This window comes from Vibrio sp. 99-8-1, from assembly GCF_013114595.1.
In the GTDB taxonomy this organism is placed as follows: domain Bacteria; phylum Pseudomonadota; class Gammaproteobacteria; order Enterobacterales; family Vibrionaceae; genus Vibrio.
Genome location: NZ_VTXE01000027.1, coordinates 1 through 57,671 on the forward strand (window position 1 = coordinate 1; position 57,671 = coordinate 57,671).

The 57,671-nt window shown below is 41.2% G+C and carries 53 protein-coding genes (1 of these 53 running past the window's edge); 21 read left to right on the forward strand and 32 right to left on the reverse strand.

Annotated features, from left to right (window positions below):
• Window positions 1-162: 162 nt before the first annotated feature.
• Window positions 163-2,094: a DEAD/DEAH box helicase gene (locus F0227_RS14900; protein WP_171754037.1), complete on the reverse strand. Its 1,932-nt coding sequence runs from the start codon at window positions 2,092-2,094 to the stop codon at window positions 163-165.
• Between the two features lie 347 nt (window positions 2,095-2,441).
• A complete protein-coding gene (locus F0227_RS14905; protein WP_171754038.1) occupies window positions 2,442-3,221 on the reverse strand; it encodes a transporter substrate-binding domain-containing protein in 780 nt (259 codons plus the stop codon).
• 275 nt (window positions 3,222-3,496) lie between these two features.
• On the opposite strand from F0227_RS14905, the gene rnb reads away from it, so the two are divergent.
• Both rnb and F0227_RS14915 read left to right on the forward strand, forming a co-directional pair.
• On the forward strand, window positions 3,497-5,488 hold the full coding sequence (rnb, locus tag F0227_RS14910; RefSeq protein WP_171754039.1) for an exoribonuclease II: 1,992 nt from the start codon (window positions 3,497-3,499) through the stop codon (window positions 5,486-5,488).
• A 72-nt stretch (window positions 5,489-5,560) separates the two neighbouring features.
• The gene (locus tag F0227_RS14915) at window positions 5,561-6,370 is read left to right on the forward strand and encodes an AraC family transcriptional regulator (protein ID WP_171754040.1); all 810 of its coding nucleotides are present in this window, start codon (window positions 5,561-5,563) and stop codon (window positions 6,368-6,370) included.
• Between the two features lie 45 nt (window positions 6,371-6,415).
• On the opposite strand, the gene F0227_RS14920 is transcribed toward F0227_RS14915, so the two are convergent.
• Window positions 6,416-6,775, reverse strand: a complete 360-nt coding sequence (locus tag F0227_RS14920; RefSeq protein ID WP_171754041.1) for a DUF3024 domain-containing protein — start codon at window positions 6,773-6,775, stop codon at window positions 6,416-6,418.
• Window positions 6,776-7,063: 288 nt separating this feature from the next.
• Here F0227_RS14920 and F0227_RS14925 point away from each other — a divergent pair, with 288 nt between their 5' ends.
• The gene (locus F0227_RS14925; protein ID WP_171754042.1) at window positions 7,064-7,879 is read left to right on the forward strand and encodes a phosphate ABC transporter substrate-binding protein; all 816 of its coding nucleotides are present in this window, start codon (window positions 7,064-7,066) and stop codon (window positions 7,877-7,879) included.
• A 99-nt stretch (window positions 7,880-7,978) separates the two neighbouring features.
• Here F0227_RS14925 and F0227_RS14930 read toward each other — a convergent pair whose 3' ends face one another.
• Window positions 7,979-8,665, reverse strand: a complete 687-nt coding sequence (locus F0227_RS14930) for a MaoC family dehydratase (RefSeq protein ID WP_171754043.1) — start codon at window positions 8,663-8,665, stop codon at window positions 7,979-7,981.
• Window positions 8,666-9,452: 787 nt separating this feature from the next.
• Here F0227_RS14930 and F0227_RS14935 point away from each other — a divergent pair.
• Together F0227_RS14935 and F0227_RS14940 are read left to right on the forward strand one after the other, a co-directional pair.
• Window positions 9,453-9,989 carry a hypothetical protein gene (locus F0227_RS14935; protein ID WP_171754044.1) on the forward strand — a complete coding sequence of 179 codons (537 nt, stop codon included), beginning with the start codon at window positions 9,453-9,455 and terminating at the stop codon, window positions 9,987-9,989.
• Window positions 9,990-10,085: 96 nt separating this feature from the next.
• Complete coding sequence (locus F0227_RS14940) at window positions 10,086-10,451, forward strand: PH domain-containing protein (protein ID WP_171754045.1); 366 nt, start codon at window positions 10,086-10,088, stop codon at window positions 10,449-10,451.
• 131 nt (window positions 10,452-10,582) lie between these two features.
• On the opposite strand, the gene F0227_RS14945 is transcribed toward F0227_RS14940, so the two are convergent.
• The 7 genes from F0227_RS14945 to mtnA all read right to left on the reverse strand — a co-directional run bounded on the left by F0227_RS14945 (window position 10,583) and on the right by mtnA (window position 17,824).
• On the reverse strand, window positions 10,583-11,104 hold the full coding sequence (locus tag F0227_RS14945) for an ATP-binding protein (RefSeq protein WP_171754046.1): 522 nt from the start codon (window positions 11,102-11,104) through the stop codon (window positions 10,583-10,585).
• Between the two features lie 122 nt (window positions 11,105-11,226).
• Window positions 11,227-11,397, reverse strand: coding sequence for a hypothetical protein (locus F0227_RS14950; protein ID WP_171754047.1), 171 nt, complete (start codon window positions 11,395-11,397; stop codon window positions 11,227-11,229).
• Window positions 11,398-12,269: 872 nt separating this feature from the next.
• Window positions 12,270-12,920: an L-fuculose-phosphate aldolase gene (locus F0227_RS14955; RefSeq protein WP_171754048.1), complete on the reverse strand. Its 651-nt coding sequence runs from the start codon at window positions 12,918-12,920 to the stop codon at window positions 12,270-12,272.
• A gap of 8 nt (window positions 12,921-12,928) precedes the next feature.
• Window positions 12,929-14,077: an L-threonine dehydrogenase gene (gene yiaY, locus F0227_RS14960; protein WP_171754049.1), complete on the reverse strand. Its 1,149-nt coding sequence runs from the start codon at window positions 14,075-14,077 to the stop codon at window positions 12,929-12,931.
• 309 nt (window positions 14,078-14,386) lie between these two features.
• Window positions 14,387-15,154 (reverse strand): nucleoside phosphorylase, encoded by a 768-nt coding sequence (locus tag F0227_RS14965; protein ID WP_171754050.1) that lies wholly within the window; start codon window positions 15,152-15,154, stop codon window positions 14,387-14,389.
• Between the two features lie 299 nt (window positions 15,155-15,453).
• Window positions 15,454-16,662 (reverse strand): MFS transporter TsgA, encoded by a 1,209-nt coding sequence (gene tsgA, locus F0227_RS14970; RefSeq protein ID WP_171754051.1) that lies wholly within the window; start codon window positions 16,660-16,662, stop codon window positions 15,454-15,456.
• 73 nt (window positions 16,663-16,735) lie between these two features.
• Window positions 16,736-17,824: an S-methyl-5-thioribose-1-phosphate isomerase gene (mtnA, locus tag F0227_RS14975; protein WP_171754052.1), complete on the reverse strand. Its 1,089-nt coding sequence runs from the start codon at window positions 17,822-17,824 to the stop codon at window positions 16,736-16,738.
• A gap of 243 nt (window positions 17,825-18,067) precedes the next feature.
• On the opposite strand from mtnA, the gene F0227_RS14980 reads away from it, so the two are divergent.
• Window positions 18,068-18,736 (forward strand): Crp/Fnr family transcriptional regulator, encoded by a 669-nt coding sequence (locus F0227_RS14980; protein ID WP_171754053.1) that lies wholly within the window; start codon window positions 18,068-18,070, stop codon window positions 18,734-18,736.
• Window positions 18,737-18,810: 74 nt separating this feature from the next.
• Here the strand turns inward: F0227_RS14980 and deoD are convergent, their stop codons facing one another.
• Complete coding sequence (gene deoD, locus F0227_RS14985; RefSeq protein ID WP_171754100.1) at window positions 18,811-19,530, reverse strand: purine-nucleoside phosphorylase; 720 nt, start codon at window positions 19,528-19,530, stop codon at window positions 18,811-18,813.
• 128 nt (window positions 19,531-19,658) lie between these two features.
• On the opposite strand from deoD, the gene F0227_RS14990 reads away from it, so the two are divergent.
• Window positions 19,659-20,315, forward strand: a complete 657-nt coding sequence (locus F0227_RS14990; protein WP_171754054.1) for a Crp/Fnr family transcriptional regulator — start codon at window positions 19,659-19,661, stop codon at window positions 20,313-20,315.
• 550 nt (window positions 20,316-20,865) lie between these two features.
• Here F0227_RS14990 and tdh read toward each other — a convergent pair.
• Both tdh and F0227_RS15000 read right to left on the reverse strand, forming a co-directional pair.
• Window positions 20,866-21,897 (reverse strand): L-threonine 3-dehydrogenase, encoded by a 1,032-nt coding sequence (gene tdh, locus F0227_RS14995; protein ID WP_171754055.1) that lies wholly within the window; start codon window positions 21,895-21,897, stop codon window positions 20,866-20,868.
• 122 nt (window positions 21,898-22,019) lie between these two features.
• On the reverse strand, window positions 22,020-23,213 hold the full coding sequence (locus F0227_RS15000) for a glycine C-acetyltransferase (RefSeq protein ID WP_171754056.1): 1,194 nt from the start codon (window positions 23,211-23,213) through the stop codon (window positions 22,020-22,022).
• 161 nt (window positions 23,214-23,374) lie between these two features.
• Here F0227_RS15000 and F0227_RS15005 point away from each other — a divergent pair, with 161 nt between their 5' ends.
• Together F0227_RS15005 and F0227_RS15010 are read left to right on the forward strand one after the other, a co-directional pair.
• Entirely contained in the window at window positions 23,375-24,316 is a 942-nt protein-coding gene (locus F0227_RS15005; protein WP_171754057.1) for a LysR family transcriptional regulator, read from the forward strand.
• A gap of 1 nt (window position 24,317) precedes the next feature.
• Window positions 24,318-24,701: a VOC family protein gene (locus F0227_RS15010; RefSeq protein ID WP_171754058.1), complete on the forward strand. Its 384-nt coding sequence runs from the start codon at window positions 24,318-24,320 to the stop codon at window positions 24,699-24,701.
• 56 nt (window positions 24,702-24,757) lie between these two features.
• Here F0227_RS15010 and F0227_RS15015 read toward each other — a convergent pair whose 3' ends face one another.
• Window positions 24,758-25,501, reverse strand: a complete 744-nt coding sequence (locus F0227_RS15015; protein WP_171754059.1) for a phosphatase — start codon at window positions 25,499-25,501, stop codon at window positions 24,758-24,760.
• Window positions 25,502-25,671: 170 nt separating this feature from the next.
• On the opposite strand from F0227_RS15015, the gene F0227_RS15020 reads away from it, so the two are divergent.
• Together F0227_RS15020 and F0227_RS15025 are read left to right on the forward strand one after the other, a co-directional pair.
• A complete protein-coding gene (locus tag F0227_RS15020; protein WP_171754060.1) occupies window positions 25,672-25,992 on the forward strand; it encodes a heavy metal-binding domain-containing protein in 321 nt (106 codons plus the stop codon).
• A gap of 280 nt (window positions 25,993-26,272) precedes the next feature.
• Window positions 26,273-26,929 carry a Qnr family pentapeptide repeat protein gene (locus F0227_RS15025; RefSeq protein WP_171754061.1) on the forward strand — a complete coding sequence of 219 codons (657 nt, stop codon included), beginning with the start codon at window positions 26,273-26,275 and terminating at the stop codon, window positions 26,927-26,929.
• Window positions 26,930-26,994: 65 nt separating this feature from the next.
• On the opposite strand, the gene F0227_RS15030 is transcribed toward F0227_RS15025, so the two are convergent.
• The 3 genes from F0227_RS15030 to F0227_RS15040 all read right to left on the reverse strand — a co-directional run bounded on the left by F0227_RS15030 (window position 26,995) and on the right by F0227_RS15040 (window position 28,928).
• Window positions 26,995-27,309 (reverse strand): AzlD domain-containing protein, encoded by a 315-nt coding sequence (locus F0227_RS15030; RefSeq protein ID WP_171754062.1) that lies wholly within the window; start codon window positions 27,307-27,309, stop codon window positions 26,995-26,997.
• Entirely contained in the window at window positions 27,306-27,992 is a 687-nt protein-coding gene (locus tag F0227_RS15035; RefSeq protein WP_171754063.1) for an AzlC family ABC transporter permease, read from the reverse strand. Before F0227_RS15035 ends, F0227_RS15030 begins: the two co-directional genes overlap by 4 nt.
• Window positions 27,993-28,073: 81 nt before the next feature.
• The gene (locus F0227_RS15040; protein WP_171754064.1) at window positions 28,074-28,928 is read right to left on the reverse strand and encodes a hypothetical protein; all 855 of its coding nucleotides are present in this window, start codon (window positions 28,926-28,928) and stop codon (window positions 28,074-28,076) included.
• Between the two features lie 617 nt (window positions 28,929-29,545).
• Between F0227_RS15040 and F0227_RS15045 the strand changes: the two genes are divergently transcribed.
• Window positions 29,546-30,232, forward strand: coding sequence for a helix-turn-helix domain-containing protein (locus F0227_RS15045; protein WP_171754065.1), 687 nt, complete (start codon window positions 29,546-29,548; stop codon window positions 30,230-30,232).
• Between the two features lie 15 nt (window positions 30,233-30,247).
• Here F0227_RS15045 and F0227_RS15050 read toward each other — a convergent pair whose 3' ends face one another.
• Together F0227_RS15050 and F0227_RS15055 are read right to left on the reverse strand one after the other, a co-directional pair.
• Window positions 30,248-30,766 carry an NUDIX hydrolase gene (locus tag F0227_RS15050; RefSeq protein ID WP_171754066.1) on the reverse strand — a complete coding sequence of 173 codons (519 nt, stop codon included), beginning with the start codon at window positions 30,764-30,766 and terminating at the stop codon, window positions 30,248-30,250.
• 78 nt (window positions 30,767-30,844) lie between these two features.
• A complete protein-coding gene (locus F0227_RS15055; protein WP_171754067.1) occupies window positions 30,845-31,552 on the reverse strand; it encodes a GntR family transcriptional regulator in 708 nt (235 codons plus the stop codon).
• Between the two features lie 401 nt (window positions 31,553-31,953).
• On the opposite strand from F0227_RS15055, the gene F0227_RS15060 reads away from it, so the two are divergent.
• The 4 genes from F0227_RS15060 (at window position 31,954) to torA (ending at window position 38,628) form a co-directional block, all read left to right on the forward strand.
• On the forward strand, window positions 31,954-33,342 hold the full coding sequence (locus F0227_RS15060) for a DEAD/DEAH box helicase (protein WP_171754068.1): 1,389 nt from the start codon (window positions 31,954-31,956) through the stop codon (window positions 33,340-33,342).
• 443 nt (window positions 33,343-33,785) lie between these two features.
• The gene (locus F0227_RS15065; protein WP_171754069.1) at window positions 33,786-34,595 is read left to right on the forward strand and encodes an AraC family transcriptional regulator; all 810 of its coding nucleotides are present in this window, start codon (window positions 33,786-33,788) and stop codon (window positions 34,593-34,595) included.
• Between the two features lie 488 nt (window positions 34,596-35,083).
• A complete protein-coding gene (locus tag F0227_RS15070) occupies window positions 35,084-36,181 on the forward strand; it encodes a NapC/NirT family cytochrome c (protein WP_171754070.1) in 1,098 nt (365 codons plus the stop codon).
• A 20-nt stretch (window positions 36,182-36,201) separates the two neighbouring features.
• On the forward strand, window positions 36,202-38,628 hold the full coding sequence (gene torA, locus F0227_RS15075) for a trimethylamine-N-oxide reductase TorA (RefSeq protein WP_171754071.1): 2,427 nt from the start codon (window positions 36,202-36,204) through the stop codon (window positions 38,626-38,628).
• A gap of 176 nt (window positions 38,629-38,804) precedes the next feature.
• Here torA and F0227_RS15080 read toward each other — a convergent pair whose 3' ends face one another.
• Window positions 38,805-39,776, reverse strand: coding sequence for a sugar ABC transporter (locus F0227_RS15080; protein WP_171754072.1), 972 nt, complete (start codon window positions 39,774-39,776; stop codon window positions 38,805-38,807).
• Window positions 39,777-39,883: 107 nt separating this feature from the next.
• The gene (locus F0227_RS15085) at window positions 39,884-40,855 is read right to left on the reverse strand and encodes a D-2-hydroxyacid dehydrogenase (protein WP_171754073.1); all 972 of its coding nucleotides are present in this window, start codon (window positions 40,853-40,855) and stop codon (window positions 39,884-39,886) included.
• Window positions 40,856-41,015: 160 nt separating this feature from the next.
• Here F0227_RS15085 and F0227_RS15090 point away from each other — a divergent pair, with 160 nt between their 5' ends.
• Both F0227_RS15090 and F0227_RS15095 read left to right on the forward strand, forming a co-directional pair.
• Complete coding sequence (locus tag F0227_RS15090; protein ID WP_171754074.1) at window positions 41,016-41,318, forward strand: fructose PTS transporter subunit IIB; 303 nt, start codon at window positions 41,016-41,018, stop codon at window positions 41,316-41,318.
• A 12-nt stretch (window positions 41,319-41,330) separates the two neighbouring features.
• On the forward strand, window positions 41,331-42,116 hold the full coding sequence (locus F0227_RS15095) for a PTS sugar transporter subunit IIA (RefSeq protein ID WP_171754075.1): 786 nt from the start codon (window positions 41,331-41,333) through the stop codon (window positions 42,114-42,116).
• A gap of 34 nt (window positions 42,117-42,150) precedes the next feature.
• Here F0227_RS15095 and F0227_RS15100 read toward each other — a convergent pair whose 3' ends face one another.
• On the reverse strand, window positions 42,151-42,996 hold the full coding sequence (locus F0227_RS15100) for an AraC family transcriptional regulator (protein WP_171754076.1): 846 nt from the start codon (window positions 42,994-42,996) through the stop codon (window positions 42,151-42,153).
• 364 nt (window positions 42,997-43,360) lie between these two features.
• Between F0227_RS15100 and F0227_RS15105 the strand changes: the two genes are divergently transcribed.
• Both F0227_RS15105 and manA read left to right on the forward strand, forming a co-directional pair.
• Window positions 43,361-45,259, forward strand: a complete 1,899-nt coding sequence (locus F0227_RS15105; RefSeq protein ID WP_171754077.1) for a fructose-specific PTS transporter subunit EIIC — start codon at window positions 43,361-43,363, stop codon at window positions 45,257-45,259.
• Window positions 45,260-45,442: 183 nt separating this feature from the next.
• Entirely contained in the window at window positions 45,443-46,639 is a 1,197-nt protein-coding gene (manA, locus tag F0227_RS15110; RefSeq protein WP_171754078.1) for a mannose-6-phosphate isomerase, class I, read from the forward strand.
• Between the two features lie 80 nt (window positions 46,640-46,719).
• Here the strand turns inward: manA and F0227_RS15115 are convergent, their stop codons facing one another.
• The 9 genes from F0227_RS15115 to F0227_RS15155 form a co-directional block, all read right to left on the reverse strand.
• Window positions 46,720-47,556 carry a MurR/RpiR family transcriptional regulator gene (locus F0227_RS15115; RefSeq protein ID WP_171754079.1) on the reverse strand — a complete coding sequence of 279 codons (837 nt, stop codon included), beginning with the start codon at window positions 47,554-47,556 and terminating at the stop codon, window positions 46,720-46,722.
• Window positions 47,557-47,637: 81 nt separating this feature from the next.
• Window positions 47,638-48,465, reverse strand: a complete 828-nt coding sequence (locus tag F0227_RS15120) for a class II fructose-bisphosphate aldolase (RefSeq protein ID WP_171754080.1) — start codon at window positions 48,463-48,465, stop codon at window positions 47,638-47,640.
• A gap of 13 nt (window positions 48,466-48,478) precedes the next feature.
• A complete protein-coding gene (locus tag F0227_RS15125; protein WP_171754081.1) occupies window positions 48,479-49,324 on the reverse strand; it encodes a 5-deoxy-glucuronate isomerase in 846 nt (281 codons plus the stop codon).
• Between the two features lie 151 nt (window positions 49,325-49,475).
• A complete protein-coding gene (gene iolC, locus F0227_RS15130; protein WP_171754082.1) occupies window positions 49,476-50,462 on the reverse strand; it encodes a 5-dehydro-2-deoxygluconokinase in 987 nt (328 codons plus the stop codon).
• Window positions 50,455-51,633 carry a Gfo/Idh/MocA family oxidoreductase gene (locus F0227_RS15135; protein WP_171754083.1) on the reverse strand — a complete coding sequence of 393 codons (1,179 nt, stop codon included), beginning with the start codon at window positions 51,631-51,633 and terminating at the stop codon, window positions 50,455-50,457. Before F0227_RS15135 ends, iolC begins: the two co-directional genes overlap by 8 nt.
• Window positions 51,634-51,714: 81 nt before the next feature.
• Entirely contained in the window at window positions 51,715-53,586 is a 1,872-nt protein-coding gene (gene iolD, locus F0227_RS15140) for a 3D-(3,5/4)-trihydroxycyclohexane-1,2-dione acylhydrolase (decyclizing) (RefSeq protein ID WP_171754084.1), read from the reverse strand.
• 99 nt (window positions 53,587-53,685) lie between these two features.
• The gene (gene iolE, locus F0227_RS15145) at window positions 53,686-54,579 is read right to left on the reverse strand and encodes a myo-inosose-2 dehydratase (protein WP_171754085.1); all 894 of its coding nucleotides are present in this window, start codon (window positions 54,577-54,579) and stop codon (window positions 53,686-53,688) included.
• A 435-nt stretch (window positions 54,580-55,014) separates the two neighbouring features.
• Window positions 55,015-55,761 (reverse strand): TSUP family transporter, encoded by a 747-nt coding sequence (locus F0227_RS15150; RefSeq protein WP_171754086.1) that lies wholly within the window; start codon window positions 55,759-55,761, stop codon window positions 55,015-55,017.
• A gap of 6 nt (window positions 55,762-55,767) precedes the next feature.
• A complete protein-coding gene (locus F0227_RS15155; protein WP_171754087.1) occupies window positions 55,768-56,658 on the reverse strand; it encodes a TIM barrel protein in 891 nt (296 codons plus the stop codon).
• Between the two features lie 753 nt (window positions 56,659-57,411).
• Here F0227_RS15155 and F0227_RS15160 point away from each other — a divergent pair.
• Window positions 57,412-57,671, forward strand: partial view of a sugar ABC transporter substrate-binding protein gene (locus F0227_RS15160; protein WP_171754088.1) — the 5' portion only. It continues 748 nt past the right edge of the window; the window shows 260 of its 1,008 coding nt (coding positions 1-260); its start codon is at window positions 57,412-57,414; its stop codon lies off the right edge, out of view.

A 57,671-nucleotide genomic window follows, 5' to 3' on the forward strand; every position in this document is an offset into this window, starting at 1 on the left:
GGTTACAAACATGGATATATTGAACATGAGCGTCCTTCGGGCAAAGCCCTAATGGACGATCACCACCTTCCTAGAAGGTGGTTTAAGGGTTGAAAACAAAAAACCGGGCCTGTAGAGGCCCGGTTTTGTTAATTTTTGCTAAACGAGTAATTCGCTATTGGCTTATGCTTCGCCACCACGTGAACCGCGGTTCTCAGAGCGGCCATGGCCACGTTCGCCACGATGGTTGCCACGGTGATCACCACCACGGTTTCTATCAAAACGACGCTCGCCATCTTTTCCACCACGGTTACCACGATGACCTTCACGAGCACCATCGCGATTACCACGATACCCGCCTTCACGACGACCACCGTTGTTGTCACGACGTCCACCGCCACCTTCACGACGGCCACGAGATTCGCGGAAGTCATCAAAGTCACAAACAACAGCACCCACTTCTTTTTGGCGAATACGTAGCTTGTTTAGTTTACCAGCAGTATCAGAGTTCATCGCTTTAGGAAGCTGAACAAAAGTATGGCCTTGAGCAAGCTTAATTGCACCAATTGACCCTTTTGTTAAGCCAAGTTCATTAGCCAAAGCACCAACAATGTCTTTAACCTGTACACCTTGCTCGCGACCAACTTGTAACTGGTAAGTATCCCAATCTTGAGTTGTACCACCAAAGCTACGACCTTCACCACGACGACCATCGCGTCCACCGTCACGTCCGCCGCCTTCACGACGTTCTTTACGACGTTGCTTATCACGTTCGATTGTCGCAATCATAGGATCAGGACCTTTGTAGAACAGAGGTCTTTTACCTTGTGCACGTTTCAATAGCATTGCTGCTAAAGTGGTTGCATCAATGTCTAGCGATTCTTGTAACTTACCAACTAGCTCGGCAAAGTTCTCAAGTGATGCGTTCTCTTTTTCAGCTTCTAGTTCAACACCAAGTTTCTCTAGACGAGATTCTGCCACTTTATCTCTTAGTGGAAGTTGGATCTCTTCCATACTTGAACGAGTAACACGTTCAATAGTACGAAGCATACGAATCTGATTAGTGCGAACCAACAGTATCGCTTTACCTTTACGTCCGGCACGGCCGGTACGACCAATTCGGTGAATATAAGATTCAACATCGAATGGGATATCGTAGTTAAATACGTGGGTAATACGTGGAACATCTAGGCCACGCGCAACAACATCTGTTGCAACCAAAATGTCGATAACGCCTTTCTTAATGTGATCAACCGTACGCTCACGAAGAGACTGAGGAATATCACCATGCAATGCAGCAACTTTAAAGCCACGAGCAGAAAGGTAGTCAGCGAGACGCTCTGTATCTTGACGAGTACGAACAAACACGATTGAAGCATCTGTCTCTTCGGTCTCTAATAGACGAGTCATTGCTTCGTCTTTTTCTACGCCTTTAACAACCCAGTACTGCTGCTCAACTTTGTCTACTGTGTGGTTACTACCAGCAACATCTATACGAGCAGGATCACGTAGGAAACGGTCAACGATTTTTTTCAGCATTGGAGGCATAGTTGCAGAGAACATTACGCGTTGTGCTGTTTCTGGAGCGTGCTCCATGATAGCGGTAACGTCGTCAACGAAGCCCATGTTAAGCATTTCATCAGCTTCATCTAGAACAAATGTTTTTACTTCATCTAAATGTAAACGATCACGGTTGATAAGGTCTTGAACACGGCCCGGAGTACCAACAACGATGTGAGTTCCTGATTTTAGAGCTCTCATCTGATCTACGATAGATGCACCACCGTAAATTTCTAAAACTTTTAAACCCTTGATGTTACGACCAAGGTTTTTGATCTCAGCAGCAACCTGAATAGCAAGCTCACGCGTAGGCGCTAGAGCAACGGCTTGAGGCTTATACTGTTTAAGATCGATCTTATTAAGAATAGGGAGAGAAAACGCTGCGGTTTTACCTGTACCTGTTTGTGCTTTACCTAGTGCATCTCTGCCTTCTAAAAGAGAAGGGATTGACGCTGATTGGATTGGAGTTGGTGAAACAAAACCCATTTCATCTAAAGCAGACAATAGGGTGTCATTCAGCTCTAAATCGCTGAATTTGATATCGGAATCTTGCATTGGGATCCTAAATTATCTATGTAAATATCGGTCCCATGTGCTCTTCCTATTCCAATACCGTCTAGTACTGAATCCATTCAGGTGCAGAAGTAGTATAAAAACGCAACAAGCCGTTAGGGACATCTCTAAGGGGGCGAGATAATGCCTTAAAAAATGGTAAAAATCCAGAAAAAATTGAAATACATCACACTTTTGTTCAATAAACGAAAAATTGTACGATATAAAATCAATTAGCTGGTCATTATCGCCGCACTGCCTTGCTCATCTGTTCATTGTTTGTCCACAACAGGACCTACAACACCGTTTAACTATAGTCGACATTTACTGTGAGCAGAGGAATTCTATCGCTATTTTAAATTAAGCATACCGTATTTCATTAATACTCTATCGTAATAGCTGGTATCACTGCCCTCTGAGGTACGCTTTAATTGATTAAAACTCTGTTGTAAATGTTGAATCAACTTATCGTCTGTTTCTAAGTTGAACGCATAGTAAAGCTCAAGCTCCTGCAGAACATAAACCACTTCAAAGTCTTCATTATTAAAGCCTAATGATGTGATAGCGCTACGAGCGACTTGTTCTTCATAAGCCCATAAATCCACTCGATCAGAATTTAGCATTTTTACCAGCGGAAAAGCCGTATTAGCGTACTCCACTTTTATTCCTTTTATACCGGTATCGCGAAGCAGATGTTCACTGATATCTTCTCTTACAATGCCAATAACATGCTGAGTCAAATCTTGAGGCTTATTAATCACAATATTGGATTGCTTTTTCGCTAACACCACAACTCGCGTTTTTCCTATCGGTCCAAGCCATTTAAAGTCCGCCTCTCTTGATGCTGTACGAGCGGCAGTGAGTAGCACGGTATTAGGTGTCGTTTGCACTATATGATAAGCACGAGGCCAAGGAAGCAGATCAATTTGTGACTCTGTTATTTTACTACCGGTTCTTTTGCCTGTTTCAAAAAGCAAGTCAACCGCAATACCTTTAATAGATTGCTGCTCTATATAATTATACGGCGGATACTCTTCAGAATAATATTTGAATCCTTGCATAGTGACGCTATGCGCCACATTCGTCACCGTCAGCACGAGTAGATAAATTGGTAGCAAAATGTACTTCACAAATATAACCCTCCCGAATATAAGGATTTACTAATTATACAGAGATCTTATGAGTTCAAAATGATTTATAGCAATCAAATCGGCACTTAATCAGTAATAAACCACTAATATACTTTCACCTTATTAGCTAGTATTATGTTCTGCAATTTCGGTTTCACTCATTTATTCTAAAGGTCTAACCTAACCGCAGTGTCACTTTCGCTTTTGACAAGGGTTTTGTAGAAGATCATAGGGAAATGTATTTCCCATTTAATTCAAAGGTTTAAAGCTCATTAATGTTTCAAGATAACCCTCTACTTGCCCAATTAAAACAGCAGATAAAAGAAAACATCCCAAAAAAAGAAGGCACCATTAAGGCAACGGACAAAGGTTTTGGATTCTTAGAAGTAGATAGTAAACACAGCTATTTTATTCCGCCACCCTACATGAAGAAATGTCTTCATGGTGACAAAGTCGTTGCATTGATCCGAACAGAAAACAATAAAGAAGTAGCAGAACCCGATGAGCTTGTAGAGCATCACATGTCTCGCTTTATTGCTCGTGTAAAAATGTTCAAAGGGCGTCTTAATGTTGTTGCAGATATCCCACAACTTAAGAGATTGTCACTAAAAGCCAAGGCTAAAAAAGGACTCAACCCTGAGTTACTATCTGATGGCGACTGGGTCGTTGCGCACTTAACAAAGCACCCTCTTAACGGCGACAATGGATTCTTTGTTGAGATCAGCGAGAAAATTGCCGATGCCAATGACAAAATTGCCCCGTGGTGGGTAACCCTAGCAGAAAATGATTTGCCAAACTGCGAACCGGAAGGACTAACAGAATGGCACACCAATGACGACGACGATCTCACTCGTGTTGATATGCTGGATATTCCTTTTGTTACCATTGATGGTGCTTCAACAAAAGATATGGACGATGCGCTATACGCTAAGCGCAAAGAGAACAATGACATTGAACTAACCATTGCTATCGCGGACCCAACCGCCTATATCTCTGTTGATAGTGATATGGATAAAGTCGCCAGAGAGCGCGGTTTTACCATTTACCTTCCAGGTAGAAACATTCCAATGCTGCCACGAGATCTCGCCGATAACTTGTGCTCATTACTAGAAGGCGAAACTCGACCTGCATTATGTTGCCGCGTTACGGTTGGACAAGATGGCGCGCTAGCGGATGATATTCAGTTTTTTGCAGCAAACATTAAAAGCCACGCTCGTTTAACTTACCAAGATGTCTCCGACTGGCTTGAAGAAGACTCAAATAGCCAGTGGCAGCCAACTGAGGCGATTGCCGAAGTGATTAATTCACTGCATCAATTTGCGACTTCTCGCAGCGCGTGGCGAGAACAAAATGCAGTGGTTTTTCCAGACAAACCTGACTATCGTTTTGAGCTTAGTGATGAAAATGATGTTATCGCAATTCACTCGGAGCAGCGCCGCAGTGCAAACCGTTTGGTAGAAGAAGCGATGATTACAGCGAACATATGCGCTGGTCTGACGTTACAAAACAGCTTGGGCACCGGCTTATTTAATACCCATTCCGGTTTTAAAACAGACCGGCTAAAAGATGTCATTGAGCTGGTAAATCCAGATCAAACACAGCCATTTACTCTTGACAGCATTACAACTTTGGATGGTTTTAGTGCTCTAAGACGCTGGCTAAATACGCAAGATACAAGCTATTTGGATAACCGAATTCGTAAATACCAAACTTACAGCGAGATCACTAACCACTCCGCTCCGCATTTTGCTATGGGACTAGAGAGTTACGCCACTTGGACATCTCCTATTAGAAAGTATGGTGATATGATTAACCACCGTCTTCTTAAAGCGCACATTTTAAATAAGCCGCCAGTACAAACACCGGATGAGCTAGTGGGTGCAGAGCTGTCGAGCCACCGTAAACACCATAAAATTGCTGAACGAAAAGTGGCAGATTGGTTGTATGCACGAACATTGTTAGCCGCCGTTAGCAATAAAACGGTCTTCAATGGCGAGATTTTTGATATTAATCGAGCAGGATTACGCGTTCAATTAATAGAAAATGGCGCAACAGCGTTTATTCCGGCGTCGTTACTCGTTGATAATAAAGAGCGAATTGAGTGTAGTAGCGAAACGGGCACTGTATCTATAGACAATGATCACGTTTACCAACTTGGCGATGTGATAGAACTAATACTTAGCGACGTAAATATTGAAAATCGCAATATTGTTGCCAAGCCCACAGCCGTGTTTACCGATGTATCACGGGACTCTGAAGATAGCTGAGCAGCCGTTGCGGTTATCCAAGACTTAAGGCACGACTCGATGGCGTGCCTTCAACAATAAAAATGAAAATATATGTCACGAATAACAATTTATGAGCACAACGTTTTTATCGCTCGAAAAAGAGATCGTTACCCAGTTACCCAGTGTGGCGTTATCTTTGTGCGAGAAGGTTTTCTAACTTATAAAAACGAAAATGATGAAATTTCACAGCTGAAAGCGGGTGAATTTACCGTTTATCACTCTGATCAACTTCGTGATCTTGAGTCCTTTGCGGACGATGGTCATTTCCTTGCGGACATCATCACATTTGAACCCAGCTTGTTTAGACAGTTTTGCGACACCTTTTCAAACAGTGCTGTTGAAGTTAGCGACGATAAAGCCCCTGTTTATCTCTTAAATGAATCACATAAGACGGCGTTACAAACATTAACTCTGCTTATTGAGGCTAAGCAATCCGGCCTAAGCTCTGAACTTACGTTGGAGTCGCTCTCTCAAGCACTGTTATTTGAGATCATTCATGTCGCACCAAATCTACAACCGGTTATGCGTAGTGCTTGTAACCAAAGCACCGCTCAAAAGGTTATCGGCTTCATCGAGCTGAACATAGAAAATGACGTATCTCTAGATATGACAGCCCACTTTTTAGGGATTTCAATAGCGACACTTAAGCGTCGTCTTGCCGCAGAAAACCTAAGCTTTTCTCAAATACTAAAAGTGAAACGAGTTAACCACGCAGCAACCAAGCTAAGGCTCTCAAGTAAATCCATTGCACAGATAGCCTTTGAATCTGGCTTTAAGAGTGCCGCGCACTTTAGTACCGCTTTTAAAGGTGTACAAGGAATGACACCGAAAGAGTTTAGGCAACAAATTACACAGCGCTAATAAAAAAGAGAACATTTATTGTTCTCTTTTTTTATGTTTAATCAATTACCAAAATAATTGCTGTGGATCGTGCTCTATTTCATTTAGCAGCACAGTAAAATCATGGCTTGAAGAGAGATGAGGATAAGGTAACCAAGCGATTAATTGAGCACTATTTTCTTCTCGTTCAGCAACAAACAACTTCCACTGCTTACAGTCAATATCAAACTCCAATTTAGCAATGGGACATTCGTAATTAATATGGGAAGAATCTAATAAAAAACAGAGTTTAGTAAAAAGCACACCTTCTTTATAAATTTCGTACTGAACTTTACCCAACTCAGCAGGGATACTTTGGTTTCGACTTGAACACATAGATCGTACAGCTTTTTCAAGGCGGAATTGTTCTATTTCAGAGATATACATTCTATTAATACCTTTACCAGCTGACTAATATACTCAAGCACCTTGAAGTAACTTGAGCATAACATATTAACAACATGCTGTGAGGGCGTATAGCACCTCGGTCACTATTTCCACACAAAAACTAATACTTCTATTTTTATTCCGGAGTAAGCTAAAAGACTAATACTAAACAAAATACGCTAAGACCAATTTATAGAAATTACTTTTTTAATAATGAGGTTATTCACAAAAATGACATAACTGAACGTTAATATTGGCTGTCAGTTTGATCATCTACTAGGAGTATTTATGTTTCGTGTTGTCTTAGCCACTCTCTTGTCCTTAGTCTCTGTCACATTTGGAGTAATGGCTAAAGAAGTTACCGTATCTGGCTCAACATCCGTTTCACGCATTATGGACGTGTTAGCAGAAGAGTTTAATGCCACTTCCGACTCTGCCTATATCGCGGTACAAGGAATAGGCTCTACGGCGGGTATCACCATGGTAAAAAAGGGAGTCTCTGAAATTGGTATGAGCTCACGTTACCTAACCGAAGCCGAATACAACGAAGGCCTAACTGCGTTGACCATCGCCTATGATGGATTGGCCGTTGTAACTAACCATTCGAATCCTATAGACGATGTATCACGCCAGCAACTCTATAATATTTATAAAGGCAGTATTAATAACTGGAAGCAACTTGGTGGTGCAGATCTTGAAATTGCGGTAGTGACAAGAGAACAATCTTCAGGCTCAAGAAGCAGTTTTGAATCGCTGCTGGGACTCACCCGAATCATCAATAATCGCCTAGTTTCTGATATTAACGCAACCAATTTAGTAGTAAGCAGTAATAGCATGGTAAAAGCGTTAGTTAATCATAACCCGCAAGCCATCGGATTTGTCTCTGAGGGATCTGTAGACAACTCAGTGAAAGAATTAAAGTTTGAAGGGGTTAAAGCGACCATGGATAACATCGCTGCCAAGAAATATCAGCTTTCTCGCCCGTTTATCTTGCTGTATAAAAATGATGGTTTAACTGACAGCGGCAAAGCGTTTATTGAATTTATCAAATCACCGCGAGCTAAAGAGCTTATCCAGCAGTACGGTTACGTTCCTACTCTGTAACCCATATTCTCAGTAGCGATAATCGATGGCTACACATAGCAAAAGAGCGAAATACATTTCGCTCTTTTTTTATATTCTCAATTTTTGGTTATTAAAGCATTAAAAATAGAGTCTAATAACCGACACCACAACGCAACCCGGTCTACGAACGCCATCTATTTCTACTTTCATTTCGCGCTCTATCTCTAAACCCTTTTTAATGGGAGTCACTTTAAGCAACTTGCTGCGAGTTCGGATATTGTCACCAGACTTTACAGGATATGGGAACCTAACTTGATTTAAACCAACGTTAACCACCAAACGCGCAGTTGGGAATAACGACTGTTCTGGATCAACACTGTCGGTCATTTTAGACAACATTGCCAACGTTAGAAAACCATGAGCAACGGTAGTTTTAAAAGGAGACTCTTGTTGAGCTCGCTCTGGATCGGTATGTATCCATTGCATATCTTCCGTTACTTCACCAAACGCATCAATACGCTGTTGAGAGATGGTCACCCAGTCTCCTACGTGAATCTCTTCATTCAATTGAGTTTGTAACTGTTCAAATAATGCCTGTGCTGCTGCTGGCAACACAATAGGGTCCGGTTGGGTATGGTGTTGCTCTTCATTTACCGCAGGCAGAAGCGCATGCTCTCTAAACCACTGAGCTAATGGGTTGTCATTTGCTTTGTTTACAAAATCGACCCAGTAATCCCGCAGTACAGGAGACATCAAATCTTTAATTTCGAAAGGCTGTTTAGACAGAGATTCACTTCTGTGTTTTAGCATATCAACAACTTTCATAAAAAACCCTATATAACTTTGCCAAACAATCCGGCATGCGTATGGTAATTTTGAACAACTTCACATAATCTTGCAACGACTTTCGAGCGAACAGGTGTATTCTGAACACTGTTTTATACATAAATAACAAAAGGTTAATCAATAAAACATTATTTTATTATCACTTACCCTACTGCTCTGATCACTTGATTTTGTAGCACGTATACAATGCATTCATAAAATAAGGTCAATTTATGAATAAAAAAGTGCTTCAATTATGAGAAAGTTCATACACTTTCATCGAACAACCAAACATTGCCGCTTTCCTTAACTCTAGTTCACTTGCAGCAATATTTACGCCAAATCTAATAAAAATGACGATTTGACTTGTTAAACTGAGAGACAAATACGACTTCATTTAACATGTAATGACTTGTCATTAATACACCATGTTAGGTGAATATAAGGTAAATTTAGCAGTATCGATTAACTCACCCGTCCACCCTGTTTGTTTGGTAAACCTTTGAGAAATTCGTAGATAATAGAATCCCATTTTGCCGAGTTATGACCAACATTATTTGCCTTCTTCAGCCGTTATTTATAATCAGAATAGGAAGGCTGAGAATGTCGTTATATGAAACAACTCACAAAATGTGCTACCAACACAATAAGTTATCATTCCGAACCTATAGAATGACTCACCAATAAGCTGAGTCACAAAAGATTTTAGCCCACTGTTCAGTGACAAATCACTAAATATGTGTTGGTTAGTTTTGCTTCGACATAATAATAATTCTGAGGAACATTAATGTATAAAATATTGATAATAACGACAGTAAGCGCAGCGGTAATGGGTTGCAGTTCGGCAGGTAACTCAACAACAGAAGTAAAAAATTCAGATATGTTAAAACCCGAAATCACGTTTGATCCAGAACTCTTTTTCGGTGAATGGGAATGTCCACCGGATAGACTTGATAAAGCATTTATAGTTGCTAGCAAAATATCAAACACCGTTGACAACAAGTTTACCGAATCTGCTATTTTAACAATAAAACATCCAAACCTTAAAACACCATTGAATTTTGAAGGAATAATATCGGGAGAAAGGTATTTTGAAGGAGACAAGATTTACTCTACTATCAATTATTTCAACCTCGAAGCAAAAGACGATTTTTCCCAAATGTATTACAACCGTATTAAGCGACCAATGATAGAACGTTTGGAGAGGGAAAATTACAAATTTGTAGATACGCTAATCAGTCTCGACTCTGTTAGCTATAGCTATCGTTCAGAGAAAGGAAATATTACTAATTGTAATAAGATAAACAAGAACAGTGACTTATAGACATTATTACCGAGACATTCGCGATAAAGTACCGCAGAATGGTATTAACGTCTCACGATAAAAATAGACAACTCAATCCATAGCAAGGAGTACTCGATGTTCAAAGGATTAAAACTAACCGCATTAACTGAAGAAACGATTGGGAAAAATGCTGATCGCTACGACTTTTTAATCGCAGACAATGAAACCGTTGAGCTGGAATATAAAACCGTTCGCGATATGCTCATTTTAACTAATAAGCGCCTTATCACTATAGATATTCAAGGTTTACGCGGAAAAAAGGCAGAGTTCTTCGTTCTTCCATACAGCAAAATTACCGCATTCTCTGTTGAAACTGCAGGCACTTTTGATCTTGATTCTGAGTTTACACTTTGGGCGTCCGGTATTGGCGAAATAAAATTTGAGTTCCTTAAAGGCACAGATGTGTCTAAGATCGCCAAGTTATTAAGCTCCGGAATTTAAGCTATAACTAAGTTCTAGAAAACTTCAAAAACGCGCATAATTTCAATTCGAAATAAGTAACAATATCAAAGCCCTATGTGCGTTTTTATTCAACTCTCTTTAACCAATGGTATTCATTTTAATGCCATCATCTAGATCTTTAAACTAACAACGTTCTTAACAAGCGCTTCTATATCGCTGGCCGATTTATACTCCAATAACGGTATATTCAACTGTTGCGCTATTCGACTGGCCTTCCTCATTTCTTTCGTTTGCATCTCTTCTATTAAATCCACTGGAAAACTATTTTTGTCTCGATAAAGTAACCGTTGATGAACTACGTCTGGAGGGCAAGTGACAACAATGATTACTGACGGCTTCATTCGGTGATAAATACTGTCTTTTATTTCAATGACCAAGCCTTTGCTGTTCAAAAGACAAAAATGCCCATCGAGTATCACTGTCGGCGCAGCGATTTTATCCAGAGCGTCTAGCAAAATAAGCTGTTTATCGTCAGCGTTTGTGGACAGTTTAGACAGCTCATCAAATTGACCATGTGCTTTTATTAGCGAACTGCTTGAATAATGAGGTAATGCGAGTTGGTGTTTGATCTGTCTACAAAAAGTTGTTTTGCCTACCCCATGAGCCCCAGAGACAAATATGATCTTTGCCATTTCTACCATTCCTTAAACCATTCAGAATCAGACAGTTAAGATCACTAAATGCAGCAAACAATACTGTGACGTCGCTGGCAAACATAGGCAAATTTAAAAGCGCCCGTTAGGGCGCGAATGGCTTATTCCTTCTCTTGCTTTTTGTGATAACAAAGCAAACTGAGCAAAAACATGCCTATCTCGTTATTTAAGGCATGGTCGCCAGTAATATCCGCGGCAACCGCACTAATAATGAAATCTTCCACTTGAAGGTGAAAGTCAGCTTCTGGTTCGCAATAAATAGGTTGGGTCATGGTACCCTCCGAGAGTTATTTAATTAAATCACCACTCGAAGTTCCTACGCTAAGGGTGGTGAACTGAACAGGGGTAGGAATACCGCACTCTCGCAACGGCCAACCCTAGGGTTGCCCTGCCCAGCCCACCATAATTTTATCTCATTGAGTCTGTTGAACAGACTAATGTACAGGTGTGCTAAAGCTGCACATAAAAAAACCAGCATAAGGCTGGCATCTACATGCCGAGAGTTTCATTGAAGCGGGTTCCTACGCCCGACACTGGATTTTGCCAGTGCAGAATTAGAGTACGATCAAGGGGTTATGTTGTCAATGAAGTCCTTACCTTTCAATTCCAGTTGGGTTAATAGAAGATACTTGTCGTCTTCGATGCAGGCTTTTTAATGATTACTATTTTTTAGCCGGAACTAGTTCCGTTAAGACACTGATAGCTGCTTTTTTGGTAGTTGGTAAGCAATCACGAGGTTTAAACGCATCTGCAGGCAACAGTAGATACCAACCATTTCCGAAGAAATTAAATCAACCACCCTTCTGGCAGGATAGTAGTCACTGTTAAAATTTAACCAGTTAGGGCAGTAGCAGAATAAGTCATGCCTCGTAATCTGAAGGAAAGAAAAGAAACCGCGTTGAAAAGTAGTTACTCTCGTATTCACGCTCGGTAAAGGAAGTTTCAAAAGAAGAAAATATCAGTGGCACTACCTTGTACTACTGGCGAAAACAACTCACAGAATCAGGAGCCTTTGTGCCAAATGTACAAATAACTTTATAATGTTTTATTAATCTTAAGTAGTTAGTTTTCGCGTAAACAAACCTCTTCCCTCTTTTTAATAGAGGGAAGAGGTTTGTGTCTTGTGATTTCAGCGGATCATTTTTTACGTCTTAGGTGGCTGACCATAAGTCTTGAACTTTTCCTGCATAAGTGTCATTTCATCATGACTTAAAATAACAGGCTCTCCAAAACTAGACGCTATACAATGAATTTTCGCGCAATGCTCTATCTCTTCAGCGATTTGAAATGCTGCTTCTAACGTCCCTGCGCCTGTTAACAAACCATGGTTGGCAAGTAATACTGCTCTTCTGTCCTGCATTGCTTCAAAAGCTGACTCTGCCAGTTCTTGCGTTCCGAATGTCTGGTACTCAGCGCAACGGACATCATAGCCGGAGAAGGCGACCAGATAGTTTGACGCCGGCAATGGCTGCCTGAGGGTGGCGATCGCCGTACAGTAGGTAGAGTGCGTATGCACAACCGCATTAATGTCTTCCCGGCGGTCATAAAATATTTTATGCATTCCCCATTCGCTGGATGGTTTTCTCTTTGAATCAACCACACCACCGGACATATCCATCACAACGATGTCCTCAGGTGTTGCAGCAAAATAGTCTACACCACTCGGACTGACTGCAATTAAGTTTTCTTCTCGGTTATAGATAGAGACATTTCCGCCTGTACCGACGGTTAACCCGTGAGTAATCAGCTTTTTGCAGGTTTCAACTATCTCAATTCTTTCTTTTTCAAGTAACATTGTTATTCCTAGAGTGCTTTGATAAAAATTTCTGCTATTTCTTTTAATGTCGCCTGTTTGGGATTGGTTAATCCGCAAGCATCTTTCAGTGCGTTTTCTGACAACATCCGGATATCTTCTTTTCTTACATTCAGCTCCGTAAGCCCTGAAGGAATACCTACTTTTTCAGCCAGATTTTTCATTGCATTTACAGAGGCGCGGGCACCTTCGGCATCACTCATGCCATCAACATTTACACCCATCGCCTGAGCAACATCTTTCAGTTTCTTCGCTGCGGCCTGAATGTTGTATTCCTGAACGTACGGAAGCAGAACGGCATTACAGACACCGTGTGGCAGGTCATAGTAACCACCAAGCTGATGCGCCATGGCATGAACATAACCGACTGACGCATTGTTAAACGCCATCCCGGCCATAAACTGGGCGTAAGCCATTTGCTCTCTCGCTTCTATGTTTTCACCCTCATCTACCGCAACCGGAAGGTATTGTGTGATAAGTTCAATGGCTTTCAGGGCAACAGCATCAGTAATAGGAGTCGCCGCTATTGATACATAGGCCTCAATAGCGTGTGTCAGGGCATCCATTCCTGTGCCGGCGGTGAGTGACGCAGGCAGAGCGGTCATCAGCTCAGGATCATTTACTGAAATAAGCGGAGTTGTATGCTTGTCCACGATCGGCATCTTGATATGGCGCGACTCATCAGTGATGATGCAGAACCGGGTCATCTCAGATGCCGTACCCGCTGTTGTGTTTACTGAGATAAGGGGAAACTGTGGCCGCTCAGACTGATCCAGCCCTTCGTAATCTGCAATTTTTCCGCCATTAGTCTTAACCAAAGCAATGCCTTTGGCACAGTCGTGAGGAGAACCTCCACCCAGCGACAATATAAAGTCACACTCATTACTGTTTAACGCTTTCAGGCCCTCTTCTACATTGCGTGTAGTCGGGTTTGGCTGTACTGCATCGAATATAATAGTTTCTATACTGTTTTCATTCAGAAGATCAGTCACTTTTTTAACCAATCCGATTTCATTTAATACGCGGTCTGTTACAACTAACGCTTTTTTAAAATCATAGCTTTTAATATTGGTAATCACAGCGGCTAAACTATCAGAGCCGATATAGTTAACAGACGGCATAAAATAGGCACTACTCATAAGTACATCCTCAGTTTTATATTTAAAATTCAGTTTATAATTTAAATTGGTCAGTCATTTTCTTAATAATCATTCGACAAGAAAAGCAAATTTTGTCAGGATATTTACAAACTATCTCCTTTAATATTACTCACTAAAACTGAGTACTCATCTTTAGCAATAAACACCTGTATATCTGTGCCACTGATATCTATCAGTTGAATTTACAACCTACCATTTAGCTAATAGATAGCTCTATCCAACTCTCTTCTTTTAAATAAGCACTTCTATAAATGGAAGTGCTTATTTTAATTTTAAGTTATATAGTTATTATGACTTGTCAGCAGCAATTATCCGGCGCATACCTTCAATTGTTACTTCCAGACCACGATTTTCCAGATCCAGAGGATAAGACTCTAAAGAAGTATCTTTAAATGTTTCTGGATCGTCACCTGTAGCTGAAAGAAGAACAGTTGCGCAACGAACGTCAAGAGTAGCTGCTACTACAAACAAAGTAGCGGCTTCCATTTCTGAAGCAATAGCACCACCTTTTTTAAATACTTCCATATCTTCGTTGAGCTTTCTTGCAAGAGGTTGTCTTTCAGGCTCAATTTCACCGTATAGTGAATCTTTAGCGATAGAAACACCAATTTTTGGTTCATAACCAAGGTGAAGACTTGCTTGTTCAAGGTTCTTAAGCAGACCGTAATCAGGAACCGCAGGAAATTCTAGCGGCAGATAAGCGTTTGCAGTACCTTCATAACGGATTACCGCGCTAGGAATTACAACATCACCTTTGTTTACTTTAGATGATACAGAAGCACAAGAACCTACGCGAATAAAGGTGTGCACGCCTAGCATTACTAGCTCTTCCATTGTGATTGCAGCAGAAGGTCCACCCATACCTGTTGAAACAACAACTACTTTTTGACCATCAAGATAACCAGAGTAAGCAGTATGCTCACGGTTAGAACCGATGCGTTTCCAGTCATCTAAATACTGAGCAATTCGCTCAACTCGATCAGGATTGCCAGGGATAATTGCATATTCTGCCACATCGTCTTTAGTAAGAGCTGTAGATAACATTTTCTGACTCATAGAGTCTCCTTATTTACTTATAATCAAATACTAATAGATAAATATTTTTTATATTTATCTAAGTTAATAATTTTAACCAACGCATTTATTATTTATTATTAAATCAATCCAACAAAAGGACTTTTGTCAGGGTAAAACAAATTTAATTTAAATTTTTAAATTATGCACAGAGATAAACCTTTCAGATGAGGATACACCTGAAATAGTGATATTAATTTAAGTCTGTGCATAACGATTAACTAATTAAAAACCAACCTATCAATATACGTATACCAGAATTAGTCATGGCATTAATATTGTTAGTTTGTTACTGCTGAATTTGACTCATGGTTACTTTTCTTTGCAAGCAGCTCGACGGTTACAGATAGCACAGCCATAATTGCAAGAATAATATAACCAACCATCACACATTTCATTGCTGAAGATTTTCCAAACGTATCAATTAGAAATGCGTTAAATGAAGGTGCAATCATATTACCGGCACTACCACAAACTAATAAAAATGTGATCAGACGTGGCGGCGCATTGCGAACCTGAGTAGATCCTATGGAGATAAGAATTTTATAGGAAGAAGCCGTCAGGAAACCTAATGCTGTCACCGCCATAAGCAAGCTATCCATAGATGTCGTAAAGTTCAGATAGGCCGATATAGCGACAGCAAACAAACTAACCGCAATTAAAACGTATTTTGCTGATACTTTGGCAACAATTGCCGCGGTTACCAGCAGACCAAATACCGCCGGGCCGAAGAAATTACCAATCAATGAATATGCCATTCCGTCTTCTGCATTGAACTCAGAAATCAGGTATGCCGGCCCCCATGTGATCAACCCGTTTTGAACAATTAGGTAGAAGCCAACCATAAAGGCATACAAGAATACTCTTGGAGTCCAGATATTGTTGTTGAACTCTACATGCGAGTCTTTTTGTTCTTCCTTGGTCACTTTAGGAAAAGTTGCAAAAAAGGTAAGTAACAGAACAATAACCACACAAGCAATGACTGTGTAGTAAGCGTTGAACCAAGCAAAACTGGCAGCAATAATCATGGTGCCCAAAGTCGGGAATATAAAGCCAGAAGCACTAAATGCACAATCAGTTACAATAAATGCCGATGCTCTGCTCTTTTCTGAGAATGTCAGGGAAATAATCACCGCACCCGCTGAAATCCCCACAGCCGCAGCACAACCAATAATGGCAAAAGCAACACCAACTAACGGAATTGCTTTTGTCACAGACAGAGATAACACGCCAACAATAAACAGCGTATAAACCAGCCTGAACACGTTTTTAATCGATAACTTATCGAAAATAAACATAGAGATAAAAGAGCCCAGAAAAGCCCCGCCAGTCAGAAAGGTAAACATTGATGCCGCTTCAGTCAGCTCAATACCGAAGTATGCCGACATAGGCTTGATGAGTACCCCTTGCTGAGTCACCAAAGCAGCCGGCACCATATAGGATAGAAAGGCTACGATGGATAACAGCACGATATTGAAATTGATTTTCATATTGTGTCCTTATTTATTAAGTTAAATTATAGATGTATCAGTAGCCACTTTTAACAGTGGCTACTTTTTATCATTACTCTTTAGACATAATCTCCAGAATGGATTTTTGATCAGCTTTTACTACGCCACGCTCTGTAATCAACGCAGTTACGTATTTGGCAGGGGTAACATCAAAGGCATAGTTACCACATTGAGTACCCTCAGGAGCGGTGTTCACAACACCACGTTTACCGTCAGCATCAATGCCCTGAACATGCGATTGTTCAGTACCGCTTCTCTGCTCGATCGGAATCTCTTTAACGCCATCCCAGACAGTAGGGTCGAAGGTAGGCGTCGGCAATGCGACATAAAACGGAACATCGTTGGCATGTGCTGCCAGTGCTTTCAGATAGGTACCAATTTTATTGCACACATCGCCCTTAGCGGTAACTCGGTCTGTACCAACGATTACCATATCAACCAGACCATGCTGCATTAAGTGGCCGCCAACATTATCGGCAATCAGAGTATGATCAACGCCATGGGCACCCAGCTCGTATGAAGTTAATGCACCCTGATTACGGGGACGCGTCTCATCAACCCATACATGAATTTTTATGCCCTTGTCGTGAGCCATATACATAGGAGCCAGTGCCGTTCCCCAATCTACTGTCGCCAGCCAGCCTGCATTGCAGTGGGTCAGAATATTGATGGTGTCACCAGCCTTCTTCTTCGCAGCGATCTCTTCAATAATTTCCAGACCGTTCAGGCCAATCTGATGGTTAATTTCTACATCTTCATCACACAGTCCGGCACATACTTGGTATGCTTTCTCTAGCCGATCTTCTTCTTTGGTGTTGACCAGTTTGTTTTTCACACGATCCAAGGCCCACTTCAGGTTGATAGCCGTCGGGCGGGTTTTAACTAACACTTCGTATGCCTGATTCAGTGAGCTGTCTGAAGTATCAGCCTGCATCGCAAATGCCAGTCCATAAGCGCCCACAATACCGAGTAGTGGTGCACCGCGGGTCTTCATCGATACAATGGCATCTGCAGACTCTTCAACGGTATTTAGTGTTAAGATTTCAAGTTCATACGGAAGTTTTTCCTGATTGAAGATATGAATACTTCTCTGATCTTCACCAACCCACACAGAACGATAAGTTTTGCCGTTAATTTTCATTTTTTTCCTCAATTACATTTCTGAATACTCACAAAAATAGTGAGATACAACAGTACGTAACAGAATCTTATTAAATATTTCAAAGTGGCAATTAGGACATTTGTCAGTGTCGATAGATTAGTTTTTTAAAAAATCGAAGTTGATCACACAATAATTTTTGCTACCGATGAAATAGTTTAATAGTTTTAATATTCAGCTATATACTATTATCAAAATAAACTCTATCTACCATGGAATAAATTTATGAGTAACAATCTCATACAAGAACAAGTTCAATCTGGTTATAAAAAAATGATTCAATTAATGAATCAGGATGAGTTTGATATATTGACTTTTGAAAATGGGAAAAAATTATTTACCCAAGGAGAAATAATAAACCATGTATATTGGGTTGTTGATGGTGGATTCTCCATTCGTTATACCGCTGAAAACAGTAAACGTATTAACCATGGATTAATAGAATGCCAAAACAGATTTTTTGGTGAAGTAGAGCTATTGACAGACTTGAAAGCAAACTTTGATCTTTTTGTGAAGGGAAAAGCAAGAATTAAAGTTATACCAATTCGTTATATGCAAAAATTACTTGTTGATCACCCAACCATAACGCTCTGGCTATCAAAAAAGCTGGCAGGTGATATTATAGATATAACTAAACAATCTTTTGATCGGACACTTTATCCATTATCTTACACCATAGCTCTTGACCTACTAGAACATAGCCGACATAAAAAGAATAATCATTCTTTTCCAACCGTTACCAGTGAAGCAGAAAGATTTGGTTGTGATGAACGTGTTTACAGACGGGTAATCAGCCAGCTTATTAAGTTGAATTTAATTGAGAAGAAAGATAACAATATTAACATTATTGATGAAGCTAAGCTTGGAGATTTTATTGAGTCATTTAATATGTAAATAAAAATCATAATTTAGCGATGGAACTTATTAAAGGGCTTAACTTTAAGCCCTCTGATAAACGGCAAGATTAATTATGCAGTTATAGCTGTTTCCAGCGCGAGTTTCATCATACTTTGAAATGTATTCTGACGCTCTTCACTCGTTGTTTCATCTCCTGTAATAATATGGTCTGAGATGGTTAAGATACCCAGAGCTTTAGCACGATATTTCGCCGCAAGGGCAAACAGCTCTGAACACTCCATTTCACAAGCAAGCACGTTCATTTTCTGCAATGCTGGAATTAGATTATCATCTTCACCATAGAACAAGTCATTGGTAAACGTAGTACCAAACTTCACATCAATACCAAACTCTTTAGCCTTCTCATTACAGGCTGTCACTAGTTCAAAACTTGGTACAGCAGGATAATCATAGCCGGCAAACCGGGTACGATTAACAGCAGATGCCGTTCCTGCACCAGTCGAAACAATGATATCACGTACCTTAATATCATCAGAGATTGCACCAGCGGTACCAATGCGGATAATCTTTTTAACTTTGTGATACTTAAACAGTTCCGTTGCATATATTGAGATAGACGGAACCCCCATTCCATGCCCCATAACTGAAACTCTCTCACCCTTATAATGTCCGGTATATGCAAGCATGTTTCTTACTGAATTCACCATAATTGCATCATCGAGGTAGTTCTCTGCAATAAATTTTGCTCGTAAAGGATCACCAGGAAATATAACAGTTTCTGCAAATGAACCCTCCTCAGAGTAAATTGATGTGCTTAACGTATCTACCATTTTAGTCATAAAAATTGCCTTTATTGCTTGGTTTAAATTTATGTCCATGTTAAATATATATTAGAAAAATAAATATGACATATGTCCTACCAATTATTGTAGGAAGTCACAGTAATAGGATTCTAATTATGATAAACTCTATTATCGAAGAAGGAAAAGCCTCTTTTATAAATATCATAAAGAGCTATGACCTTGCTAAAATAGACTTTAAAAAAGGTGAGTTTCTATATAAACAAGGCCAACCAGTATGCAGTTTATATTGGGTCACCAAAGGTGAGTTCAGTATTAAACATACGGAAATAAATGGTAAATCTATCAATCTAGGCGTAATAGAAAGTAACGAACGTTTTTTTGGTGAAATAGAGTTTGTCAGTGGCCAATTGGCTAAGTTTGATTTAGTAGCCAACTGTGATGTCTCAGTTAAAATAATCACTCATGAAGAGATGATTGAGATAATAAATGCTGATTATAAAGTATCATTATGGCTCAGTAATTGTATTGCCAGAAGCTATGATCAAATTACTAACAGCATGTTTACTATGACATTATATCCGCTCATATATAATATTGCTTTAGATTTAAAACAGAGATATTCCGGAGAAAAAGAGTCTGTTGGCTATGATGTTATAACACAGGAAGCAGAACGATTTGGATGCAGTGACAGAGTTTATCATCGGGTTGTAAAAGAATTAGTTAGCAGAAAACTTGTTCAAAAAAGTAAACAAGGATTAAGTATTGTTAACTATCGGGAACTATGCGAATTTATTGATTCCTTCGGGAGCTAATTTTTTCGTTTAATATATTGTAGATAAGTTAAGGTTCAGTTAACGCTAATACCTATATGCAAATCGAAGTTCCCTGTACCACCAGCCATTCTCTTCTTTCTAAGCAATGTTAGAGCAAGGGGAATTACTTATGGTTTATGGATTACTTGCGGATCTCGTTGCCTTACTTCAATCTATTATTTGTTCTGTTTGCATTGTTCGGTGGTGTACTGTGGCATGTTTACATGTTAGTGATCCATGTTCCTGCTGTAATTTGGCTCACGCTGACCGTTTCAATGACTAGATTTTTCCTCTAAAACCGTTTCAAGCTGACAACAGGAGCAGAAGAGTATCCGGAAGGGTTTGCAGAATATTACATCAATCTTGTTATCTATCCGGCTAAACTAAGCTTTAATGTACTGATCATGTTGGGATTTGCTACGATAGGAATCAATATAGTGGCAACAAAATGGCGACGTTGTTTGTAATTCAGCGTTTTTCACTGTAACAAAAACAAAAAAAGGGGCCTAAAATAGGCCCCAAAGGTAATGAAGACGCACCAATTGATGCATCAATCCCAATCTAGTATAACCTTGCCCGAAAGCCCGCTACGCATGGTGTCGAAGCCTTTTTGGAAGTCGTCAATTTTGAAATGGTGAGTAATAATTGGATCTAAGTTCAATCCTGATTGGATCAAACTTGCCATTTTGTACCAAGTTTCAAACATCTCGCGGCCATATATGCCTTTAATGACTAATCCTTTAAAAATAACCTGATTCCAATCTATGCCCATATCCGATGGCGGAATGCCCAATAGAGCAATGCGGCCACCGTGGTTCATGCCTTTTAGCATAGAGTTAAATGCCGAAGGGTTGCCTGACATCTCTAGCCCTACGTCAAAGCCTTCTGTCATTTTCAGCTCTGCCATGACATCTTCTAGGCTCTCTTGCGCCACGTTTACGGCTCGCGTCACGCCCATCTGTTTGGCTAGGTCTAATCGGTACTCGTTTACATCGGTAATAACAACATGACGTGCACCAACGTGTTTGGCTACGGCTGCCGCCATGATTCCAATAGGGCCTGCGCCAGTAATTAATACATCTTCACCAACCAGATCAAACGAAAGTGCGGTGTGTACTGCGTTACCGAACGGGTCAAATATAGACGCCAAATCATCAGATATTTCTTCTGGGATCTTAAAAGCGTTAAAAGCTGGAATCACAAGGTACTCTGAGAAAGCGCCCGTGCGGTTAACACCAACACCAACCGTGTTGCGACACAGGTGGGTACGTCCACCACGACAGTTACGGCAGTGTCCGCACGTAATGTGGCCTTCGCCTGATACTCTGTCGCCAATTTCAAAACCGCGAACTTCTTGGCCAATACCAACAACTTCCCCTACATATTCATGACCCACAACCATAGGCACAGGAATGGTATTTTGTGACCACTCATCCCAGTTGTAGATATGAATATCTGTCCCGCAAATGGCTGTCTTTTTGATCTTAATGAGCAGATCGTTATGACCAACTTGTTGTTTTTCCACTTCCGTCAGCCAAATGCCCTCTTCCGCTTTTAATTTTGATAGTGCTTTTATTTTCATGCTCTTTCTCCAAGTCACAGCCAGTCTCTAAACTGGCTATAACTCCAAAACAGTACGCTGTACCCAAACGTTATGAACTGGCATTGCATCGCCAACTGTTCAGGCAACAACAGAGGTTTAGGTTAAATAATGCCCATATCTTTGCCAACCTGAATAAAGGCATCGATGGCTCTATCTAGATCTGCACGGCTATGTGCCGCAGACATTTGAGTACGAATGCGTGCCTGTCCTTTTGGTACAACAGGGAAAGAGAAGCCCACTACATAAATGCCTTTTTCAAGCGCACGCTCTGCAAATTCTGCCGCCACCTTAGCGTCACCTAGCATAATTGGGATAATCGCATGGTCTGCGCCGCCCATAGTAAAGCCAGCGTCTTCCATACGTGCGCGGAAATGCGCCGCGTTTTGCCACAATTGGTCGCGTAGCTCACCACTCTCTTTTAGTAAATCAAGAACACGGATAGATGCAGACACAATGGCAGGAGCAACAGAGTTAGAGAACAAGTAAGGACGTGAACGTTGACGTAACCAGTCAATCACTTCTTTTTTACCTGACGTGTAACCACCCGACGCGCCACCCATTGCTTTACCAAGTGTGCCGGTAATGATGTCGATGCGGTCAATAACGTCATGGTATTCGTGCGTACCGCGACCGTTCGCGCCCATAAAACCAACTGCGTGAGAGTCATCAACCATTACTAATGCGTTGTATTTATCAGCTAAGTCACAAATTGCGGGTAGGTTGGCTACTACGCCGTCCATTGAGAACACACCGTCAGTAACAATAAGCTTATGGCGAGCACCCGCTTGGTCAGCGGCAATAAGTTGTTCTTCAAGACCGCTCATATCGTTGTTTGCATAGCGGAATCGCATTGCTTTACATAAGCGTACACCGTCAATGATAGAGGCGTGGTTAAGAGCATCAGAAATGATGGCATCTTCTTTAGATAAGATGGTTTCAAACAGGCCAGTATTGGCGTCAAAGCATGATGTGTAAAGAATGGTGTCTTCTTTACCCATAAATTCAGATATTTTTTGCTCTAATACTTTGTGAGAATCTTGCGTTCCACAAATAAATCGAACCGATGCCATACCAAACCCGTGCTCATCCATTCCGGATTTTGCCGCTTCAATCAGGTCGGGGTGGTTAGCCAAGCCAAGGTAGTTATTAGCACAGAAGTTTAAAACTTCTTCGCCAGTAGAAATCGAAACCGCTGCTTTTTGTGCAGACGTGATAATACGTTCCGATTTATATAACCCTTCAACTTTAACTTCTTCAATTTGTTGATTAATTTGTTTGTAGAATGCAGAGGACATAAGTATTCCTTTAGGAAATTTATTTTAAAAACAGTGAATTATGGATATCCGCTGTTTACCGCTTATTAATTTACAGTGTAAAAACATTTTAATTGATCTCTATCCAGACTATTATCCCTACAGATGGAAAAACATTAGTGAATTTGAGGCACAAATAAAACATGATTTCTAACAAACTGCTGTCACTATTACCTGATCTCGCTGCTTTTATATTAGTCGTTCAGGAAAAAAGTTTTACCGCCGCAGCAAAAAAATTAAATGTCACCCCGTCTGCGCTCAGTAAAACCATCACTCGATTAGAAAAAGCCTTATCAGTAAAACTGTTTGAACGAACCACCAGAAAGCTCCTGGTCACAGAGGCAGGGAAAAAAATCTACGAGCAGTGCCTTGTCATGGTTAACTCTGCACAGCAAGCGATAGAGCTGTCCAATAGTGATCATGACTCACCATCAGGGCCCATTACTGTTGCCGCGCCAGAGGCCTTTCTTAATGTGGTACTGCAGCCCTTTGTTATCCCTTTCTTAAAGAAATATCCAGATATCCAATTGAAACTTCGAGCCGCAGATGGTGCAATTGACATCTTCTCTCAAGGTATAGATATCGTCTTCCATCTAACGGATAAGCCCGATGAAAACCTCGTGCTTAAAGAAGTCGGTAATACTAACTTAGTGCTGTGTGCTAGCCCCGACTACATAAACACAAGAGGGAAACCAGAGCACCCAGACGACCTTCAGCAACACGACTGCTTATACCTTGCAGAAACCGAAACCGATCACATATGGCATTTCATTAAAGATGAAGAGTATTTATCTATTCCTGTTTCCGGTCGGTATGCTGTTAACCATGCTCAGATGCGACTAAATGGTGTTAAGAATGGCTTAGGCATTGGCATATTCCATGATTTCGTTGTAAAACACGCCATAGAAAGAGGTGAAGTTATTGAAGTATTAGAGGAATGGACATTAAAAGGAAACTATCACGGCATCATCGCACTTCAATATGCTCAAACTAAGTACATGCCGGCACGTATGCGGGTATTTATTGATTATGTCATGCAGCATCTATCCATTGAGCAAAACAACCTAACAACGGGAGCACAGTAACATGCTAAAAGGCGTTCATCATATAGCCATTATCTGTTCTGATTACGCGGTTTCTAAGGCGTTTTATACCGAGCTACTTGGGCTAAAGGTGCTCTCAGAGCATTACCGAGCGCAACGGGACTCTTACAAACTCGACTTAGAAATTGCAGATGGTTGCCAGATAGAACTGTTTTCTTTTCCTAATCCCCCTGCCCGTCCAAGCTCACCAGAAGCTCAAGGCCTAAGACACCTAGCTTTCGCGGTAGATTCTGTTGAACAGACAGTACATTATTTGCTAAGCAACAAGATTGATGTTGAAGAGATAAGAGTGGATGAATTTACTGGCAAAAAGTTTACCTTTTTTAAGGACCCCGATGGTCTGCCGTTAGAGATATACCAAAGCTAAAACAAGGGCTATCAGCCCTTGTTATCATCATCTTTGTTTTGATATCAAAACCAAACTTACAAGTCAGCAAACTCTTCAATAGGCGTCCGACCGCGCAACTGCAAAAAGTCTAAAAACTGACGAGCGGAGTAGGTAATGATTTGGCTAGGCGGCATCGCTATCTGCTCTAACATATCACTCACTTTGGCGAACTTACCAATATCCATACAGAAGTGCGCATCAGATCCCGTGGTAATATAAGCACCGACTTCCTTAGCCGTTTCCGCTATCTTCAAACAACGTTCTACACTGCCAACTCGGCTATGGCCTTTTAACGAACTGTTATTGATTTCAATCGCGACATTGTGCTCTTTAGCGCATTGAATAACTGAGACAAAATCAAAATCGAAATTTGGGTTGCCTAAATGTCCTAAAGCATCCACGCGACCACTTTTAATGACATTAATCAGCGTTTCTGTATGAGTTTCTTTATTCGCAGGACGATATACATGTTCGTGAAAACTGGCGATTACCCAATCCAGTCTCGCTTCAATACTTGGATGAACGTCCACTTCTCCCTCTATATTAAGGATATTGGACTCTATGCCTCTCACAATGCCAACACCAGAGATAAAACGAGGAAGAATCGATTGATTACCAAAAAACCAATGGTGCGGCGCTCCCGGCATTGTCGATGCGTGATCAGTAGTACAAAACAGGCTTAGACCATGTTCTTTCGCTGATGCGGCATTCTCAATTAATGTGCTATATGCATGGCCACTAGCGTAAGTGTGTGTATGCGTATCTACTGCAAAATTCATAAAGCCCTCCTGACACAAGTAATTTTGTGACTAGTGTAACAATTTTATCTCCATTCAGCAGCGTTTCTTTTATGAACTTTTCATCATATTAACCGCCGCCTTAATGCTTTATTTGAATCAATACAAGTTGAGCAGTATATTGAAAGCCGAGCATATAAAGGAGAATAACGATGATCATTACCACTACGCCAAGCATCGAAGGGAAACGAATTGTCTCTTATAAAGGGATCACTGCTGGTGAAGCGATTCTGGGTGCGAATATGTTTAAAGATATGTTTGCAGGGATACGTGACTTAGTTGGAGGCCGATCCGGGACATACGAGAGAGAATTACAAAAAGCGCGAGAAATAGCGCTAGAAGAGTTAGAACAAAAGGCGCGAGAGTTAGGCGCAAATGCTGTTGTCGGTGTGGATATCGATTATGAAGTGCTAGGGCAAGGCAATGGTATGTTAATGGTCAGTGCTTCTGGTACCGCGGTTGTTGTCGACTAATTCAGCCGCCAATTGTCTGCCATCAAACCTAGCCCTCTTTTCCAGCCATGAGTTATGACAGTTTAAACCTTGTGGCTTTGCTATTTTACGCTGTAAGCCACAAAACTTTTTTTCTGTAACCCGCATAACCAAAAAGCAAAACACCCTGCTTAAAATGGCCTTTTGCCCCCTCAAATTGGCGATTTGAGGTTTTTTATCTTGTTGTATTTTAAAGATTTATTTTTGATGCATGGAATGTAAGCTGATGGTAGCCTAGCGGAAACTTATTGAGGCCGCAAAAATGCAATTAACAGATAAAGAATTCGACCAGCACGATTTTTCCCACCAAGACTTAACAGAACATCAGTTTATTCGCTGCAAGTTCTATCGCTGCGACTTTTCTCATGCACATCTAAGAGACAGTCAATTTCAAGAGTGCAGCTTTATTGAACAAGGCAAAATAGAAGGGTGCCATTTTACCTTCGCGGATCTGCGGGACGTCAGCTTTAAACAGTGTCAGCTCTCCATGGCTAACTTTAAAGGCGCCAATGCATTTGGTGCCGAGTTTCGAGAGTGCGATTTAAAGGGTGCTAACTTTTCTACCACGCGATTTTCCAATCAGATCAGTAATAAGATGTATTTCTGCTCGGCTTACATCACTGGTTGTAATCTTTCCTACGCCAATTTCGAGAAACAGTGCTTAGAAAAATGCGAACTTTTTGAAAACAAATGGATAGGAACCAACCTGCAAGGTGCCTCATTAAAAGAGTCAGACTTAACAAGAAGTGTGTTTTCAGAAGAGTGCTGGCGTCAATTTAACATGCAAGGCTGCGACTTAAGCCACAGCGAATTAGATGGGTTAGATCCACGTCGCGTCGATCTCACAGGGGTAAAAATATGTTCATGGCAACAAGAGCAACTGCTCGCCCCATTAGGGGTTATTGTCATGCCTGATTAATTCAGCTCGCTAACAGCCTACTTTACACTGGTCAAACGCTCTCAGCTCGGGATGATTAAAATCGATTATCCCAGGCTGAGTTTAAAGAGCAGAAACACCGCCATGCTAATTATGGTTGTCCATAAAACATTTTTTGTTTTCCACACCAAAAATGCCGCGACTAAGGCACCAATTAAATATGGGTTAGTGAGTGACAATGCCACCTCATCATCTTGGATAAACACAATGGGTCCCCAAATAGAGGTTAAAACCGCGGGGCTGGAATACGCCAACAGTCGTTGTGCTTTAGAATTTAACCGAATAGGTAATCTTGGTTCTAAAAACAGGTAACGACTTATAAATACCAAGGCCGCCATCGCTAATATAGACAGCATAATCATGCGGATTCCTTAGCAAACGACTCACACACATAGCCACTGATCATTGCGCCAATCGTCGATATCATTAACGCCCCTTCCACCTGAAACATAGCCAGAGTGACAGAGAGCAACAGCGCGACGATAACTGAAACAAGTATTGCTACGCTCTTGATCGTAGGCACGACAAGAGCAATAAAAGTGGCGGCAACGGCAAACTCTAAACCATATTGTTCAAGGTTTGGAATTTGATTCCCTGCCACAATGCCAATTAGAGTGGCCATGTTCCATACTAGGTAAAAACTGAACCCTGCACCAAATGCGTACCAAGGTTTAAAGCGTTCAGTACTTTGGTTACCTACCACGGCAAAAAGTTCATCTGTCAGTAAAAAGCCCAACGTAATCCTCCATTTAAGAGGAAGAGGACTGATCTTATTGCGCATCGAGACACTATAAAGAAAATGTCGAGAGGTAATAAAAAACGTCGTGAGCAGCATAGTACTCAGCCCCACCCCTGCCTTAAACATTCCTACGGCAACAAGCTGCGCTGAGCCAGCAAATAAGATAACTGATAACGCTTGGCTTTCAATAACCGTTAAACCAATATCAGTTGCAAACGAACCGACCAAAAAGCCCCATGGAATAACGGCAATAGAGAGGGGGAATATCGCTAGCGCTCCTTGCCAGATTTGTCTCTTTATAGACATTGTCTATCCTTAAACGTTTAATCCTTAAACTCGCTGTGTTGGTAAAACACATACTCCCCACTCATCAAACCATTTTTAAGATTACTGCTGGCTAGTTTCAACCCCTTCGATCATCTCATCAAATGTGGCGTTGCCTCGTAATACTTCAAAATCCGGTTCTTCTGCTGCCAGCTCTCTAAACGACGAGCTAATAGCAACAGACTGTTGTAAGTCATAGATGGCTTGGTCTTCGGCACCCAATTGAGCATAAGAACAAGCACGCTGATAAAACGCGTGGGCATTTTTTTCATCAACTTCTAACACACGATTACAAATACTCATTGCCCAATGGAACTCACGCATTTCCATCGCGGTATCAGCTTTATAGGTCAGCGCTTCTAAGTCTCCGGGACGAATTTTCAAGATCTCGTTATAGACATCCATTTTCTGTTCTGGAGTTTGAGCATTTTGCGCACGTAGCCATAAGTTATGGACTTCGTTAATAATCTCAATCTCTTGGTTGTTTTCAGAGATAATGCGTGTTTTACGTTTTAAATCTCGTTCTAGCGCTAAGAATTTCTTCTCATACTCTTTCGCAATCTTGTCTAAACGCGCATCCGCCATCTCTTTGGTATTTTGCTTAATATCCTTAAGAGATTGCCAACCGATTAATGCCACCAAAGAAGCGACACCAGCAATAATGTAGAAGAAGTAGTTTACGGTTACATTGGCGTAATTAAGTGATTTATCTGCGACTTCTAGTTCACGATCGGTTATCTGAATCGTCAAACGGCGTTCTAGGTCTTGCTGATCATGCCTTAATGCCTTCAATTCATCTAAGATATAACGTTCAACAAGAGGTCGTTCAAGTATATCTGTTTTTGAGTATGCCTCCTCCGCGCTTAACGAAGTGGACAACAGCAATAAACTGATAAACACCATTGCAATTTTTTTCATAACCATTACCAGCAGAAAGAACAAGAAAGCCATAGACTATGGTTTAACGCCTCTTGGTTCAAGCATTAATTACTGGTTGAAATTACTAGCATTCATCTCTGTTTTTGCTGCAGTTTGCTGGCACTCTAGGTAAGGCCGCAATGATGGGTGGTCGTTTTGGAAATAATTCCGCTAACACTACATTGAAAAATGACAACAAGGGCAAACAAAAGGACTTCGCGAGGAAAAAATAGACTTGAGTGAACAGCCGAACGCGAGAAAAAAAACGGGGGCAACTACACCCCCAAAAAGGCTATTGCCTATGAAGGAAAATGGCAACTGTTAATCATGGTACGACCACAGAGAGTGCATTGTTTGAACAGCTATTCGGGTGGCTTAACTTAACGATCTAAAACAATTATCACTTACTACGTACCGAAGAGTGTGAAGTTGAAGGCCTATTGAAACAGTGAGTTATGGTGATATCCTAGTTAACTGCGAATATTAACTGAACATCTATATCTACTACCTTGTGTCAACTGTTATCAATAATTGGCCTCCAACGGAACCGATAGTAGATCGCCAATAGTCGTCTTACAAGATACCAAAAAGCGATCTGCGTCGAAGAAAATAAACATATGAAAATAGAGAAAGAAAAAATCCCCACTTTCGAGTACTCAAGAGGAAGTGAATTTACTGAAAAGCTAAAAGAAATTACTGAATGCAATACGCTATTACATATGGCTAAAGTTTTCGAAATGCCTAAGGCCACTTTTAGCACTTGGAACCGTCACGATCGAACATCTCACGAACTCATGGTGAGGTTACTTTTACAGAACAAGATATCGATTGATGAGTTACCAAAGCTTGCTCTTACTGACGATTCTCTTACCAAATTTTATGAGAATCAACCAAGTTCCACAGCTGAAGCTTCTGAGGAAATATCTGATTCTGAGTCAGGTCTCTACACAATTGAGCAATTGCAATCATGCTTATACATCAAGCTGAAAAGTTTTAATTTGCAGGATGGAAAGCTAATTGAAGAAGAAAGCATCCCTTATTCCACCCGCAGAATAGTGATGTTGGGATTTGAAAATGCGAACCTGATCGAAATTGTAACAAAGGATATAATTTATTTGGTTGATAAGACAATTACCGATGCGATGTCCGGCAATTATCTCATCAGTATGGATGGTCGACACTCTATTAATTCGATTCAACGATTACCCAGAAAACTCATTGCTGAATTTGATGGCAATAAAATCGAACTGAGTGACGACGAGATAACCATTTTAGGCAAAGTGGTGTTAACCAGTCATTTGTAATAACAAAGCGACTGGTTATAGCATCTCTTTTGCGATGAGATGTAGCAGAAAAGTTTCTCGCTCAATACTCATGCCTTTTTTAGGGCTCTCTGCCATGGTTTTTTCATTATGGGCGATCGCTTGATGAATATTGATCCAAACTGGCTTCATGCCATTGTTCACTTCATGTTCTTCAAAAGCGGTATCCCCTAACTGTGCATCAATTTTGCAGCTATAGCAGTAAGAGACCTGATGCATGACATCTGCGTTATCTTTATACCAAGGACGAAACTCTTCATAGATACCATAGGGTTTAATATTGTGAATATTCTGCGCCCCGGTTTCCTCTTCTAGTTCTCGAACTAAGCCTGCGATAGCATCTTCGCCTTCATCTAACCCACCACCAGGAATGGTGTAGTCGTGATAACGCTCAGTATAGAGCAGTAATATATTCTCACCATCTAACACAATGGCGCGAGCAGCATGACGCTGAAATATGATTTTATCATCCAAATGATCGATATCAGGATGGGTGGTTGTTCTTAGGTGTCTCATGATAAGTAAACGGGTTCATTCATTTTGCGCGCATACTAACATACCAAAACCATTCACCACACAAAATAAACGGGCCACTTATCTCAGGTCATAAGAAGAGATGGACTCAATCTTAATGGCATCATGGCGCCAATACTCAATATCGCAACAGACGGGTTGAAGATTGGAGTCATAATATGTTTTATGAACCACTAATGCCGATGAGCCCACTGTTGCTCTGAGTGCACTCGCCACATCGCCAATCAGTGCTGTCGCCATTATATTAAATTTGCACCGCTTAAACGTCACATCATGCACATCAAGGTAGCTACGATGAAGTGAATGGATTAACTCTTGATCGGCAATTCTATTGCTATAGATAGGCAAAGAGAGGTGAGTGCTGTAACAGACTGGGCGACCTTCTAAATGTTTAATCGATATTACTTGGTGAACATCACTAAAAGGGGCGAGAGACAACAGTTGCGAAGCCTCTTTACTTGCCATTTTCGTTTGGCTTGTCACAAGTGCGACCTCCCCTTTTCGTTGTTGCTCTGCTGCATTGTCAACAAAACTTATTGCAGCAGCAGGGTCATAGATAAAGGGAGCAGGCGAAATAAACCAACCTCGTCGATCTTCTCGAAAAATAAAGCCTTCAGCTTCTAATGTTGATAGAGCTTCTCGCAAAGTAATGCGTGTGGTATTAAACATTTCAGCCAGCTTTCGTTCCGCCGGAAGTTTTTGCCCCGGAGAGAGCATTCCGGAATCAATTTGCTCGACAATCGCTTGCTTTATCTTTACGTATTGCACATTTACTCGCTTATGCTGGCTAAATACAGGCTATAGAATATACCGAGAAAAATCAGAAGGCTATATATGTGAATACGTCCAACTAGGGTCCGTTGACCTTTTTGGTTTATTTCTGCTGTTTTTTGTAGCGGTTTTATACAAGGTAGCGTCTGCGTTGTGCAGTCATCGACACAAACAGGCGATAACGCAGTCGAAAATGCCAACAAACGCTGCCCGATAGGTTCAATTACGCTCAATTGAGTGAATTGCTTGTGTTTAACAACAAAAAACCGCAAAATGCGCCCGTTATTTTGCCATTTAACCGTATTTCTCAACAAAGCCATTATTACAGGCTTATAATAATAGAACTGCCTTTTCCTGCCATTTGACATCACTTCCATTTATAACAGAGCATTTAACCTATGAGTTTTACTTCCCTTGGTCTCTCTTCTCCAATTTTAAAAGCAATTGAAGAGCAAGGTTACACTACCCCATCTCCGATCCAGCAGCAGGCAATTCCTGCGGTAATTAACGGAGAGGATGTCATGGCTGCTGCACAAACAGGGACAGGTAAAACCGCTGGTTTTACTTTGCCAATATTACAACGTCTAAGCAGTGGGCCAAAAGTAAAAGGCAATCACGTTAGAGCGCTCATTTTAACGCCGACAAGGGAACTGGCCGCACAAGTTCACGATAATGTTGAGAAATACAGCCGACATTTGCCTCTGAACTCTACGGTCGTGTTTGGTGGCGTAAAAATTAACCCACAAATGATGAAATTACGCAAAGGCTGTGATGTTCTGGTCGCAACCCCCGGCCGACTGATGGATCTTCATCAACAAAATGCGGTGAAATTTTCTCAAATCGAAGTATTGGTTCTCGACGAAGCGGACCGTATGCTAGACATGGGTTTTATCAGAGACATTAAAAAGATACTCGCGCTATTACCGGCAAAACGTCAAAATTTACTGTTCTCTGCCACTTTCTCAGCGGATATTAGACAGCTAGCAAAAGGGTTGGTAAACAATCCTGTAGAGATATCTGTTAGCCCTGAAAACTCAACCGCAGCTGGTGTAGAACAGTTCATCTATCCGGCAGACAAGCGTAAAAAAGCCCCTATGCTGGCCAAACTAATAAAAGATAATGACTGGCGACAAGTGTTGGTGTTTACCCGAACCAAGCATGGCGCCAATAAGCTCTCTTTTTATCTCAATGAACAAGGGCTAACCTCTGCTCCTATTCATGGAAACAAGAGTCAAGGTGCACGTACCAAAGCACTCGCCAACTTTAAGTCGGGCGAGGTGCGTATTTTGGTTGCTACGGATATCGCAGCACGAGGCATTGATATTCCCCAATTGCCACAAGTGGTTAACTTCGATTTACCGAACGTCAGTGAAGATTACGTACATAGAATTGGCCGAACCGGTCGCGCTGGTGAAACAGGAAAAGCCATCTCATTAGTCACATCTGAAGAAGCCTCAGAATTATTTGGTATAGAACGCTTGATTAAGAAAGTACTACCAAGGTTAGAACTTGAAGGTTATCCGGTGGTAAACACGCTGCCCGAGTCTAGGCTGGACACTCGTCCAATCAAAGCGAAGAAACCTAAAAAAGCCAAAACGGGTCATGCCGATGGTCAACGCTCTGGAGAAAATGCCAAGGGACACAAACCAGCAGGTAAAAATCGTCGCCACATTGCTGGTGGCGGCAACGCCAAAGGTGGCGCTCAAAACAAACCTAATAACGGTGGAAAAGCGTCAACAAAACCACGACGTAACCGTCGACCAAAAGTCGCCAATACGAACAGTTAGTTTCGATTGAATAGTGGGTCTGATTCTATACAGATAATCTTGGAAGGAAATCCATTCCTTCCATTATCTTTCTTGAACTGAACTTGTTGATGTTGCTCTGAATCCTGCATCTTGAAGTCACTTGAGTATACTAGTAATCAGGCGCTTATTTTTTAACAGCAGAAAAATTCCGGCTTATTATCTTTAGCGTTTTTCCTTACATATTAAACCAATTAAATATAAAACTTTTATAAATATTCTTTTAAATAAAGCCCCATTCATTTAAAACAAACTTGTTTTCATTATACACCTTCAATATACTGACGATTAAATTACTCATACCAAAAGTCATTTTGTTATCACTTGGTTAATATTAAATTAACCTTTTACCATTTATTTAACTTCGATCAATCCAGTTAATAAAATAACTTTATTTATTAACAGCATAATATAAGAGCAAGAAAATGGAATATTCCAGAATATGGCAAAGTGATACAGTTAAAGGTATTGAGTTACTTAGAGCATCGTTTCAGCAATTTGAGTTTTCTAAGCATTGGCATGATGAACTGGCTATTGGTGTCATTGAGCATGGTGCCGAGGGCTTACATTATCGTGGCAACAACATTATTATCCCTGAAAACCAAATCGTCGCCATTAACCCCTCCGAGGTTCATACTGGATTTGCAGGGTGTGATTCGGGATGGTCATATCGTATGTTCTATTTCGACCCACAGATGATTCGAGCTCACTTTGAACTGGAAGAGCAGCATGTTCCTCCTTTAATCAATGCCCCCATCATCGATGATCCCTCTCTATTTCAATTGCTACAGCAATTGCACATGGCGTTGGAACAGCCCAGCTTTGACATCACCAAGGAATCTCTGCTAACGGTAGCATTTGAAGGGTTATTTGGTCGTCATGGTAGTAAGAAAACCAATAATAAGATTTATAAAGAACAAAAGAACAATGCGCTAGTGCGAGATTACCTATTACAACACTGGCAAGACAACGTCTCTTTAGAGGCTTTAGAAGCACTAACCGGATTAAGTAAATACAAATTAATCCGAAGCTTTAACGCGCAATACGGCGTGACACCGCATCAATTTCTACTTTTAATAAAGATTAATCAGGCAAAGCGCCTCTTACAGTCCGGACAGAACTGCGCAGATACCGCATTATCCTGTGGCTTTTTTGATCAAAGTCATCTAACTCGCAATTTTAAGCGGGCATTTGGAATTGCCCCAAAGCGCTATTCTGCTTGTTCTGCACCTTAATCATGCCGATAAATTAAAAGTTAACATCCTCCAGCCTTACTGCAAAAACACCTACTCATAAAGTATTACAGCTTAAGTAAATCAAGCTCTACAAGCGCCCCTCCTTTACATATTTACTAAATAATCAATACGTTACTACACCATCAGCACAAAATTCATAGCTAACATAACCACAATCTCTTCAACGTCACTGATCCGGAGTTGATGACTTTACCCTTACATTCGTACATCTCATGGGCTAATACAGTACGAAACACTCAAACTGTCTCACACTTTTTTCTGCAATTTTATACAAGAAAGTTAAAAATATAATGTCTATTCTGCTGTTTTATTAAATTAAGCGAGTAATAAATATAGCAAAATAATTATCACTGATTTATTTACATGGCCACCTTTCCACTTAAAGGATAATACTTTCAAATTAATTTGGAAGCGAAATACTATTATCTAAATTTAAATAGCATCACAAAGATGAAATGAGAAATAGAATGCTAGCAAAATTAAAATTGCCATCAATATTATTACTTACACTCGGAATCATTATTGGTTCTACTCTATTTATCGTGACAAAAATAACATTTGATAAAACATCTGAAACAGAGTTTTGCATCTCCTGTCACTCAATGGATAACGCCTATCAGGATTATAAAAAATCAAGCCACTTCTCCAATAAACATGGCGTAAAAGCTGAATGTTCTGATTGTCATATCCCCCAGCAAACTATGGAGTATTTGGTTACCAAGATACGAGCGTCGAAAGACATCTATCATGAGTTCATTAGCGGAAAAATAGATACGCAGCAGAAATACGATAGCCATAAACTCGCTATGGCAAAAACGGTATGGTCACAAATGGAAGCGAACGACTCAGCAACATGTCGATCTTGCCATGACTTTGAGCAAATGGCCCCCGAGCTACAAAAACAGGAAGCCGTCATTGCTCATGCTGGTGCAAAAACCAATAACCAAACATGTATTAACTGCCATAAAGGCATCGCCCACACGCTTCCTAAGCCAAAAACCAACACTATTTCTATCTTAGACGCAGATATAAATGATCAGGTATACACCACCAAAATCATTCAACTACACAACAGTGATCAGTTGGAGAAATCGCGAGCAAAAGTGTTACCCCTAACAAAACTCACGATCATCAAAAAGCAGCAAGACAGAGTATACGTTGCCATAACAGGGTGGAAAGAAGCGCGAAAGAACGTTCTTTATAGCGAGAAAGGACAGCGCATTGCCTCTGCAACCTTACGTGGCATTTCAAACATAGACGACTTAGGCGAGAACTATCAAGACCCAATCAGCCTCAATCCATGGAAGAAAATTCAGATCCACGGTTGGCTAAAAGAGACACCTATCGTTACTGATGTTAACCCCATCTGGGACAACCTTAAGTTTGCCTACGACAGTAAATGCGGCCAGTGCCACTTAAAAGTGGAAGAAGCTCATTTCTCTGCCAATGACTGGCCGGCTCAATTTATGGGCATGGCTAAACAAGCAAAACTCTCTAAAGACGAAACCCAAGCAATGCTGAAGTATTTGCAATATCACTCTTCAACCTTTGTAAAACATAATTAATAGATCTAAACGGAGCGACAATGAATTTTTCTAGACGTGATTTTTTAAAGTCTGCAGGCTTAACTGGTACTGCAGCACTGGCTACTCAATTAAGCCCCCTTGCCATGGCTGCACAGCAAGACCCTTCGCTTAAAAAGAAACTTACTGCCTCTAAATTTGGTGCCTTTGAAGCAACAGTAAAAAATGGCAGCATAAACACCGTGACCCCATTTGGTAAAGATGCTAGTCCGGTAGATTTAGTAGAACACGCATTTCGTATCATCGACAACCCATCACGAATCAAGAAACCTATGGTTCGTAAAGGGTTCTTAACGGGAGACAACACAACCCGTGGCAACAATGAGTTTGTAGAAATCAGCTGGGATCAAGCTATCGATATTCTTTATCAACAACTTGAGAACACTCAGCAAAAATACGGTCCGTCGGGCATTTATGCGCACTCGTCATGGGGACCGATAGGACAACTGGGCAGTTGTAGCAACACCATGAAACGTGCGTTGAACCTTCATGGCAAAGTACTGAGCTCTTCGGGTTATTACTCTACCGCGGCAGCGCAATCCATTCTACCTGAAGTGGTTGGTGATATTGAGGTCTACTCAATGCAAACCAGCTTAGAGTATGTTGCCGAAGAGACTGAAATATTAGTCCTTTGGGCTTGTGACCCCCTTAAAAACCTTAAGATTGGCTTCAGTGTTCCTGACCACTCGCCATACCAATATTGGGATAAGATAAAAGAGAAAGTCGCCGCAGGTAAAATGCGCGTCATCTCCATTGACCCTGTAGAGTCGCACACTCAAAAACACTTAGGAGGAGAGCAACTTGCCATTAATCCACAAACCGATGTGGCCTTAATGATGGGTATCTGTCACACCTTGTTGTCCACCGGAGATATAAACCAAGAGTTTATCGACGACTATACCGATGGCAGTGACCAGTTCTTCGCTTACCTAAACGGTGACCATGATGGAGTAGCAAAAACCGCTAGCTGGGCAGCAGATATTTGTGGCATCGATGAGAAAATCATCAAGACACTCGCCAAACAGATGGCCGACAAACGCACACTGATCTCATCGGGTTGGGCAGGACAACGAGCGGATCATGGCGAACAGTACTGCTGGTCAATTGTCGCACTCGCTTCTATGCTGGGAGACATAGGCTTACCCGGCGGTGGTTTTTCCTTTGGTTATATCTATAACGATGCAGGCGCACCTTACTCTAATGGTGCTCGTATGGGGTCACTATCTGCCTCTATCAAAGGCTCAGTGCCAATCCACAATAAAGAGTATACAAGTACGCCATATTTCCCAACGTCACGCATTGTTGACGTAATAGAAAACCCGGGCTTAAAAACTACCTACAAGGGAAAAGAGATCACTTATCCTGATTTGAAAACCTTAGTGGTATCAGGTGCTAACCCATTCTCTACCCACCAAGATATTAACCGTCTTGTTGAAGCAGTAAACCGTCTCGATTTCTTAGTCACTATTGATAATCAGTGGACGGCAACTTGTCGTTACTCAGATCTTGTCCTGCCTTGTACCACTATTTATGAGCGCGATGAGCTCGTCTCCTTCGGTAACGCAACAAACCGTGGTGTCATTGGCTTGAAAAAACTGGTTGAGCCAATGTATGAAGCCAAAGATGATTATGATATCTGGCGATTGTTCAGTGCCAAAATGGGCAGAGAAAAAGAGTATACTGGTGGCAAAAGCAATCTTCAATGGCTGAAATCATTCTACGATAAAGCACGCGAAGAGAATGGCAAAAATGGCATTACGATGCCAACGTTTGAAAATTTCTGGGTTCAAGACTCTGCCTATTTTGAATACTCAGGTCAAAACACCTTTGTGCGCCATGCAGAGTTCCGCGACGATCCTGATCTTAATGGCTTGTCGACAGAGTCAGGGCTTATTCAACTGTTCTCGCAGAAAGTCGCTAACGCGGGTTTAGCCGACTGTACTGCTTATCCTAGCTGGATTGAGCCAACAGATTGGACAGCACGTCGTTCTGGTAAGTATCTGCACCTAGTTACTTTGCACCCACAAAATCGACTTCACTCTCAACTTTGTGGCGTTAAAGAGCTTCGTGATGCGACGAATTCCAATGAGCATGAACCGCTGTGGATTAACCCAGCAGACGCCAAAGTACACGGGATTAAGAATGGCGATATTGTCGAAACTTATAATGGCAAAGGAAAAGTACTGCTTGGCGCCATAGTGTCGGAGAAAGTAAGACAAGGTGTAGTCGCAAGCCAAGAAGGGGGTTGGTACTCTCCTGAAGGTGAATCTTGTCTATACGGAAATGCCAATGTATTAACTAACGACCGTGGCACGTCCTCTTGGGGACAAGGCCCGACGGCACAAACATGTTTGGTTTCCATCAAGAAGTATCAAGGTAAAAAACCGACCATTGATTGCTTCAATGGCCCCGTCATTGTTAAAAGCTAATAGAGTCAACGATTAACTCAAACTCACTTCTGTCTACTCATAACCACCTTGCTATAAAGTGAGGTGGTTTAAAGATAGAAACATTGTCACTATGGCCACATTACGTGGTCATATTTATGGTAAGCACAGTAACAAAAAAGATAACCATCTGTATGATGTTCACCGTTCAATATAACTTAATCCACCAGCGTGGCGCTTTTGTGGATCGAAGGAGGGAGCACCAACCCCCATTTAAGCAACTGAGAGCGACTAAATATAAATTGTCCTCGCCCGCCGATCGTTGGACGCACACGGGATCCACTCTCCTGCAACATATCTAGTGCGATATCACCCGCTAATTGCCCTTCTTGATAACCAAATACAACGTAACCGCCAACGTTTTTATCCTTCCCTACAGAAAAGTCCCAAAAGCCAAATGAGGGGACAGGAGTATGCTGAGAGGTCCATTTAATCACATCATCTTCTGACACATGAAGGCCGTTCGCGTCGATCAAGGTATGATAAAGCCCAACAAATACGGCGTCATAACCCTCTATTTTTGTCTTTAATACCCGTTCTTTCCAAGACTCAAACTCCCGTACGCTTTTAACATCTATTTGCACGTTCGCTCGTAGCACTGAGGTTTTGCCCTTAAACACATCTTGTATTAGCACATCGCTTGTTCTGCTTTGATCAAGCAGCAATAGCACATGGCTAACAGGCATAAACTTCTTAAGCATAATCATAGAACGCATTAATAATGGCCGTTCTAACACTCCAGAAAAGTTCTTTGCATCAGCAATTTTATAGCTACGAGGGTTGTCATTTACTCCAAGGTAAACCACTGGCGTATCGGTTGTTAGAAGCTTATCAGACATATACTTGACGGCATTGTCATCCGCCAGTATCACTAATTGAGGAGAAATGTTGTTATACAGTGCCCAAGCTTTATCGGCTTGATTCTGGTATTGAGATTCCGCTAGCCGTTTTGTATCCATTTGAAAAAAGACCAACTCATGCAAGTCACCCAATTTCTCTTTTAATCCTTTGGTATAGCTTTTAACCCAAGGATGATCGCTATGATAGCTGTCTATAACCAATATAGTGCCAGCTTGCGAGCTTAGCGCAAACAACATCAAAAATACTATCAAGCAGCGATTTATTATCATGCAGATTCTCATACCTACTGCGGACAGAGCAGTTTAGTATTTATACTCTATTGTTGACAAAATGATAACAAAACATGTCAAATACTTTAAAAAAGTAGAATCCCACCTCAGTTAACCACGTTTTTTGCTTTCCCCTGTAAATAACAGTCAATATTATCAGCGACCATGGCCGTGATTCGCTTTCTTGCGTCCAAAGTCGCCCACGCAATATGGGGCGTTATAATACAGTTTTGACAGGACAGTAACGGGTTATCCTCCATAGGCGGTTCTTGCTGTAGAGTATCCAATGCGGCTGCTGCAATAACGCCTTGGTTCAATGCATTCGCCAATGCACTTTCAACCACCAGTTGACCTCTCGCGGTATTGATAAATAAAGCACTACTCTTCATTTTTTTAAACATCTGCTCATCGAACATATTCTCTGTTTCAGGGAAGACCGGACAATGTACTGAAACAATATCGGAGTCCGCTAACAGACGGTCAAGATCGACCTGCTCAGCACCATCTATTGACGACGACTTGGGCGTGCGATTATAAGCCAGCACATTCATTTTAAACACGGATGCAATCTCTGCCACTCGTTGCCCTATTCTGCCAAAACCAACTATGCCAATCGTTTTACCCGCCAACTCCATTTGTGGAAATGGCGTGTATGTCCACTCTTGCCTGCGAGTCCAGCCAAGCTGCTCCCTGACATCTTGACTGGTCAGCTCCACTTTCCTTATTAGGTTAAAGATCAGAGCGAACACCATCTCAGCCACTGTGTCGGTACCATAGGCAGGGACGTTAACGACATTAATATTCTTTTCTCTGGCATAACGGTAATCCACCACGTTATAACCCGTCGCTAACACACCTATGTATTCCAGATCGGGACAGGCGTCGATGACAGCTTTGCTAATCGCCACTTTATTGGTTAATAAAATATGTGCCGATTGGGCTCTCGTAATAACTTGCTCAACATCTTGTTCTGTATTGTTGTAACAAGTAAAGTCCCCTAACTTTTCAAGCGCCCCCCAAGGATTGTCTCCTGGGTTTAACGTTTCTCCATCTAGACACACGATTTTCTTCTTGGCCATGACTGTCATCCTATCTATTTTCCCTTAGCTGGAACTCTGGTTACGTTAACGTCTACGCTACCACGCTTACTATTCTCTGAACACCTTAAAGTACTATCGCACCACGGTGAGGTTTGAGGTAGAATCTATATCCATATTCTCTCAACTGTTCATGACTCAAATGAAAATTGTCGCCGTTACTGCTTGTCCTACCGGAATTGCCCACACCTACATGGCTGCAGATGTATTACGTAAAGAAGCCGCTAAAAGAAACATCCAGATTAAAGTAGAAACACAAGGAGCGATGGGAATAGAAAATCAACTGCAAGCCGCTGATATTGCTCATGCCGATATTGTGCTTATCGTCTCCGATATTGAAATTGAACACAGAGCACGCTTCACCGGAAGTAAAATCCATTGTGTCACCATAGAGGAAGTTCTAACGGATGCCGCGACCGTTATCGCTCGATGTCAGCAGTTGTAGCTGTCAAACACAATGAGAATTGAACGTAGAATAACCTTTATCATCGGCACTGAAGGTTTCGCTTCATGGAAATTAAACAGATTAAATACATTATCTGGTTACTTTCGCTCCGTGGTGATATTGAAAAACATTTCTACAGGTAAAAGCTGCAATGTTAACCACACACTGCAAGTTCTTAGCCTTGGCAGCAAAAATAATCATTTATGCCAACTATGGATAGAAGGCTCTGACGCCGAATTAGCTTGTATGATACTGACTGATTTTATTGCCGATGAGTTTGAAATCGTCAATACCTCTCATCGACGAGCAACCCAGCATAGCTATTCGGTCATTGATAACCACGCCACTTTCCAACTGGATTTTCCACTCAGCTATCACTATGCCGAGATGGCACAAGACCCTGCTCCCGCCAAACACGCCGTACTGTCTAAAATAAGCTCTATGCTTGATCAAACTAACGCTCAGTTGATTTTTGAGGCGATGTTAACAAGAGAGGGAATCTCCTCCACATGCGTTGGCCAAGGGATAGCATTGCCACATATCATGACTGCGCATGCTAAACAGGCGTCCGTTGCGGTCATTCACTCCAAAACAGACATAGATTGGCACTCCGCTAGAGGTGATGTGAATATAGTTATCGCCATGATGCTGCCAGATCCGGCACCAATGCCATTAATAAAAGCGTTCACGCAGTTATCTAGAGCTTTGGTAGACGACCAGTTTTGCAACTTAGTCGCGACCACCGTAGAGCCTGAAGCGTTAAAAGCGTTTCTGCTGCATAAAATGGCCTTTAGTTAACCCTCTCATAGTTAATCCTCTCAAGCCGTCACTACTACTCTCTTGCTCTATACTCACTTGGCGTCAGCCCCGTTTTATTTTTAAACACTCTAAAAAAGTAGTTCACATCCTGAAAGCCACAGCGCATAGCCACTTCGTTTAGCCTAAAGCTATACCGCTTCAACATGAATTTCGCTCTATCAATCCTTACCCAAGTAATATAGTCCGCCAGCGTCATATGACCTTTTTGTCTGAATAAACGGGATAAATGGTTAGGTGAAATATTGAAACGAGCAGCGATGCTTGAGCGTGTAATTGTGCGATGAAAGTTCTCCTGAATGTGGATACAGATGCCTTGGTACAAAGATTCACTACGTATTGATCCGGTATGTTCTGGATCCGTCAACATAGAATTACTGTAACTCATCAAGGCAGCCAATAGATGTTCATCCATCGGGCTTTTCTGAGATTCTCTTCCCAGTGCATTAAGTGCTTGTAATATATGGTCCACCGCGTGACCAGTTCTGGTTTGAATACTGTGTTTTTTTATGTCCGAAAAGCTGGCACTCTCTTTCTGTTTACTCACTAGGCTAAAACCCAATTGTCTACGACCAAACAACAGACTTAACACGGAACATTCCGTTTCCCAGTTTGGTTTATTCCAACAGTTAGGCGGAATATACAGCGCATCTCCAGCCAGTATGCTGACGTCAATAATTCCATTCTCAGCGTCTTCTATTTGATTAAGGTACTCCCCCGACACGACCAACTCTAACCTTGGGAAGTTAACTTGGTAGCTAAACTGCGGCGGAGTAACGTTGTCTCCTGCAAACCAAATACGATTGAACTGAGCACGTTCAGACAACAGTGTTTCCAATAGATTTTGAAATAATAGGCTCATTTGCTCTCTCTAGGTGCTAACAGCCACGCCAACAGCGTCTGATTGAAAAGAATCCAATAACAAACGTGATACAGCGCACAGTAAATCTCACATTTATTAAGCTACTTATATCCAGAAAAGTATAAATTTCATTAATTTCCTGATGTGTACAATAAATAAGCAAACTAAAATATTCATAATAACTTATTGTTTAATATAAATTTAAAGTAAGTTTCATCATAGTTTATTATCTCAACGATAATAAGATTAAGATCACACTCCAAATTAATGGTTACAATTATCCAGTAAATGCCTCTCTAATGCACTATTCTAATCTCCTTAGCTGAACGAAAATATCTACAGTGACATCAACAGGGATAAAACAATGATTACTGAACTTATTAATAAAGATCTGATTCAGCTCAACCTTACAGCCACCACAAAAGAAGACGTTTTTGAGGAGCTAATAGAGGTTCTATACCAACAACAGCGAATCAGCGATAAAACCCAATTTTTAAAAGACATTCAATCGCGAGAAGAGCTAGGCAATACTGGTTTTGAAGAAGGCGTAGCACTTCCCCATGCCAAAAGCTCTGCGGTAATAAAACCCGCTGTAGTCATCGGTATAAGTAAAACCGGTGTTGATTACGGTGCTGAAGATGGCAAGCCATCTCGTCTGTTCTTTATGATTGCCTCACCAGAAGGTGGGTCAGACCATCACATTGAAGTGCTGGCGGAACTCTCATCAAAATTAATTGAAGAGGGCTTCATTGAGCAATTCCTTAACGCCACATCTGAAGATGACGCACTGGAACTGCTACTAAAAAAAGTTGAACCACAACATGCCGCAGTCGCAGCTGATCAAGGCTTTATTATTGGCGTAACGGGTTGCCCAACCGGTGTTGCACACACCTATTTAGCCGCGGAAGCATTAGAAAAAGGCGCAGCTCAACTTGGTTACAAAATTAAAGTGGAGACTAACGGCTCCATCGGTGTGAAAAACTCTCCTAGCCAAGAAGAGATCGATCAAGCTGATGCGATTATTGTCGCCAGTGACAAACAAGTTGATATGAATCGTTTTGCCGGCAAAAAGCTCATTGAAACCGGAGTTAAAGCACCAATTAAAGACGCTGAAGGGCTGATTAAAGAAGCATTGGACGCTCCTGTGTTTAAAGGCGATGGCAAAGCCAGCAACGCAAATTCAAACAAACCCTCTAATGCCCGAAACGACCTTTATCGCTATCTGATGAATGGTGTATCACATATGATCCCATTTGTTGTAACAGGGGGTCTATTAATCGCTCTCGCACTTGCTATTGGTGGCGAACCTACTGAAGCGGGTATGGCTATTCCAGCAGGTAGTCTGTGGAACAAAGTGCTCGATGTTGGTGTTGTTGCCTTTACACTAATGATACCTATTTTAGCGGGTTACATCGCTTACGCTATTGCCGATAGACCAGGATTAGCACCCGGCTTAATTGGTGGCTGGATAGCGAACAACGGCTCTTTTTATGGTGCTGAAGCAGGTACTGGATTTATCGGTGCCATTATTGCTGGTCTTCTAGTGGGTTACTTTGTTCGATGGTTAACAAGCATCAACTACCATAAGTTCATTCAGCCTCTTGTACCAATAATGATTGCGCCTATAGCCGGTTCATTATTTATCTCTACTCTATTTATATTCGTTATTGGTGCGCCAATTGCTAGCCTAATGGACAGCTTAAACGCACTACTGACTAGCATGAGTACGGGTAACGTTGTTCTGCTTGGTATCGTATTAGGTGGTATGGCTGGATTTGATATGGGTGGGCCATTTAACAAAGTGGCTTTCCTATTCTCTGTAGGGATGATTGCTAGCGGTCAAACACAGTTTATGGGTGCAATGGCTTGTGCAATACCAGTAGCACCATTGGGCATGGGCTTAGCGACAGTATTAGGACGTAAACTAGACTTGTTTGAAGCGTCAGAAACAGAGGCAGGTAAAGCCGCTGGTGCGATGGGCTTAGTGGGTATCTCGGAGGGGGCAATTCCATTTGCCGCGCAAGATCCTATGTCTGTCATTCCAGCCAACGTACTTGGCTCTATGGTTGCAGCAGTGATGGCCTTCACCTTTGGTATCACCAACAGTGTTGCTCATGGTGGTCCGGTAGTGGCATTACTTGGTGCGATGAACAAACCTCTACTCGCATTAGTCTGCATGGCAGCAGGGTCAGTAGTAACCGCATTAGTCTGTATTACGCTGAAAAAAATGCGCCAAGGAAAAACCGCTAGCGCATTAGCTTAAAATAGCTATCTTCCAAACCATTAGATACATCAAAAACTGTCCCTTTATTGGGACAGTTTCATAAATACAAATAATGACGAACTCTTAATCCTCAACAAAATTGTATTAAACTTGTATCAAAGCTACATTTTAAAAACTAAATCACGTAAACTATGCGGATTTTCTGTTGTAAGACTTTAAGGGATGTCCATGAACCATCAATACTTTTTTCCAATGAAAAACGTTATCCAAGATTACGCTTGGGGAAGTAAAACGTCGATAAACACGCTTTTTGATATCGACAATCCAGAAAACAAACCACAAGCTGAAATCTGGATGGGGTCACATGCTAACGGTTGTTCAACCATTGTTGAAAATGGTGAAGCACAACCTCTTTCTGATTTTATTGCTTTAGATAAATCCGGTATTTTATCCATCGAGACCGATACTCAATTTGGTGAGCTTCCTTACTTATTTAAAGTGTTAGCGGCAGAAAAAGCCCTTTCCATTCAGGTTCATCCTAGCAAAGAGCAAGCAGAAGAAGGCTACCAAAGAGAACAACAGCAAGGTATTGCCAAGGACGCAGCCAATCGCAATTACAAAGATCCTAACCACAAACCAGAACTGGTTTACGCCTTAACCAACTACGTTGCCATGAATGGATTCCGCGAGTTTAGCGATATCGTCCAGCAATTTAGTCAGCTAGCGATTGATGGTATTGCTCCACTGGTTGAGGCTTTTGCCCAGTCAAATGATGAGCAAGGGCTACGTTCATTCTTTCGTGACATTCTCTCGCTAGAAGGGGATGTAAAAACAGAAGCAATTAATGATTTGCTCAGTTTTGCTAGTCAAAACCAGTCAAACGAGTTATTTGCCTTAATTCTCGATCTTGCTGAACAGTACCCAGGCGATATTGGGTTATTCTGCCCTCTAATGCTCAATGTACTCACCCTAAAACCGGGACAAGCGATGTATTTAGACGCGTGTACACCTCATGCCTACATTAAAGGAACAGGGTTAGAGATTATGGCAAACTCGGATAATGTATTACGCTCAGGACTGACACCCAAATATATGGATGTAGATGAACTGGTAAAATGCACCGTATTCAAGACCAAACCGGCCGAACAACTGCTTAATCACCCTATTGAACAAGATGGTGGTCAGTTCTACTCCGTTCCCGTGGATGATTTTAAGTTCGCTATTTTCGAGAACATAGATGAGCACACGTTAACAACGCAGAGTGCTGAGATTTTAATGCCATTAGATTCCGACCTGCTCCTTAGTCATCACAATGGCGAAACATTAACGCTGACCAAAGGCCAATCTGCCTTTATTCCTGCTTACACAGGAAAGTACCAGATCAGCGCTAAAGGTCGTGTCGCGAGAGCGTATAATTAACGACAAAACAAAGGCTGTAATATTTCTATTACGGCCTTTAACCCAAAACTAACCGCAATTAAAACCAAATAACAAAATCTCTATTCGTTACTATTTTGTCGACACATAAGGCTTACTGCCAATGTTTGCGCTAAGTACATAGATGAACTCAGCGATCGAAATCCCATAACTTCCCCTTCCTGCACTTCGAAACAGACATCGATCATGCTGCCTTGAGCACTCATTTGGTTGTCAGTTATTGCTACTACAGGAACGTTTCCTTGATGTGCAAGCTCAATAATACTGGTCGTCTCTTCCGCATACGGACTAAAAGTTACGGTAATTAAAACGTCATCAGATGTAATTCTACGCGTCATGGGTTTAAGCATCCCACCAGTATCATCAAGCAGAACAACATCGTTATCAGATTTAAGCAAAGCGTACCAAAGGTAATAAGCCACAGGGTAAGCACGACGCAAACCGTGAAGATATATAGTCCCAGCGTTATTCATCAGTTCAACAGCACGTTCAATTTTTTGAGGAGATATTGAGACTTGGAGCTGCTCTATGGCTTCAACATTTACATGACCATAATCCTGAAAGATTGCCTGAGTTGAATTTACAGGCAGATCATCATGTTTTTGTGCCTGTCGAACTCGCTCTCTATAATCCCTTGGTCTATTTAGGTATTGATCACGAAACAGGACCTGCATTTGACTAAAGCCACTAAAGCCCATCGCATTTGCGAATCGGCTAAGTGTTGACAAGGGTACATTGGCTTTTTCTGCAATCGATGCCATTGTTTCAACCGCAACAAACATTGGCTGAGCCATCAAAAAATCAGCAACTTGCTGAAGTCGTCCACTCAGCGACGAATAACGTTTTACAATATGGTCACGTAATGTATCCAGATCACTGTGTGGAGAATGAGAAGTCATTGTTTTTTATCCGTTGTAAAAAGTTATTGAATCAATGTTGAGTAAATAATTAAAGCCCAAGCGATGGCTCGGGCCGTTATTTTACGATAATAATTCAAAATTACGAATTGCTTCTTCTCTTACATGAGGCATTGCTCGACGCATAAAGTAGATTCTATCGAACTTAGATGGTTCATTGTTCATATGGTCGCGTAAATTATGCCCAAGTGCCTGACGCAGACAGGTACCAATGTTAAATTTTGCTACTTTGCTTTGTTTAAGCTTTAACATATCTTCATTGTTAATTCCGCTAGTACCATGAATAACCAACGGTTTATTGACTTTAGCGGCTATTTTATCAAGCAAACCAAAATCAATTTTACAGGTAGGTGTTGTTAAGCGATGAACATTTCCAACAGAAATTGCAATACAATCAAGATCCGCTTGCAGAGAAAACTGCTCTGCCTGATCTGGGTCAGTATAAATTGACCTTATATGATCTCGACCTTCTTGATATGGAACCGAACCTATCTCACCTTCAATAGAAGCCCCGCATGCATGAGCAACCTCCGCTACCTTTTTACTACGGCTGATGTTTTCTTGCATAGAAAGCTGCGAACCATCAAACATAACAGAACTAAAACCGGATTTTAACGCACGATAAATAACGCTTTCTTCATAGGTGTGATCGAGATGCAGCACTACAGGAACAGAACTTCCAGTCGCGAGTTGTCTAAACATAGCAGCAGCGGTATCAACACCATAAAACTCAATAACATCTTTATTGCAAGCTAATATTACGGACTTTTGTTTCTCTTCTGCCGCATCAACAACCGCTCTGGCATCTTCATAACCAAAAACATTAAAACAAGGCACTGCATAATCGGATATGCTGGCCTGAGGCAAAACTTCATTTAATGTTACTAACATTCGAAGCCCCCCTTTACTTAAACTTAGCAATCATATCTTTAATACCCGGAATAGTATTAACTTGATATTCATGGTGCGGATCAAAATGCTGAATCAATGATTTAGATGTTTCACCTACAATGATGGTGAAGTAATACATCTCATACCCCGGAGCAGCAACGCTAGGGTGGTAACCTTTATCAATAGCAATAACGCTACCCGTTCTAACATGGTATACCGGGCCGAAATCATCTTCATGTTCGTAAAGAAACTGAGCTCCAAATCCTTGATCAGGATTGAAACGAAACTGGTACACTTCCTGATAATTAGTTTCCATTGGTGGACGTTCTTCATCATGCTTATGGGGAGGAAAACCAGACCAACCTCCAGCCCCAACGGTAAACAACTCACTAACGAGTAAGCGTCCTCGTTTGTCGGCATTTGATTGCCCAAGAACGTGCTTTATCTTCCGATGCGTTTTAGTTTCATCAGATCCATATTGAACCATATCAACGCTTTCCTGCGTAACTGAGAATGGTTCAAGCACCTCATCATAAACACCACCCGCAATCATAATATCAGCACTATTACTTTCGCAGGTAATCACAGCTTTCATTCCTACAGGTACATACACAGACTCTGGATGACCTTGCCAGACACTGCTTCTCTTGCCTATGTTAACAAAGACTTTATCCGCAACTTTTATGCTGCATGTGCCCCCCGCCAATACAATGGCAGATTCGTACCCAGAGATACAATGGGTGAAGCTCTCCCCTTGTTTTAATTTAACTTGGTTGAAGTAACATAAAGGTGTTACTTCATCATTGATACCGATAATTGGTTCGTTCCTATTATCAAATGGCGCTATATGCTTTCCCATATCCATCTCCACTTCCAATCAATCATCAGAAGGTTACTGTCTAATAAATGTCTCTAATTAATTCCTAGCGCACAGTCCAAATCACCTGTATTAAAAGCTAAAAACTTGAATTTATTTCTATAAATTACCGTTCTTCCTGTAAGCGACATCTCTACTCTCTGTCATGAATGAACTTAAATAGCTCAGACTGAGATGGCATGGCTTCGGTACAACTGGTTCCACTTACATTAATAGCCGCAGCGGCAGTTCCATATTTCACACCATCTTCTAGGCTTCCACTGTTAACCAAATTCCATATAAGTGCGCCAGCAAAGGAGTCACCTGAACCAAAAGGTTTTTTTGCTTCAACAGGAAATATGCCTTGCTGAAACTTATACCCGTCCTTGCAATATACCTTGCTGCCAAGCTCTCCCGCTTTTATCACTACCACCTGAGTATTCGCGGTTAAAAAACGCTCCGCTGTATTATCGTCGTCCGCATTATCTGGTGCAGAAACTGTTTCCATCATGTCAAACTCTTCACGATTACCAATGACAATATCGGACAGTTCAGCTGCGATACCATAATAAATAGATGCATCCACATCGGTACGCCAAGAGTACGGACGATAGTCCACATCTAATACAATTACAGTGTCATTGTTTCTTGCATACTGCATCGCCAATAGGGTTGCCTCACGACTAGGGCTTTGCGATAAAGCAGTCCCCGTTATCACCAATATTTTTGCACTGGCAATATAACTTTGATCTATTTGTTCTGGTTTAAGGGTGAGATCAGAAGCGTTGTTTCGATAAATCAGCACGCCACAATCAGACGGCTTCATTTCTGTAAATGCGACAGATGTACATGAACCAGATGCGTCTTTCATCATGCCGGAAAGGTCAATATCTAGGCTTCGCATATAAGAACAGACATAGTCACCAAACATGTCATCAGCAACGCAGCCAATAAAACCGACTTTAGAACCTAGTTTGCTTATCGAAGCCGCTATATTTGCGGCTGAACCACCGACAAATTTGTTAAAGCCCGTGATGTCTGCTACATCGGTGTTTAGCTCGCGGGCGTAGAGATCAACACCCGCGCGGCCTAAAACGATAGCATCAAGAGCGCGTTCTTCCTGAAATACTATTTTAGTCATTAAATTTTACCCACTTTGCATCATCAGCAGCAGACTCAACACATTTTTCACAAAGGCGTACACCTTCTATTCCTGCGTCGATATCTGGAAACCATGTTTTTGTAATCGTTTCTTGATCATCGTTATCTGCAGCTTTCATAACGATCGCGTATCGGTGATACAAGTTTGCCCATGACTCGAAAAAACCTTCCGCATGGCCACCACCGATTCTGTTCGCAGCAATACCCTCAACTTCGTTGTACAGATAACTCATACCTCTATCTAATAATCGTGGGGGCTCACCCTGAATTTCGTAGCTAAGTTGATTTGGATGTTCATCCCACCACTCAACACTTGCTTTAGAACCAACAATACGAATTTTTTGTTGATGCACACCACCCGCGTTAACGGCACTTGCCCAAAGGGTGCCTACGGCACCATTTTCAAACTCCATCATTACATGAGCGTTGTCTTCTAAAGGAGAACGAGATTTGATAAAGCTTTGGCGCATACAAGCTAACCGATCAACTTTTAGTCCTGTCATCATTTCACACAGATAATAGGCATGAGTTCCAATGTCACCTAGTACATAAGTTGGACCAGAGACTTCTGGACTAACTCGCCATTTCAATCCCGGATCATTTTTTTCGTATTCTTCATTATGGAATCCATGGGCAAATTGCATGTTAATAACGCGAATTTCACCTAAATCTCCACGTTTGATCATTTCACGAGCCTGATGAACCATTGGAAATCCGCTATAACCATACATAACCCCAATAATACGATTATTTTTCTGCGCGATTTCTTTTAGCTCTTCTGCTTGCGCAGAAGTAAACGTAATCGGCTTTTCGCAAACAACGTGTAGCCCAGCATTAAGCGCGGCTTTGCATATTTCATAATGAGTGCTGTTTGGTGTAGCTACAGAGACAACCTGTATACCATCCTCTCGCTTCGATTCTGCTTCGAACATCGTTTTGTAGTCGGAATAGCAGCGATCTTCTTCAATACCCAAATTAATACCAAAATCACGGCAACGTTGAGCATCGAGGTCAAATGCACCTGCAACTAGCTGAAATAAGCCATCCCTTTGAGCACCACTACGATGTGCATAACCAATTTGGCTACCACGACCACCGCCGACCATTGCCCAGCGATAAGCGTGATCAAATTTGCGTTCTTCATTAAACATGTTGTGCCTCCTAGAGTAGTGATGGCTTATCTACTCCATCACTACCAAATTTAATTAATTTCATAGATGTATACGTGTTAACTAAATACCACGACGCTGATGGTTTTTACCTTCAAGCCAATCAGACACTTTCTGCTCGGTGTGCTTGTTATCTGCTACCTCTGGTAAACCTACTTCCCACCAGCAATCACATTTCGACCATGCAGCCGGAGAAACCGGGTCAATATCAAGTACGATGACATACGTTTTATCTGACGCTTTTGCTCTTGCAAATGCCGCTTCAAAATCACCAATAGAGAACAACTTTTCGCTGATGGCACCTTGTGCTTCAGCATGTTTTGCAAAATCGACTCTAGGTAAGTCGGAATCTGGACGACGACAGTCTTGCAACAAGTTATTAAACGACTCATTACCGGTATTGTTTTGCAGTTTGTTGATCACAGCAAAACCACCGTTATCACAAACAACGACAATCATTTTGTGTCCGCTTAAGACGGAGGAGTAGATATCTGAGTTCTGGATTAAATACGAACCATCACCAACTAAAACAACTACATCATTTTCCGGATTAGCGATTTTTGCTCCCCAGCCCCCTGCAATTTCATAGCCCATGCAGGAAAATCCGAAATCGATATCAAACTTACCTATCTGATAGTTTTGCCAGTTCATGGATAACTCAGCAGGAAGTCCACCTGCTGCAGTAAGCACGGTATCCCCCTCTTCCATTAAGCCATTTACTTTGCCGATAACCTCAGCGTACGAAGAGGTTCCTTCGATTAACTCTCCAGGTTGTGGATGGGTGCGCTTTTGCACAACTGTTTTCCATTGTTTAGTAAGCGTAAGCGCAGTATCAGCCCAACTCTGTTCGCTACTCCAGTCATTCAATAATTTAGAGAGTTTACTCATCGTCACTTTCGCGTCACCGAGCACAGGAATAGAGAGGTGTTTAATAGCGTCAAATTTAGCGACATTAATACTGATTAAAGAGAGTTCTGGATTACGAAATATTGACCAAGAGCCAGTTGTAAAATCTTGCAATCGTGTACCGATGGCCAATACAACATCAGCATGATTGGCGAGATAATTTGCAGAGTCGGAGCCCGTAACGCCAATCGGTCCAGCGTTAAGCGGATTAACCTGAAGCATAGTGGCTCTACCAGCAATGGTTTCTACCACCGGAATATTATGCTTTTTAGCAAACTCTGCTAGCTCATCGGTAGCGAGTGAGTAATGAACACCACCACCAGATACTATCAAAGGCTGCTTTGCCTTCATCAACGCCTGTTTTGCCTGCTGCAACATTTCCATTTCAGGTTCAGGACGTCGTATACGGTGTATTTTTTCTGCAAAAAACCGTTCGGGATAGTCGTAAGCGACACCTTGAATATCCTGCGGAAGACCGATGAAAACAGGCCCGCAAGTCGCAGGATCTAACATGGTATCTAAGGCATGAGGTAACGTATGCATAAGCTGAGAAGGAGAGATGACTCGGTCCCAATACCGAGTCACGGGTTTAAAACAATCGTTACAGGTAATCGATGGATCATGAAAGTTCTCTGCTTGCTGTAAAACAGGATCAGGCAAACGGCTAACGTAAGCGTCCCCAGAAATTAAAAGCAGAGGTAGGCGATTAGTATGAGCAATACCCGCAGCCGTTACCATATTTGTAGCACCTGGGCCTATTGAACTGGTCGCGATACCGATTCTTTGTCGCTTATTCGCTTTCGCATAGGCGACAGCGGCTGTCGCCATAGACTGTTCATTTTGTCCACGCCAAGTGGGGATCTGCTGCTCGATATTTTTAAGCTGTTGGCCAAAACAGGTCACATTTCCATGACCAAAAATAGCAAATGCACAACCAAATAATTGTTCTTCTTTACCATTTATATTAATTTTCTGAGCCGCTAGATATTTAGCCAGCGCTTGTGCAACAGTAAGTCGGATCGTATTCATCTTTTCTCCATATATAAAATGGCGCCCATACCTATAGTCAATGCGCCGTCATCTGACGCAAAGACAACCTAATAGGCAGTGGTTACTATGATGTCTATTTTACAAGTCATACTTTTTGGCATAACCAGAGATGTTCTCATAGGCGAGTTTCGCATAGGTAAGTGGATTTGCTTTAGCCGGATCTTGCTCTGCTTCCACCAATAACCAACCTTCATAATCACGCTCTTTAAGTGCTGAGAAAACATCATCATAATCTACGTCACCATCACCTGGGACGGTAAATACGCCATCTAAAACTGCATTTAAAAATGACTTGTCCTGATCACGAGCGGCGTTCATAACGTCAAGACGCAAATCCTTAAAGTGCATATGACCAATACGGTGTCCCCAACGCTTAATCATTGTTACTGGGTCACCACCAGCAAACGTTACATGCCCAGTGTCTAGAGTCAGAAAAACCGAAGGACCAGTAAGTTCCATGAGCATATTAATATCATCTTCTGTTTCACAGATAGTGCCAACGTGATGATGAAAAGAGAGTTTGATACCATGCTCGTTGAGGAGGTAATCGGAGACTGTCGTTAATCTGTTTGCATAAGTTTTCCACTCATCCATTGTCAAGATAACTCTTTGAGACAGAGGTGTATTAATGTCGCCATGAACAGTATTGCTCACCTCTCCAAACACCATAGCTTTACAACCCGCTGCATTTAATAATCTTATGTGCCCTTGCAGCGCTTCAATCTCTTGCTCAGCCGTTAACTTCATTAAGTTGCCGCTATACCAACCAGACGCCAATACCAAGTCGTGTTGTTTTAGCAATGGCACTAATACTTCTGGTTCACGAGGGTACTTGGTACCTAGCTCAGTACCGGTAAAACCCGCTTCTGACATTTCAGTCAAACACCTCTCTAGTGGAATTTCACCACCCAATTCTGGCATATCATCATTTGTCCAAGTCAAAGGGCTAATTCCAAATTTCACCTTACTCATGCTTGTTCTCCAAAATAGTAAATGTAGGGGGTACGTTATCAATCGGTCTTTACGTACAGAGACAATAATTGATAAACAACTAAAGTTAAGACCTTTACGTGAATGTTAACATTTATGAGCGAGCATACTCTTTTTTTTAATGAAATGAAAAATATTTTTCACCAGGAGAAAAGAGAACAATTAAAATGAATAATATATTTCAGGCCTTGAAATACAAGGCTTAACAGCTGACAAGGATTAAATCAAACCCAATAACTAACCCTTTAAAAACAAAATCTTATAAATTTCACTCTAAATAAGCTCAAAGATTATTTTTTTGACCAACTTAACATTTTATTATGCTAACGATGAAAGTAACTTATTCGTCTCACTCGATTAATGATTAGAGAACCGAGAGGTTATGAAAATTATTTATCAACAACATATTCATCATTTTCAGGTATAGATCAACAGACCATCACCAAGGAGTTTTAGACCAGAAAGGAATAGAAAGAAATAGCACAATTGGTAGATTTGATTTTGATTAACCCGAGACAGCAACCATACCCCAAGCTTTACACCAATAGGTGCAATAGGCATCAGAACCAATGCTGTAGTTAGGTTAACCGAGCTAAATTCCCCCAGTAAGGTATAAGGGATGAGCTTGAAGATATTAACAATGCCAAACAGTACCGCCATTGTACCTATCAATGTAACTTTACTAAGTCGTTGAGGCAGTAAATAAATACTAATAGGCCCTCCGCCCGCATGTATTGCTGTGCTGGAAAAACCACCCAATAGACTCCAAAAATAACCGCTATATTTGGATGGTTTACTAACCTCTACCGAGAAAAACCAATATTGCAAACAAAATAGTAAACAGAGTATTCCTAGTAAAATCTTAAGTCTGTACTCAGATATATCTTTTAAAAAAACACCGGCAATAGCAATTCCAATTAAAGCGGCAGGTAACATAGTTTTAAGCAATCGATAATCACAGTTTACGGCGTGATGTTTTATCGCAAATAGGTCCATCACACATAAAATAGGTAACATCACCGCCGCGGCTATACTTGGAGAGGTTGTCATTGCCATCAAGGGAACCGCAATAACACCTACCCCACCACCTAAACCCCCTTTGCCAATACCATATATGAGCAACGCTGGGATCGCAGTAACATAAAACCAGAGATCGGTAATCACACTCAGTTAGCCAAAGCCTTTCAACTTTAAAAACTGACGACTGCGCATAATATCCCGCAGCGTAGCGTCAGAGTTGCGCGGATCACGCTCTTGCTCTATGGTGATCCAGCCTTGATAATCAATATCAAGTAGAGCTTGCTGAACTTTATTATAATCAATTGCGCCTTCACCAATAGGACACATAATTCCTTGAGAACACGCTTGCCAAAATCCAACTTGATTATTAATTGCCTGAGTTAACACATGCTGATTTATATCTTTAAAATGCACATATTCGAGACGTTTCGCGTAATGCATAAGGCTCTGCTCAGGATTCATTCCCGCATAATACAAATGACCAGTATCTAAGCAGAGTCCGATGTCTTCATGACTAAGTTGAGCGAGGGCTTTATCCAATTCATCTTTATACTCTATATATCCTCCAGCATGCGGATGCAACACGGGTCGAACCTCATATTTTTCAGCAATAGTGCAGATCTGTTTAATCGTATCCATCATAACATTCCAGCACTCTTCATTTAGGCGAGGAGCTTGTTCTGATCGTCCCGCATAGTGACTACGAATCTCATTGACACAGTCAATCACAACCAACTTATCTGCTTTTATCGCCTTAAGTAAGCGACATAAGGTTTCCGTCTTCTGTAAGATAACCGCTTGTTTTTCGGTAACGGATAAAGGCTCAAAAATAGTACCAGCACAAACTGTAAGCGCTCTGCCATACAACTCTGTTTCGATCATATCTGCATCTAACGGCAGATAACCGTAAGGACCAAGTTCTAACCCGTTATAACCAGCTTCTTTTGTTTCATCTAATACGGTTTTCCAAATCGGATTATGAGGGTTATCAGGAGATTCAACACCCCAACAACATGGGGCACAAGCAATTGAATAAGACATAGTTCATTCCTTAGTTGCTAACGCGTGAGGTCCTCAACAGGCTATTACACGCTTCGATTAGTGACATCAGCTTATCTGTTTGATTTTTGTTATCCCAGACCAACACACAAGTTCCAACCAAAGGCTCTTACTCGTCAATCAAACGCTCTGTTTCCTCAGCAATCATGCACCGATTAATTCTATACAAGCCAGTTCAATTTCAAAGCTCACACCGTTATCGAATCAATTATAATTGAGCTCTTCCTTATAAGATCGCTTGCAACAAACAACTGCTTCACTTTTGATTTATTCCAAAACAAAACCTTACCTTACCGGTTCTCTACACGATTATTGGTCTTTCTTACTTTACATGTAAATAACTTGAAGATCACCAACCGAATGAAAAATATTTATCGCACACTCACCATTCTGGAAATCAGTAAAACAAATATTTCATTATAAGAGTTGTTACTAACTATAAAATTTAATACAAATACAACAACAAATAATGTTCTTATAAAACATCATGTTAAGGATTTTATGTTTTTGAAATGTTAATTCTAATGAGATCAAGATAACATTTCCGAACATAAATCACTCAACGCTATGGTCAGAAATACAACAAAGGAATAGTATTAAAAGCAGTCAAAATAAAAAATATTTTTCACACCAATGAAAGATACATAACCCTAGCTAAAATCTGATTCTTTTAGCAAAAATTTGTTTAGTTCGGTACTAAACAAGCAAATGACTATAAAAACAAGGAGGCAAAAAATGCCATCAATAACAATTGGATTAGCACATTTTTACAAAGCAATCTCGACAATGGCAGAGCGAACGAAAAAAGGAATTCGTCTATTCGTTACAACAATCAGCTTATTAGGGCTTGTTGCTTGTGGTGGCGAGAAAGCAGAAGATAACGTCACCACAATCGGTGTAGCAATTCCAAACTTTGATGACACATTCTTAGTAAGCTTGAAGTCAGCAATGGAGAGATATACTCAGGAAAAGTATCCTGGAAAAGTCGAGTTGAT

Bases quoted from the DNA above. Each gene is read 5' to 3' on its own strand.
- F0227_RS14920 (WP_171754041.1), bottom strand. From the start codon at position 6,775: ATGTATATCTCTGAAATAGAACAATTCCGCCTTGAAAAAGCTGTACGA.
- tsgA (WP_171754051.1), bottom strand. From the start codon at position 16,662: ATGAAAATCAATTTCAATATCGTGCTGTTATCCATCGTAGCCTTTCTA.
- F0227_RS14940 (WP_171754045.1), top strand. From the start codon at position 10,086: ATGTTCAAAGGATTAAAACTAACCGCATTAACTGAAGAAACGATTGGG.
- F0227_RS15090 (WP_171754074.1), top strand. From the start codon at position 41,016: ATGAAAATTGTCGCCGTTACTGCTTGTCCTACCGGAATTGCCCACACC.
- yiaY (WP_171754049.1), bottom strand. From the start codon at position 14,077: ATGAGTAGTGCCTATTTTATGCCGTCTGTTAACTATATCGGCTCTGAT.
- F0227_RS15035 (WP_171754063.1), bottom strand. From the start codon at position 27,992: ATGTCTATAAAGAGACAAATCTGGCAAGGAGCGCTAGCGATATTCCCC.
- F0227_RS15020 (WP_171754060.1), top strand. From the start codon at position 25,672: ATGATCATTACCACTACGCCAAGCATCGAAGGGAAACGAATTGTCTCT.
- F0227_RS14950 (WP_171754047.1), bottom strand. From the start codon at position 11,397: ATGACCCAACCTATTTATTGCGAACCAGAAGCTGACTTTCACCTTCAA.
- F0227_RS14935 (WP_171754044.1), top strand. From the start codon at position 9,453: ATGTATAAAATATTGATAATAACGACAGTAAGCGCAGCGGTAATGGGT.
- F0227_RS15030 (WP_171754062.1), bottom strand. From the start codon at position 27,309: ATGATTATGCTGTCTATATTAGCGATGGCGGCCTTGGTATTTATAAGT.
- F0227_RS15095 (WP_171754075.1), top strand. From the start codon at position 41,331: ATGAGAATTGAACGTAGAATAACCTTTATCATCGGCACTGAAGGTTTC.
- F0227_RS15100 (WP_171754076.1), bottom strand. From the start codon at position 42,996: ATGAGCCTATTATTTCAAAATCTATTGGAAACACTGTTGTCTGAACGT.
- F0227_RS15070 (WP_171754070.1), top strand. From the start codon at position 35,084: ATGCTAGCAAAATTAAAATTGCCATCAATATTATTACTTACACTCGGA.
- deoD (WP_171754100.1), bottom strand. From the start codon at position 19,530: ATGGTAGATACGTTAAGCACATCAATTTACTCTGAGGAGGGTTCATTT.
- F0227_RS15080 (WP_171754072.1), bottom strand. From the start codon at position 39,776: ATGATAATAAATCGCTGCTTGATAGTATTTTTGATGTTGTTTGCGCTA.
- F0227_RS15025 (WP_171754061.1), top strand. From the start codon at position 26,273: ATGCAATTAACAGATAAAGAATTCGACCAGCACGATTTTTCCCACCAA.
- F0227_RS14955 (WP_171754048.1), bottom strand. From the start codon at position 12,920: ATGTTACTTGAAAAAGAAAGAATTGAGATAGTTGAAACCTGCAAAAAG.
- F0227_RS14990 (WP_171754054.1), top strand. From the start codon at position 19,659: ATGATAAACTCTATTATCGAAGAAGGAAAAGCCTCTTTTATAAATATC.
- tdh (WP_171754055.1), bottom strand. From the start codon at position 21,897: ATGAAAATAAAAGCACTATCAAAATTAAAAGCGGAAGAGGGCATTTGG.
- torA (WP_171754071.1), top strand. From the start codon at position 36,202: ATGAATTTTTCTAGACGTGATTTTTTAAAGTCTGCAGGCTTAACTGGT.
- F0227_RS15120 (WP_171754080.1), bottom strand. From the start codon at position 48,465: ATGTTAGTAACATTAAATGAAGTTTTGCCTCAGGCCAGCATATCCGAT.
- F0227_RS15135 (WP_171754083.1), bottom strand. From the start codon at position 51,633: ATGTTTAATGAAGAACGCAAATTTGATCACGCTTATCGCTGGGCAATG.
- F0227_RS15050 (WP_171754066.1), bottom strand. From the start codon at position 30,766: ATGAGACACCTAAGAACAACCACCCATCCTGATATCGATCATTTGGAT.
- iolC (WP_171754082.1), bottom strand. From the start codon at position 50,462: ATGACTAAAATAGTATTTCAGGAAGAACGCGCTCTTGATGCTATCGTT.
- manA (WP_171754078.1), top strand. From the start codon at position 45,443: ATGTCCATGAACCATCAATACTTTTTTCCAATGAAAAACGTTATCCAA.
- F0227_RS14925 (WP_171754042.1), top strand. From the start codon at position 7,064: ATGTTTCGTGTTGTCTTAGCCACTCTCTTGTCCTTAGTCTCTGTCACA.
- F0227_RS15060 (WP_171754068.1), top strand. From the start codon at position 31,954: ATGAGTTTTACTTCCCTTGGTCTCTCTTCTCCAATTTTAAAAGCAATT.
- F0227_RS15010 (WP_171754058.1), top strand. From the start codon at position 24,318: ATGCTAAAAGGCGTTCATCATATAGCCATTATCTGTTCTGATTACGCG.
- F0227_RS15015 (WP_171754059.1), bottom strand. From the start codon at position 25,501: ATGAATTTTGCAGTAGATACGCATACACACACTTACGCTAGTGGCCAT.
- F0227_RS15115 (WP_171754079.1), bottom strand. From the start codon at position 47,556: ATGACTTCTCATTCTCCACACAGTGATCTGGATACATTACGTGACCAT.
- F0227_RS15000 (WP_171754056.1), bottom strand. From the start codon at position 23,213: ATGTCCTCTGCATTCTACAAACAAATTAATCAACAAATTGAAGAAGTT.
- iolE (WP_171754085.1), bottom strand. From the start codon at position 54,579: ATGAGTAAGGTGAAATTTGGAATTAGCCCTTTGACTTGGACAAATGAT.
- F0227_RS15085 (WP_171754073.1), bottom strand. From the start codon at position 40,855: ATGGCCAAGAAGAAAATCGTGTGTCTAGATGGAGAAACGTTAAACCCA.
- F0227_RS14930 (WP_171754043.1), bottom strand. From the start codon at position 8,665: ATGAAAGTTGTTGATATGCTAAAACACAGAAGTGAATCTCTGTCTAAA.
- F0227_RS14900 (WP_171754037.1), bottom strand. From the start codon at position 2,094: ATGCAAGATTCCGATATCAAATTCAGCGATTTAGAGCTGAATGACACC.
- F0227_RS15105 (WP_171754077.1), top strand. From the start codon at position 43,361: ATGATTACTGAACTTATTAATAAAGATCTGATTCAGCTCAACCTTACA.
- F0227_RS14965 (WP_171754050.1), bottom strand. From the start codon at position 15,154: ATGAGTCAGAAAATGTTATCTACAGCTCTTACTAAAGACGATGTGGCA.
- F0227_RS14980 (WP_171754053.1), top strand. From the start codon at position 18,068: ATGAGTAACAATCTCATACAAGAACAAGTTCAATCTGGTTATAAAAAA.
- iolD (WP_171754084.1), bottom strand. From the start codon at position 53,586: ATGAATACGATCCGACTTACTGTTGCACAAGCGCTGGCTAAATATCTA.
- F0227_RS15045 (WP_171754065.1), top strand. From the start codon at position 29,546: ATGAAAATAGAGAAAGAAAAAATCCCCACTTTCGAGTACTCAAGAGGA.
- F0227_RS15065 (WP_171754069.1), top strand. From the start codon at position 33,786: ATGGAATATTCCAGAATATGGCAAAGTGATACAGTTAAAGGTATTGAG.
- F0227_RS15005 (WP_171754057.1), top strand. From the start codon at position 23,375: ATGATTTCTAACAAACTGCTGTCACTATTACCTGATCTCGCTGCTTTT.
- F0227_RS15155 (WP_171754087.1), bottom strand. From the start codon at position 56,658: ATGTCTTATTCAATTGCTTGTGCCCCATGTTGTTGGGGTGTTGAATCT.
- F0227_RS14915 (WP_171754040.1), top strand. From the start codon at position 5,561: ATGTCACGAATAACAATTTATGAGCACAACGTTTTTATCGCTCGAAAA.
- F0227_RS15040 (WP_171754064.1), bottom strand. From the start codon at position 28,928: ATGAAAAAAATTGCAATGGTGTTTATCAGTTTATTGCTGTTGTCCACT.
- mtnA (WP_171754052.1), bottom strand. From the start codon at position 17,824: ATGAAAATTAACGGCAAAACTTATCGTTCTGTGTGGGTTGGTGAAGAT.
- F0227_RS15125 (WP_171754081.1), bottom strand. From the start codon at position 49,324: ATGGGAAAGCATATAGCGCCATTTGATAATAGGAACGAACCAATTATC.
- F0227_RS14945 (WP_171754046.1), bottom strand. From the start codon at position 11,104: ATGGCAAAGATCATATTTGTCTCTGGGGCTCATGGGGTAGGCAAAACA.
- rnb (WP_171754039.1), top strand. From the start codon at position 3,497: ATGTTTCAAGATAACCCTCTACTTGCCCAATTAAAACAGCAGATAAAA.